The organism is Bacillus sp. X1(2014) (genome assembly GCF_007678255.1).
The window spans coordinates 230,110-287,780 of the sequence record NZ_VEED01000005.1; the positions used below are offsets into that span (position 1 = coordinate 230,110).

Sequence of the window (57,671 nt, forward strand, 5' to 3'; positions counted from 1 at the left end):
GTGATGTCCGAAACACCGATCAAGATACAAGATTCATCCAAGTAATCTACCAATTCTAAACTCAGCATCACCCATTTTTTTATTGTAGGTGTGATTTGCTGCTCCATACAATAGTTTTTTATACTTTGCTGCACGATTAGACGCTGAAGGATATCGTGCTTTTCCTCCTGATTTTGAAACAAGAATTTTCCGTCGATGTGAGCAAGGTTGTTACTTTGCAAATGGTAGTATTCAAGCGCATGTTTGTTCATGAGCAAAATCTCATTATTATCTAGCTTTGTAAGAATGAGTGGGTTGGGATTAAGGTTGAAAAGGCGCCTGAAATTTTCCTCATTCTGTCTAAGTTTTAATTTATTCATAAAATCATTTTTTCGAAATGAATAGAAAGATAAGGCAATCATAAAGGAGATGACAGCGGTCCCTGTCGAGTTAATCATCTTTGATAAAAAAGCGAAGTGATCCGGTTCAAAAAAATAAAGCCCTATGATAAAGAAAATATGAATAACCAAAAATAGCATGAGTAAGTGTTTTGGCTGGATCGGTAAAAATACAGCTACCCCTAATACTATAATGATATAGGCGTAGATATTCCCGGTAAATAATTGGCTATTAATAGAAGAAACTGCACCGATCAACAAATAAGTAAGGATATAACTAGTAACGATGACTCCTTTAGGAGCATTTTTATACCTATGATAAATGAATAGAAATAGGAGGGAGACAACAAGTCCTATGATGTGAATGGCAGAAAGATTGAATTTAAAAGTCGGGCTGCTCAGTTTATTAAACAGGAAAAAGTCTACGATGAAAAAACAGGGATAGGTAAAGGTTAACATATAAGAAATGAGTTTAATTCGCTCATATAATTCAACGTAGTTATGATGTATAAACTCTCGGCTAGTAATAGAATTCATCATCTTTCTATTAAAAAGATCGATTGCGAAGGTACTCAATTACTCCACCCCTTTTTTACCATTACCTCGAGTATTTTAACATAATTTGGGATGCCTGTCACAAAAAAATGGGTGTCAGGCACCAGTGAACGACACCGGCAATGAAATATCGAAAGAGCCCATTTCTGGCTGATGAACCTGTCAGAATTGGGCTCTTTTTTGTTTAGAAATTAATGGTTAACTTTTACTTCTTCTGTTTGTTTTTCGCCGTAAATTCCTTTTGATTCAAGAAATTGCTGGATTCTTTTTAGGGCTTCTTGCAGCTGCGGCATCGAAGCTGCGTATGAGCAGCGGATGTAGCCTTCTCCGCTTTCCCCAAACACATTGCCCGGTACAACGGCCACCTTTTCCTGCATTAGCAGTTCTTCGGCAAATTGTTCAGAGCTGAGGCCGGTTGCCTTAATGGAAGGGAAGACATAGAAGGCTCCTCCAGGTGTATGACAGTCCAACCCAATTTTATTCAAGGTTTGCACAACGTAGTTCCTTCTCATCCGGTAGCTTCGTTTCATTGCTTCCACTTCTTGGAAGGTATTCTTAAGTGCTTCGAGCGCGCCGTATTGGAGCATGGTCGGTGCACACATGGTGGTATATTGAAAAATTTTCAACATCACTTCAATAAATTCTTTCGGGGCAGCGAGCATCCCTAAGCGCCAGCCGGTCATCGCAAAGCCTTTTGAGAAACCATTGATTAATATGGTTCGCTCGTACATACCTTCAATCGCCGCGAAACTGGTATAGGTTTCTTCGTAGGTTAACTCTGCGTAAATCTCATCCGAGACGACGATTAAATCATACTTTTCAACAATGGAGGCAATTTCCTTAAGTTCTTCTCGATTTAAAGTGCTGCCAGTTGGATTGTTTGGTGAACAAAACAAAATCGCCTTGGTTTTTTCCGTAATCGCCCCTTCGAGCTGTTCGGGTGTTAATTTAAATCCGTTGGCAGGTGAAGTGGAAATTGCAACAGGTGTCCCGCCGGCAATCGCTACCAATGGAGCGTAAGAAACGAAGGCTGGTTCCACAATCAGCACTTCATCACCTTGGTTTAAAATAGCCCGAAAGGCGAGGTCGATTGCTTGGCTAGCACCAACCGTAACAATAATTTGATTTTTGGGATCATAGTTGACAGCAAATCTTGTACTAAGGTAATTAGCGATTTCCTGTCGTAATTCTAATAATCCTGGATTTGCGGTATAAGCAGTATAACCTTGTTCCATTGATAAAATGGCTGCCTCGCGAATGTTCCAAGGCGTGATAAAGTCTGGTTCGCCCACTCCTAAGGAGATCACGTCTTTCATACTGGCTGCTAAATCGAAAAACTTCCTAATCCCAGATGGCTGTAATTCAATAGCGGTGTTAGATATATAGTGGGAATAATCTTTTTTCATGGTGTAATCACCATTCTCCGGTCTTTATCATCACTACTGCCAAAAACCACCCCATCGTGTTTGTATTTCTTTAACATGAAATGCGTTGTGGTCGAGATGACATTTTCAATCGTTGAGAGTTTTTCCGATACAAACGTCGCGATTTGATTCATCGTTTGCCCTTCAATGGTGATCGACAAATCGTACGCACCACTCATGAGGTAGAGAGAGGTTACTTCTGGAAAACGATAAATTCTCTCTGCAACCTCATCAAATCCTACCCCGCGTTTTGGTGTTACCTTTACATCAATCATTGCAACGATATTTTCTTGCCCTTCAACTTTGCTCCAATCGATGAGCGCGGGATAACTGACGATTACTTTATCTTCTTCTAATTTTTTAATGGTTTTTCTGACTGATTCTTCACTGCTCATCACCATTAAAGCAATTGTTTCCTCAGAGATTTTATGGTTTTCTTCGATGAGCTTTAATATTTCTAATTCTTCATTGGTTAATTTCATAAGGTGCCTCCTGATTTGAATTTCATATTATTGATTTTATAGGAGGATGGCTTTTAACTCAAATGTAAGTGTTGGGATAATTCTCTCTTTTTTGACAAAATGACGATAAATATTTTTTGGTGTGCTTTTAGTTAAATAGAACTAGCAATCTACTATTATTAAGAATTTGTAAAAAAATAACGGAATTGTATATAGATTCATAAAATATGTAGAATTGTGAGGTCAGACGTTATACAATAATGGTAGTAATTATTACCTAATGGAAAGTGAGGGAGAGTCTGGAAGTTTTGCAACTTAGAAGACTGCTCACAATTTTCAAATATTAATATTGGAGGGATTTTATCTGTGACTAATTTAGTAAACAGGTCTAAGAAGTGGATAAGCCTGGCACTTACAGCCATCTTGCTGTTGGCAATGGTGTTACCGACTAGTGTAAGCGCTGCCGCAGAGACGGTATCCTTGGCGAAGTGGGACTTCAGCAGTGCAACGAATAAGTTAGTAGCCACATCGGGTACGGCTGCCAATCTTGATAAAACATTGTCCGTAACAGGTCCAACAATATCCGCAACCTATGTGGGTGGACCGTCTACAGGAATTCAAGTGCCAAACGCTTCCCCATGGACAGCTAATCCTTCTTTCTGGAAGGTAGCGGTTTCAACAAAAGGCTATCAAAATATTACTCTATCATCGAAACAATATGGTTCAAGTACAGGACCACGAGATTTCAAGATTCAATATAGTTTAGATAACTCTACATGGACTGATGTTCCAGGTGCAACTGTAACAGTAGCAACGAACTGGACAAGCGGTGTTTTAACTAATATCGCATTGCCAAGTGAGACAAATAATCAAGATGTTGTTTATGTAAGATGGTTGAAAAACTCAGATACAGCTATAAATGGAAGTCCAATCGCTTCAGGCGGTACAAGCCGAATGGGCTTAATTGAGTTCAATGGTGAAGCTCAAGCATCAACTCCTCAACCAGACCCAGGTGCAGTCCCTGGTCAAGGGAAGATTGTTTTGGGAGATGAGCCGCTAGCTAATATCACTTTCAGTCTTCGCGAAACAGCTACTGGTGTATGGCATGATTTCACATCTGATGAGAATGGAGTATTTACTCACAATCTAGCAGATGGTACCTACAAAATTGAAGGTCTTTGGGTTGCGCCAACTTGGTACCCTCTAGGCCAAACCGTTACGATTAAAGACGGTTTAGTTGATGGCTTACACGAATTAGCATTCGATGCTCTTAATCCAGTTGAGGGTACATGGAATGTATCGGGAACTGTGAAAAATGGTTCACAAGCATTAGCACAGCTTCCATTCAGTGTACATAGTACAGATGGAAAGTGGTATGATGCCAAAACTGATAAAAACGGTAAATTCAACTTTAAATTGCCTGATGGAAGCTACCAAGTCGATGGGATTTGGGATGCGGCGGCTGGAAAATGGTATGAACTTAATCAACTGTTCACAGTAAAGGATGGAAAACTTGAGGGATCCACAGAATTGCTGCTTGATATATCAGGCGTTTTCAATGTGACAGGAACGATTACTAAAGGAACAACAGCATTAAGTGAGACAGTTTTCAGTATCCATACTGCAAGTGGCGAAGAAAAGTGGTTTGATGGCCAAACCGATAAAGACGGTAAATTTGCCTTAAAACTACCTAATGGCGATTACACAATTGATGGAATTTGGGACAGTGTCGCAGGAAAATGGTACGAACTCAAGAAGAACTTCACGGTTGCAGGTACATTACAATTGAACATTGATGTGCTAAAAGATGGTACTGGTGTCATCACACCAAACGTTACCGGCGTATTAACCAAGGGCACGGAAACATTACCAAACGTTGTATTCAGTGTTCACACCACCACTGGTAACGTTACCTGGTACGACATTACTACAGATGCAAATGGAAAATACAGCACAATATTACCTAATGGAAGCTATATGCTAGAAGGTATTTGGTTAGGAACAGAAAACCACTGGTATGATTTACAAAAAGAATTCACAGTCGATGGCACCAAAGAATTCAATATCGACGTATTAGCTGGACAAGCTGACAAGAAATTCACGTTAAACTTAATGCACACAAATGATACACATGCCAACATCGATAACGTGGCGAAAAAAATGACGGCGATTAAGTCGGTTCGTGCAACGAAGCCTGATGCATTATTACTTGATGCAGGTGATGTGTTCTCTGGAACATTGTATTTCAATGAGTATAAAGGTTTAGCAGATTTAGAGTTTATGGAACTAGCAGGCTATGATGCGATGACTTTTGGAAACCATGAGTTCGACTTAGGCACGGAAACACTAGCAAACTTTGTAAAAGAAGCGGACTTCCCATTTGTTAGTGCGAACGTAAATTTTGTAAACGATACAAATCTACAATCCCGTTTCCACAACGATGTAACGACGGCTAATCCTTTGGGCGGTGAAATTTACAACGGTATTATCAAAGTTGTAAATGGTGAGAAAATCGGTATTTTTGGATTAACAACTGCTGAAACCGCGACGATTTCTAGTCCTGGAGCAGGTGTGGCATTTGAAAATTATATCGACGAAGCACAGAAATCAGTTGACGCTTTAAAAGCACAAGGCGTAAACAAAATCATTGCTTTAACACATATTGGTTTTGATGATTCACTTGTATGGGACAATGACCAACAATTAGCTGCGTCTGTTGAAGGAATCGACGTCATTGTTGGAGGTCACTCTCATACGAAACTTGATGCTCCATTCTTTGATACAACAGGTGATGAGCCAACAGCTATCGTTTCTGCCAACGAATACAACAAATACCTTGGGACAGTCGATGTAACATTTGATGCGTCAGGTAAAGTAATCGTTCCTGAAACAACAGGTAAACTGCTTGATATTACTACATTCGCAGATGATGCAGCAGTAGCTAACATCTTGAACACTAAATACAAGCCAGCCATTGATGCAATGAAAGCTACTGTAGTTGGAACGGCAGTTGCTCCATTAGTGGGTGGAAATCCTCCAGCACGTGTTGGAGAAACAAACCTTGGTAATTTCGTAGCAGATGGGATGCTTGCCAAAGCAAAAACAATCAATCCGAATACGGTGATTGCTCTTCAAAATGGCGGCGGAGTTCGTGTCACTCTTCCTGCAGGAAACATTACATTAGCAGATGTATTTAAAGTATTACCGTTCGGAAATGCTTTAGGAATCATGGAATTAAAAGGTGCTGAAATTAAAGAAGCACTTGAATACAGTGTTAAGGATGCACCAGCCGCATTTGGCGGATTCTTACAGGTTTCTGGCTTGAAATTCACTTATGACAGCACGAAACCAGCTGGATCTAAGGTTCAAAGCATTGAAGTTAAAGGTCAAGATGGAAGCTACACAGCGTTAGATTTGACTAAAAACTACTTCGTTGCGACGAACATCTTCACAGCAAAAGGTGGGGACGGATATACCGTGTTTGCAAAAGCTTACGCAGAAGGCCGTGTAAGTGAGCCAGGATTTGTGGATTGGGAAATGTTTAGAGAATACATTGAGGCACAACCAAACAAAACGGTTAATCCGCAAGTGGAAGGTCGTATTATCAACGTAGCTCCACAAGTTATTCCAGCTGCTTCATTCAGCGGTACGGCAGATGCTCCAAAGGTATACTTTGGAAATGTGGTCGTTGATGTAACAGGTGTAGCGAAGCTTGAGAATGCAACCGTTAAAGGCAACCTTACTTTAAAAGGTAACAATGGTGTTGAACTTTCTAACGTAACAGTTGAAGGTGACACAATTTTTGAAGATTAATTAAAAGGCTAGGTTCCTCCAGCAACTAATTTGTTGGAGGAATTTACACCAATTATTTTAGCTCCAAATATTCACCCAACCGAACCTGGAGGTGCAACTATTTGTCTAGAAAAAACAAAAAGAAGTTGAATATTATTCTTATAGCCATCTTGCTGATTAGTATGGTTTTACCAAACTACTATATTAAATCTGCGATTGCTGCTACAAACGCTACGGATCTCTTTATCTCTGAATATATTGAAGGCACCAGTTTTAACAAAGCACTCGAACTCTATAATGGAACAGGCGCTGCTGTTAAATTAAGTGAATATACACTTGAACATTATAGCAATGGTGCATCAACTACGACTTTCACTATGGCTTTATCTAGTGACCCCTCTGCCACTCTTGCCAATGGATCAACATTTGTTATTTCACGAAATGACGCAGACGCGGCTATCGTCGCTAAGGCCAACTTATTAGACGCTGGAAAAACAGTGATTAACTGGAATGGTGACGACGCCGTTGTTTTAAAACATAACGGAACGATTATTGATGTGATTGGAAAAGTGGGCGAACGCCTAAATTGGGGAACCACGGTAAAAACTACGGACCAAACCATCGTCCGTAAAAGTTCCATCACAGCTGGCGACAGCAACCCTAGTGATGCCTTTGACCCAGCAACAGAATGGGACAGCTTAGGCCTCAATGTGTTTACAAACCTTGGTATCCACACCATGGATGGCGGTTCTACTCCGGTAGAAACGAAGGTTGCTAATGCAACAGCCTCACCTGCAGCAGGTGCAGTGGCAGAAGGAACCTTGGTATCTTTAGCAACCGCAACCGCTAATGCAAAAATTTACTACACAACCGATGGCACAACACCAACTGCTTCAAGCACGGAATATACGGCACCGATTAAAATTAGTGCAGACACAACAATCAAGGCAATTGCCGTCAAAGCCGACTTAGAAAACAGTGATGTTTCCACATTCGCTTATACGGTTTTGAAAGCAAGTACAATTGCTGAAGTAAGAGCAGCTGCGTTACAATCGAACGTTCAAACGAGTGGAGTCGTTACCGCTGTGTTAGGAAGAGCGATTTATTTCCAAGATGCAACTGCTGGAATTGTTGCCTTTACACCTTCGGAAAGCACAACCGTTCAACCAGGTGATAAAATCACTGTTTCTGGTAAACTAACGGAATTTTCCACGCTGCTAGAAATTGAAGCTAATCATGAAAATATCATTGTGACAGGGAAAGAAACTGTTCCAGCTGCGGAAGTATTAACAGCTGCACAGTTAGAAGAAAGCAAAGAAGCAAAACTAGTAACGATTAAAAATGTAACTGTAGGAGCCTTCTCTGGCGGAAACTACTCGGTTACAGATAGTGATGGAACTAGTTTTCAAATTCGCCCGCCTGTTTCAACGATGATTTCAACAGGTACAACCTATGAAGCTATTACCGGAGTTCTTAGTGCATTTAACGGTGTTTACCAATTAATTCCGCGGAACGACGGTGATATTTTACTAGATTCTAGTATTGTTCAACCAGTAGTAGCCACTCCAGGCGCTGGCTTGGTAACGGCAGGAACAACTGTAACGTTCACAACGGGTACTGCCGGGGCAGTGATTCACTACACCCTTGACGGCAGTGAGCCAACGACCGCAAGCCCAGTATATTCACAGCCAATAGTTATTTCACAAGCTACAACGGTTAAAGCGGTGGCAGTAAAAGAAGGATTGAAAAATAGTGCGGTTGCTACGTTTGATTATGTGATCCAAAATGGTGCAATTCACATCTATGATATCCAAGGCAAATCACACAACTCGCTATTTGCTGGTAAAACAGTAACGGATGTAGAGGGCGTCGTTACGTATATTGATGGCACAAGCCGCTTCTTCATTCAAGACTTAGTGGGCGACGGCGATAAAAATACATCCGACGGAATCCTTGTCTTCAAATCGGCGCATGGTGTTGCCATCGGTGACCGCGTGAAAGTATCAGGGAAGGTAACTGAATTCTACGGCGAAGGATTTGCTGAGAAAACAACAACAGATTTAACGATAACGGAAATTGAAGCAACAACAATTACGAAAAATGGTACGGCCGCTCTTCCAGCACCAATCAAACTTGGTGTCGACCGGATTGCTCCAACAGAAATCATTGACAATGACCAATTTGCGACTTTTGATCCTGATGAAGACGCAATCGATTTCTGGGAAAGTATTGAAGGAATGTATGCACAAGTTGACGAAGGAAAAGTAATTGCGCTTCAAAAAGATGGATTAGTATGGGTGGTTCCGAAGAACTATCCAACCAACGTGACTCCTGGCGGTTTGCGTATTACAGCAACTGACACCAATCCAGATCGAATCGGGGTTGATGTAAGAAATGGCGCAACGGCCAATAAATCCTACCGTGCAAAAATGGGTGACTTTTTTACGGGCTCGATTAAAGGTGTTGTCAACTACGGTTACAGCAACTATAAATTGATGACCCAAGAATCAAGTCTGCCAACCTTAACAGAAACACCAATCGTACGTCCTGCTACAAAAATTACGCCAACAGCTGACAAATTAACGATTGGTACGTATAACGTTGAGAACTTCTCAACAGCCACTCCAGATGCGAAAGTTACAAAAATTGCCGATGCCATTGTTGCAAAAATGAAAAACCCTGACATTATCGGTTTAAATGAGGTCCAAGATAATAATGGGGAAACAGACAATGGTATCGTTGATGGAACACAAAGTGCGCAAAAAATTATTGATAAGGTCGTGACTCTTGGCGGACCAACTTATGCTTATACTGAAATTACCCCAGTCAATAATCAAGATGGCGGGGCACCAGGCGGAAATATCCGTGTTGCCTTCCTATATAATAAGGATCGTGTTTCGTTAACAGCAGGCGCCCCAAAAGGTACATCAACACAAGCAGTCGGTTTTGAAAATGGCAAGCTTACTTTAAACCCAGGCCGGATTGATCCAACTAATGCTGCGTTTAATGCGAGCCGTAAACCGCTAGCTGCTCAGTTTGATTTCCAAGGCCAAAACGTTATCGTAGTGGCTAATCACTTCAATTCTAAAGGTGGCGATACACCGTTATTCGGCAAAACACAGCCGCCGGTATTAAGCAGTGAAGTTCAACGTCATAAGATTGCAGCGATTGTTAATAACTTTGTTAAAGATGTGAAAGCAAAGGATGCAAACGCGAATGTTGTTTTACTAGGTGACTTCAATGATTTTGAATTTACGAAAACACTCGAAATTGCCAAAGGAAATGAATTAACGAACATGGTTGATAAAGTTCCTGCGGATGAGCGTTACAATTATTCCTACCAAGGAAATGCCCAAGAATTAGACCAAGTCTTAGTGACAAACAATATGGCTGCTAATACTGCTGTCGATATTTTACACATTAACTCTGGCTTCATGGAGGAGCATGGACGTGCAAGTGACCATGATCCAATCATAATTCAGACTCAGTTAAAAGCGGCTGGTGAAGTATTACCACCAGTAACACCGCCAGCATCAACCAAAGTTTACAATTTAAACGGCTTCAAAACGAAGAAGTTAACGGTAAATAATACGGGGGCTGATATTACAGTTAGTGCAGATTCCATTATTACTGATGGTATTGTCATTAAAAGTTCTTACGCTAAACTGAAGGGTGAAGGCTTAAAGAACACAGTGATTACACTTAGCCCAACGGCACCAGGTGCAGTGATTGACTTTGGCGGCTTAGTGGTAAAAGAAATAGTCATTGATAATGCAAATATCAGCCAAATTCGAGGCATTGAGCAGGTTCAAAAGTGGACAGTGAAAGACGGTGTGGATACGTCAGCGATTAAATTCACGAATGTGGACGGAGTGGTTCTTCCTTCACCCATTGCTGCACCGCCTAAGGTGAATCAAGCGCCAGTAGCGACTAAAGCTTTGCCAAACGTTTCGGTCCAAGTTGGCACACCGGTTTCTGTAAATTTAAGTGAGTATTTTACTGACCCAGATGGCGATGCTTTAACGTATACGACCACAGCAGGGACTTTGCAAGGAGCAACATTAACAATCCAAACTCCGTTAGAAGGTACCATTAATGCGACGGTAACTGCGAATGATGGAGCAAGAACAGTTAGTGGATCATTTACTGTTACAGTAACTGCTGTACCTGCAAACACAGTGGAAGCTTATTATCAAGCAGCAGCTGGAAAAACAGGTGCGGATCTAAAGCTTGCCTTACACACGATTATTAAAAAACAAACGAAATTAACGTATGCGCAAGTAACAGAAGCGTTAAAGAAAACGGATGAAGACCCAGCGAACACTAATAACGTGATTTTACTTTACACAGGTCGTTCGCAAGCAAAAACAACATTCGGTTCAGGTGTAAACGACTGGAATCGTGAGCATGTTTGGGCGAAATCCCATGGTGATTTCGGAACAAGCGTGGGACCAGGTACCGATATTCACCATTTACGACCAACGGACGCCTCTGTCAACAGTACACGCGGACATATGGACTTTGATATCGGCGGCAAGTCTCAAGGGGAATGTGCAGATTGTTATTATGACAGTGATTCTTTTGAGCCGCCTAATCGAGTAAAAGGTGATATTGCTAGAATGCTTATGTATATGGATGTTCGTTACGAAGGGGATGGCGGGGAGCTTAATCTTGAATTAGCGGACAAAGTCAATACGTACCCAACACCATTCCATGGTAAGAAATCTGTTCTTCTCCAATGGAGCAAAATGGATCCACCTGATGCCTTTGAAAAACATCGCAATGATGTCATTGAATCGATACAAGGCAACCGCAATCCATTCATCGACCACCCAGAATGGGCAGACTCCATCTGGCCAGTAAGTTAATACAAAAAGAGGAAAAAGCATCTGCAACCGCAGGTGCTTTTTTCTTGTTTTAATGGTGTCAGGCACCATGGTATATTTCGCGATGATTCTAAATTTACAGATTATAAGAAAAATATATTGACTGCAAATCTAATCATGTTATATAGTTTAACAATAAAATGTTAGGTTATATAACATGAAATGAGGAGCCGATTCTCTTGAAAAAAATAGAAGCAATTATTCGACCGGAACGACTCACAGAGACGATTAAGGGTTTGAAAAATATGGGGATTTTAGGTTTTACGGTTTCACAAGTGGTTGGCAGAGGAAAGCAAAAGGATACGCAGGGAGTTTATCGTGGGAAAAATTATCAGGTAACTTTGCATCCTAAAGTGAAACTGGAGATTGTCCTCTCGGATTATTTGGTGGAGTCCACCATCCGGACAATTGTGGATGCGGCCCAAACGGGTGAAGATGGCGACGGTAAAATATATGTTTACCCGATTTTGGAGGCCTATAACATTCGGACAGGGACAATAGATTATGATATCGAGGATTTAGCAAATAAGGAGGGATGACTTGTGGAATTAATGTACATAAATACCGTGTGGGTCGTCCTCGCAGCCGCGATGGTTTTGTTCATGGAAGGCGGTTTTAGTTTACTAGAGGCCGGGTTGGTCCGAACGAAAAATGCCGTTAATGTGACAATGAAAATTTTTGTAGATTTAACGATTGGTGCTTTAGCGTTTTGGCTCATCGGCTTTGGGATCATGTTTGGAAACGATGCGTTTGGATTCGTTGGAACCACTCTATTTGGAAGCCCAGAGAAAATTGCTCTTTCGATTGAATTGCCTAGTGTGGCTTTTGTGCTATTTCAAATGGGATTTGCGGTGGCATCTGTCTCGATCATTTCAGGCGCTGTAGCAGAACGAATGAACTTTAAAGCCTATGTGGTGACGGCGGCACTCATTTGTATTATTATTTACCCTCTATCTGGTCATTGGATATGGAATAGCGATGGCTGGTTAGCCAAATTAGGAATGAAGGACTTTGCTGGATCTGCCGCGATTCATGCCGTCGGTGGTTTCGCTGCTTTTGCAATGGCAAAACTATTGGGTCCGAGAAAAGGAAGATTTAATTCTGATGGAAGCTCCAATGTGTTTGCACCTAGTAACATTCCGTTAGCTTCTGCCGGTGCCTTTATCTTATGGTTCGGGTGGTTTGCGTTTAATGCGGGGAGTACATTGGATGCCTCCAGCTCCGCACTAGCACCGATTGCCATCAACACCATGCTAGCGGGGGCAAGCGGGGGAGCGGCGGCACTATTTATGACGATGAGAATGTTTGGAAAAGCCGACCCAAGTATGACGATAAATGGGGTGTTGGCTGGACTGGTTGCAATCACAGCGGGCTGTGCCTTTGTTTCGGAGTGGAGCGCCGTTATAATAGGCGCAATAAGTGGTACGCTCGTAATTTATACCACCCTTTTTGTGGATTATTTGAAAGTGGATGATCCGGTCGGTGCCGTTGCGGTCCATGGTTTCAGCGGGGTGTTCGGGACAATTGCGGTTGGATTATTTGATAAAACGCAAGGATTATTGACAACGGGTCATGCCTCATTATTAGAAGTGCAGCTTTTAGGCGCTGTTGTCGTGATTGTTTGGGGGTTACTCGGCGGCACTTTTATCGCAAAGGTATGCGAAAAAACAGTCGGTTTCAGAGCAACAGAGCGGGAAGAAGAAGAAGGCCTGGATATGTCCTACCACGGCATTCCGGCTTACAATGAATTAGAGCGGTTTACGGATTTGCCGACTAGTCTATTTAATTTTGAAGAAACCACAGGAATTACGGTTGCTTCTCCGGCCAGCCGTAAAGAAAAGGTAGTTTGAAAGTAACTAGATATAAAGGGATTCTTACTTCATCATACAAAAAGTCGTAAATAGATTAGTTCTAATTTAGAACCTGTCTATTTTCGACTTTTTATTTTGGTTTTTTATCTAATTCCATGCACCCAAACGGTAAAAAAAGAAAGGACGAAATGAACTAGTCAGTTTTAATATTTCGCTAAATTTTTATAATAATTGTAAATAATTGGTTAATGATTGTAAAGAATGAGTGATTCTTCTTCTTTTTCTTGCGAATTTTTATATCATGGGATTGTACCAAATTTTGAAACAATCAAGGAGGAAGAAAAAATGAAGGATTTAAAAAAATGGATGTTAGTGTTAATGGCGTCTTTCATGTTGTTAGGAGCTGCCTCAGGTTGTAGTAATACAAAAACAGATGCGGATACAGAGCAAAATCAAGATAATGGAGATACTGATTCCCAAAACAGCGGATCTGATCAAGATTCAGAAGAATCAGGGCAATAATATAAAAAAGTAACTAATCAGAACTGTTGTCAGTATAAGGACTAGAAAGTGCAAAAATCACCTGCCTAATAAGGTTGGTGATTTTTCTTTTAGGCAGATTGTAAGTCGGGAAGGAACACGAACGATTTTAAATTTACAAAAGTACATAATATCTTTACAAAACTATACAAACCATTAATACTCAGTTAACAAAAAAGGATTAATCTAAAACACGTAAACAACAACATACTTTATAGGGGGATTTAAAGAAATGAAAAAATTGAAAAACTTAAGCCTGCTTACATTGCTAGCTGCGTTAATGGTATTCATGGCTGCTTGTGGAGGCGCGACTTCTACAGAGAAGACAGAAGGAACTGCGAAGAAAGAAACATCAAAGACTGAAGAAACGAAAGAACTTTCCGGCTCATTAACTATTTCTGGCTCTTCTGCGATGCAGCCTCTTGTGGCAGCTGCAGCTGAGGAATTTATGGCTGCTAACCCTAAAGTTGATATACAAGTAAACGCGGGTGGATCTGGTACAGGCTTATCACAAGTTGCTGAAGGATCAGTTCAAATTGGTAACTCTGATGTTTTTGCTGAAGAAAAAGAAGGAATTCCAGCCGATCAGATTGTTGACCATAAAGTTGCTGTAGTAGGGATGACTGCTGCCGTTAACCCTAAAGTTGGGATTAAAGATATTAAAAAAGCGGATTTAATTAAAGTTTTCACTGGAAAAATCACAAACTGGAAGGAACTTGGTGGAGCAGACCAAAAAATCGTTCTTGTAAACCGTCCTGATTCTTCTGGAACTCGTGCAATTTTTAATAAATTTGCCCTTGATGGAGCAACACCTGCTGAAGGAATCACCGAAGATTCTTCAAATACAGTTAAAAAAATTATTAACGAAACTGATGGTGCGATTGGTTACCTTGCTTTCTCGTATTTCACTGATGAAACAGTAACACCTCTTGCGATTGACGGTATTGAACCAACTGCTGAGAATGTACAGTCAGGTAAATTCCCAGTTTGGGCTTACCAACATTCTTATACTAAGGGCGAGGCAACAGATCTTGCAAAAGCATTCCTTGATTATTTGATGTCAGATGAGATCCAAGATACTTTATTACCAGAGCAAGGATACCTTCCTGTAACAAAAATGCAAGTGGAACGTGATGCACAAGGCAATCAGAAAAATCTTTAGGACTAATAGTTAACTAACATGAAAAAGCCTTCATTCCTTTTGTACAGGAATGAAGGCTTATTTGTGATTCTAAAATGTTTTCGATAGCTTCTTCTCGAAAAAATGCTTTATATCAGCAGCAGGAAGTGGTTTACTGAACGAACTAATTGGGTGTCAGGCATCATGTGAAGTTTTCACATGGTGCCTGACACCCTTTTTTTGGGCGCTTGCGCTTTTCTTATTTTCTTAAGGATAACTTAAGGAACGGACAAGATAATAGGCTCATCAAATAAATCATTTTCCTGCTGGCTGAGGGCCTGATTGCAGCGGGGGGTAAAGGAGTAGAGATTGTTGAAGAAAGTGATTTGGATACTTGTGAGTGTTTTGGTTATTGGATTTGTCGGGTTTCAGTATTATAAATCGAAAACGGTGAGTACGGAGGCTTCCGCGCAAATTCGAACAGCTGTGGTTCAACAAGGAAAGCTGGAAGTGAAGATTAGTGGTTCAGGTACAGTTGAACCAGTAACAAGTGAAGATATAAAGTCAACAGATGATAATGATGAAATCGATGAAGTGTTGGTCTCAGCTGGTGACAAAGTTAGTGAGGGGGATGAATTAATTACCTTCACGGATGATAGTGATCCGATTACAGCTCCTGCTGACGGGACAATTACCACGGTTTCTGTTTTAGAAGGAGAACGGGTAACGAATGGTCAGGTGGTCGCCCATCTAACTGACTACAAGGATCTACAAACCGTTGTTGCAGTGGATGAGTTAGATATTACAAAAATTAAAAAGAAGCAAACGGTCAGCTTAACTGTAAGTGCGTATCCTGACACTACTTATACAGGAAAGGTAACAGCGATTGCTGCTGAAGGAACATCTGCGAACGGAACATCGACTTTTGATGTCACCATTCACATTGATAAACCTACAAATTTAAAAGTGGGGATGAGCACGGAAGCTAGTATTTTAACCCAAAGTAAGGAAAATGCTCTATATGTTCCTGTCGATGGAGTTTATACAAGCAATAACGAAAAATATGTGATTGTGACTGCGGCATCGACGGATTCAAGTTCCGATGCATCGGCAGGCACAAGCCAACAAAAGACGGTAAAGACAGGAATTTCTACGGATGAATATGTAGAACTAACAGAAGGCGTAACCGCAGGTGAAACCATTCAATTACCGGAACTTGCCACAAGCAGCTCGTCTAACAGCCAAGGCGGTATGATGAGAGGTAACATGGGCGGCATGGGAGCTATGACTGGCGGAGGCATGCCACCGGGAGGAACTGGACAAGGAGCGCAAAGCGGAAAGGGTGGCAATTAATGAGTACACCGATCATTCAAATAAAAAATATGATGAAAACCTATAGGCTTGGCGGTGAAATGGTCCATGCCCTCAATGATGTATCATTAGAAATCCAAAGGGGTGAATTTTTAGCCATCATTGGTCCGTCTGGGTCAGGGAAATCGACCCTAATGAACATGCTGGGCTGTCTTGATCGGCCTAATAAAGGGACTTATCACCTCGATGGCAGAGATATTGGAAAAATGGATGACAATAGTTTAGCAACGATTCGGAATCGGAAGATCGGGTTTATTTTTCAAAACTTTAACTTATTAGGTAAGCTCTCCGCACTCGAAAATGTGGAATTACCCTTGTTATACGCCGGCGTACCTACACGTGAAAGGCGTGAGCGGGCATTAGACGGATTGGATAAGGTCGGCTTGAAGGATCGCGCCGGCCACCTGCCGACCCAGCTATCGGGGGGACAGCAACAACGGGTGGCGATTGCGAGAGCCTTGGTTGGCCAGCCGTCGATTCTCCTTGCCGATGAACCAACCGGTGCCCTTGATAGTAAAACCAGTAAAGAGATTCTCCTTTTAATGAAGGAATTGAATGAATTAGGTCATACGATTATTTTAATCACACATGATTTGGAAATCGCTAAACAAGCAAAAAGAATGGTTAGTATTCAAGACGGCAAACTCTTCGAGAATGGAGGTGTCCTCCTTGGGAATGTTGCAATCCATTAAAATGGCGCTGCGGAGTATCAGAAGCAATAAACTCCGGGCGGTCTTGACGATGCTAGGGATCATTATCGGAGTATCGTCAGTTATCGTTCTAGTTTCGATTGCCCAGGGATCAGCGAAAAACGTCACGAGTCAAATCAATCAATTGGGAACCAACCTTTTGACGGTAAATACCTATAGTACAGATATTGAACTAACGGAAGATAAAATTAGTGAGTTAAGTGAGATCGATGGCGTGAAAGATGTTGCACCGGTTGTTTCGGGCCGGGTCTATGTGAAAAAAGAGCGGACCTCCTCTCAGATTACCTTAACGGGAACAAATGCGGCCTATTCATCTGTTCGTGATGCGAAGGTCACTCAAGGGCGCTTTATTACCGATTTAGATGTCGAGTACCGCCAAAAGATTGCCGTACTCGGTTCGGAAACAGCTAGTACCTTTTTCGGCACAGAGAATCCGATCGGACAATACATTCAGGTGTCAGGCACCTCGTTCAAAGTGGTCGGATTACTGGCTTCGAAAGGAAGCTCACTCGGGCAGAGCGGGGATAATCTGATTATTGTCCCGTTGAGCACGGGTCAACGTTTAGTTGGCAGTACGACGATTAGCACGGTTTATTTGCAGGGAAAAAGCGAGGATCAGATGGATTTCGTGATGAATGAGGTTAAAATGGCACTCGCCAGTATGTATCCGGGGAAAAGTGATTATTATGGTGTAACCAACCAGCAGGATGTGATGGACACTATGAGTTCGGTATCTGATACCATGACCATGATGCTAGGCGGAATTGCGAGTATTTCCTTACTTGTCGGCGGGATCGGCATCATGAATATCATGCTTGTGTCGGTCTCAGAACGAACGAAAGAAATCGGGATCAGAAAGGCCATTGGTGCCAAACGGCGTGATGTCCTCCTACAGTTTCTAATTGAGGCTGTGGTGCTAAGCTCGATGGGTGGCTTGATTGGAATTCTGTTTGGATTAGGATTAGGAAAAATTGTTTCTTCTCTGATGAGTTTAAGCATCGCCTACTCACCAACCGTAATTCTATCATCGTTCCTATTCTCGCTCGCCGTGGGTGTGGTCTTCGGAGTATTCCCAGCCAATAAAGCATCTAAATTGAATCCAATTCAGGCACTTCGCTATCAGTAGATTTTTTCTTTTGGTCGATACTGGGAAAAATTGATTAGCAAATAAAATTGGTCAATGCGCAAATAAAACTGGTTAATATGCAAATAAAATAGCAAAATCCGCAAATAGAAGCTATTAATTCGCAAATAAACTTGATTTTTTAATCAAAAAAGCGGTACATCGCGGTACTTTATACGAAACTGAACCACCCAAAACTACGAAAATGAGGAGAATGTATATGAAAAAAACAAGAAAAGCACACTTATGGATTGGTTTAATCTGCTCTATCTTTATTTTAATCGAATCAGTAACGGGATTGTTGATGAATGAACCTTGGTTAATTGGCCAGACACAAATGGAAGGAAATAAAGGTAATTTCCAGCCAGGACAGTTTAATCGTGGAGCTATGCAACAAGGAACAACAACAAATTCAGGGCAAACTCAAGCCCAAGCTGGATTAAACGCAAACGGCCAAACAGGACAAACAGGTCAAACAGGACAAACAGATCAAACTGCAGCACAAAATCAATTCCCAGGCCGCCCTGGAGCCGGTGGTGAAGGCGGAACTACCTCAATCACAGGGATCATCAGGGGTCTCCACGAAGGAAAAATCGGTACAACGAATGTAAAATGGCTGGTCGACTTAGTGGCGATCGCGTTAATCTTCTTAACCGGTTCAGGCATCTACCTATCCATGAAAGTCCTCAAAGCTGATAAAAAGAGAAGAAAACGTAATACTGATGGGCAAGTAGCCTAAAAGGTTGGGTGTCAGGCACCATGTGAAATATTCACATGCGCCTGACACCCTTTTTCCATTGATAAGTATTATTTTTTGAACTCAGGTTACTGTCTAGCTCCAGCGCCCTAGCGGCTAGTGTCCTTCGCTCTTCGCCCTACGATAAGTCAAGCACGAATGCGCTAACGCTCTTCGTGTTTCCTTTATCTCGGTTGGAGTGCTCCAGGCCATACGTCGCTGACCAGGGCGCTTGCGCTTTTCTTGATTTGCACAAATTATGTTGTTTTTTCGACAAAATGCTATAATAAAGATAGTAATTGAAATTCTAGCTAAGGGGAAATGAATATGATTCTCGTCGTTGGCGGAGCAGGTTACATTGGTAGCCATCTTGTGAAAGAATTAGTAGAAAAAGAAGAAGTGGTTGTCCTCGATAATTTATCAACCGGTCACCGTGAAGCTGTCGATAGCCGTGCGGTTTTTGTTGAAGGTGATTTAGGTAATGAAGAGGATTTACAAATGATCTTCAAAAGTTACCCAATCAAGGCCGTAATGCACTTTGCAGCCTTTAGCTTGGTCGGGGAGTCTGTTGTCGACCCATTGAAATACTATCAGAATAACGTGGCGGCTACACTTACCTTGTTAAAAGCTATGATTAAATATAATGTCAAAAACTTTATTTTCTCTTCAACAGCCGCTACCTATGGAATTCCTGATGTAGAGTTGATTGATGAAACAACTCCAACTAGACCGATCAATCCATATGGACATTCCAAACTGATGATTGAACAAATCCTGTCAGATTTCTCAAAATCCTATGGACTAAACTATGTAATTCTACGTTACTTCAATGCAGCAGGAGCCCATGAATCAGCAGTAATCGGTGAGAGTCATGACCCAGAGACTCATTTAATCCCAATTGTTCTTCAACAACTGTTAGGGCAGCGGGAAAAGATATCTGTTTTCGGATCTGATTATGATACGGCGGATGGTACATGTATTCGTGATTATATCCATGTCACTGATTTAGCGAGTGCGCATATCCTTGCACTTGAAGCGTTACTGGCCGGGAAGAAGTCAACAGAGATTTATAATCTGGGCAACGGTCTTGGCTATTCGGTTAAGGAAGTTATTGAAACATGTGAAAAAGTAACCGGTAGAGAGGCAAATGTTGAAATGGCGGACCGTCGTGCAGGAGACCCAGCCATGCTTGTTGCTTCCTCTCAAAAGATTCATTCCGAACTTGGCTGGAAGGCGGAAAGGAACTTGGAACGAATCATCGAGGATGCCTGGAAATGGCACCAACAACAGCAGTATTAATTGTTAAATGCAACCTCGAAAACAGGCCTCCTTCTTATACCAGGGGGCCTGTAAATATATACAGCAAAAGTAAATTTTCCAAATAAAAACATATCTGATAATATTGCCATCCCCCCCATTGATGTAAGTCGATTCAACGATTATAATCTAGTAAGATAGTAATAAATAAACTATAGTCTGCACTTTCTTATTATTTTTGGCAGGAGGAAAAATTGTGAAGATATCTAGTAAGTTAATCTTTGTGCTAATGTTATCTTTTGCGTTTGTAGGACTAAGTGGCTGCGCTGAAAAGGATAAAGCTTCAAGTGAAGTTAGTGAAAAGACGGTCGAAACAAAGGAAAATACGAATTCTGACAATACCAAAGCTCCAGTTGAAACACCAAAGAAACAGGAAAACTCAGAATCAACCCAAACAAACTCAGAAAGCAAATCAGCCGCAGATAACAAATCAACTAAAACTACTAACAAAAAAACCAAAACAACCCAAGCTAACCAAGAAAAAGAAGTTCATGACTTTGTTCTAGAAAATACGAAAATGGTACAAGTATTGAATATTAGCAGACGTGTCCATGAAAAACATCCGGACTTAGGTCCATTCTATGTTGTAAGAGGTATTGATGTGAGAGGACAAAAAAGTGAAATTTGGATTAAAGATATGAAAATTTTTGAAATGGTTAATACAAAATAGTCACGAATCGACAAAAGGGAATGACAAGGCCAAATGGCCTAGTTGTTTCCTTTTTTTTGTCTTTTAGACTAACTCTCTTTAAAAAATACTTAAGTATTTATACAAATTTGTCGATAAGTCTTTGTATATCGACACGAGGGTTTGCTGAAATAATTTCTATAGGTTTTATATACTAATACAATAGTATTAGGTTTTATCTTAATAATCTGGGGAGTTGTGCCCAGTACAAAATCACATGTCGGTGATTAAAGAGAAATAGAGAATAGGAGGGATTGTTTATTTTGTTTCGAAAAAACAAGATTTGGAGAAAAGTAGTATCAATTTTGTTAACCGTATTACTTGTTGCTAGCGGACTCATTCAGCCTGTGTTCGCCGAAGAGACAAGTAAGACACCAGCCAAAACAGAGAGTACCATTCAGACGGATAACAAAGTAGAAGACAAAGTAATGACAAGCGAGACCACGGCTGAAACAGAGGATACCGTAAAGAAAGATAATAAAGTAGAAGATACCAATTCCCCGCCACCGAAAGAAGAAATTATTGAAAAAGCTTCCAAAGGAGACGAAAGCAGGATTGAAGGAACGCTGACACAGGCAGGCACCCCGCTTCCCAACATCACCTTTAGTATAAAGTCAAAAGCTAACGGTTCTTGGTATGATACCACCACAGAAAAAGATGGAAAATATCGATTCGATTTACCTGTCGGAGAATATCTACTATCTGGAATTTGGCTGGATTCTGAAAAGAAGTGGTATGCCCTTGACAAGGAAATGTCTGTTTCGAAGGACCATGCAACCATTGATATCGATCTTCCAGGAAAAGTTGAGGTCAATGCATCTGGAGTATTAACAAAAGATGGACAGCCATTGCCAAAAGTCACATTTAGTATACATACCACGGGGAAGCCGGAGCAATGGTATGACACCACCACCAATTCAGACGGTCATTTTGGTTTTATCTTAAGCGATGGAGATTACAAACTTGAAGGCATATGGGTCACTGCGGATGAAAAATGGTATAAGCTTGATAAAACCTTCAAGGTAGACAATGGAAAACTTGAGGGCTTAGAAAATTTAAATATTGATTTAAAAACTGAACAACCACCTGCACTAAATAAAGTTTCCGGGACCTTGACCCAGGCAGGAAAGCCACTCCCAGATATTCTCTTCAGTCTCCATACAAAAGGGGCAGAAGAGGAAGAATGGTACAGCGCAACATCCGATCAAGATGGTTATTTTGAGTTAAAACTGCCGAAGGGTGATTATGAAATCGATGGAATCTGGGTACCGGCTGCATCGAAGTGGCATCAATTGAATCAGGTATTCACAGTCGATGACGCCATGGACCTTAAGATTGATTTACCATCAACCCCGGCACCATCGGAAATCAAAGGGAATGTGACCAAAGGAGGAACCCCACTCAAGAATGTTTCCTTTAGTGTGCATTCGATGGGTACTGACCCTGTTTGGTATGACACCAAAACAGATGATGATGGACATTTTACATTAAAGGGTTTACCGGATGGAGACTTTCAATTAGACGGGATTTGGTCGACTGAAGATTCTAAATGGTACCTTTTACAATTAAAATTCACTGTGGAAGATGGTCGGTTATCAGGTGCAGAAGCTTTGTCGATTGATATTTCTACTCAGCTCAAGAGTGTAAAAGGACATGTGACAAAAGGTGAAGCGCCTGTTTCGAATATCTGGGTAAGTGCCCATACAACAGGTGGGAATGTTACATGGTTCGATGCAAAGACAGATCAGACAGGAGCATTTGATTTGACCTTGCCGGATGGTGATTATCTAATTGAAGGGATTTGGATTGAGTCTGAGGCGAAATGGTATCCACACAATGTGGAATTTACTGTTCTAGATGGTGGACTGAAAGGGCAATCCGAGTTACTCATCAATTTAGAGAAAGAGTCGCCTGGCAATCTAGCTGGAACGGTCTTTGATGGTTCTAAAGCCGCCGCCAACGCAGCCCTTTACTTGGAAAATGCAGAGACGAGTGAATTTTTCGGAGTCAATGCAGATGAAAATGGACAATTTTCCCTCGAATTGAAAGACGGGAACTATTATGTTGTCTCGGTCACAACTAATGATATTTATTATCTTTATAAACAATTCACAGTGGAAAATGGGAAGCTTCTGATTGACAAGGTAGAAGCCAAATCATTGGATGTCAACATTCCGCCTGCTTCCTTGGTTATGGAGGTTCATGTGAATGGCCAGCGGATCGTGACTGATGGTGTAAAGGTAATAAATGATGAACATGGTTATGGTTATTGGGAATACGCTGATCAGGAAACAGGCAGAATCACATACCGATTGCCGGACGGGACGTTTACTGTCGAAGGTTACTATGGTGAGGATGGTTTCTTCCATTATATTAACCAGTCAATTACAGTCGAGGATGGAACAACCAATCCAAGTCCATACATTATCAATATTGAAGATGGAGCAGAAAATTTTCTAACCGGTTCAGTTCGCAATGAGTCGGGTGTCATTCCGAACACAGAATTCTATATCATCGAAAAGAATTATGAGTGGCATTACCAGGTGCAAGCAGATGCCGAGGGTAAATATTCTATCAATGTTCCAGATGGGGACTATTTTATTTCTGACGTTAATTCTGGCGGCAGCTTGTATGGATTGGTTGATATTGCCTTTGAAGTAAAAGGCGGGAAAGTAAATAATCAAAATCAGTTTGATATTGTTGTATCTGCAAAAACATTAAAGGGTCGGCTGGTTAATGACGGTGTACCGATTGTTGGCGAGTTTTACTTCAAACGTGATATGAATGGAGCAGCCACTGAATACAGTTGGTCAACGGATTCGCAAGGTTCCTTCTCGCTCCGAGTACCTGACGGAAACTATACCATTACTACGGCGTATGGAAATGATGATTGGTATGAGGTCAATCGGACGATTGAAGTTGCTAATGGCACGACCAATCCGAATCCATTCATCATTGATACAGCAAAAGGAAATGTGACAGGTTCCGTTAACGATGATGGGGGATCAGTTGCTGAAGCTGAATTTTTTATAGATAAAGTTGATTCGTCCAGTTATTATTGGGTTGTTTCCGATAGTCATGGGAAATTTTCAGTGAACATCCCAGATGGTGATTATTTTATTCACCAAGTATGGGGTGGAAATCTTCCTTCCAACCAATATGCAAATGAATTCTTCTCTGTAGTCAAAGGAAAAGTGATTCGAGAGGGTGCACCGGTCAATGAGTTATCGTTAAAACTTCCGGGTGAAACGTTAAAAGCTAAATTGGTCAATCATATCACTCCGGTTGCAGGGGAAGTATTTGTATCACAGAAAATCAATGAAGTCACCTTCGATTATTATGCTGTTTTGGATTCAAATGGTGAATTCAGTCTTAGGGTTCCGGATGGGACGTATTCGGTCTACCGTTTATTCACCACAGACGATATTCTTGACTTGAATGTAGATGTTGAAGTCAAAAATGGCACGACGGTACCAAGCCCATATGTGATTGATATTAGTAACGGGGATCCAATTTTACAAGGTGTGGTTCAAGATGCGGATGGAGTTATCAGCGCAGGTATGATAACCATTGAACGCTATACGGAATCCGGTTATGATGGCTGGTATAATACTGAATTCACGAATGGAGAATTTAGTATGGACCTGCCGGACGGCACCTATAAAGTCGTCGAGATAGAGGAAAATAACGGAATTGTTACACTGCTAAACCAAGACTTTTCGATTGAAGGTTCACGCCTTGTGGTTGATGGTGCGGCAGCGTCAAAATTAACGATTAAGGTTCCTGCGATTACGTTGAAGGGTACTTTATGGGATGGCGATACGCAAGTCCAATCAGCAGAGCTTTTTGTGATAAAAAATAATGACGATGGTTCCATTTATGCTTACACGAACGAACAGGGTGTATTCTCCGCACGTTTGCCGAACGGATCCTATACAGTAGAAGAGGCTTTTTTAGCAAATAATGAAAGGATTAGGCTAAATCAGGACTTTGATATTATTGCGGGAAAGCTGACCATTAACGGAGAGGAAACAAGCAGCTTAGAGGTTCATCTGCCTAAGGTCAATGTGACAGGGACACTATCGGATGGACAAAATGTGCTTGCCGACCACCATTTAACTGTATTTGATTCAGATGGGTATTACTTTAGTACGGAAACGGCAGGGGACGGAAGTTTCCAACTCCGTTTACCAGATGGGGATTACAAGGTTCATGAAGCTAAATACTTTAGTGAGATGAACGATTATGTAAACTATCCATTGCAGACTGCCTTTTCGATTGCAGACGGAGAACTACAAGTAAAAGGAACCCCTGCAGAAGAATTAACAATTACGCTTCCAGCTGTTACACTGAATGCGCAAATTGTTGATGGAGGGAAACCTGTTGCCCATGCTTCTTTGAGGTTTATCAGAGAGTTGGATGGACAGTTCAGCTATTTTTATCCAATGACCGATGAAGATGGTTCTATGTCCTATCGTTTGCCAGATGGCACATACACCCTTGAAAATATTACATTATCCACTGGTGACTCCATAGATTTAACTAAAGAGATGAACGTCAAAAATGGCACAACTAATCCGAATCCATTGATTATTGATATTCATTAATTGTGAAAAGCAAGAAGGGGATTATGATCCCCTCTTGTTTATTAGGAGGACCTGAATTGAAACTATCTGGAAAAATAATCTTTGTTCTATTCCTATCAATATCTCTAATAGGATTAACTGGTTGCAGCGAGAAGGAAAAGACTGTTGCCAGTGTAGAAAAAAAGTCCTCGCAAACAGATTCGGCTAAAGAGGAAAAAAAGACAGCGTAAAGTGAGGAAAAATCAGTTGTCAATGCGTCTAGTACAAATGTCTCTGATCAAAAAACTCCAACAGACCCGAAGAAGCAAGAGGCAGAAGTTCAGAAGTTTGTGTTAAAAAGTACAAAAATAGTAAAGGTCTTTAATATTAGCAAAAGAATCAATGAGGAACAGCCAAATTTAGGGCCATTCTTTGTGGTTCGGGGAATCGATGACAGAGGGCAGAAAACGGAGCTTTGGATTAAAGATATGAAAATCTTTGAAATGGTGAACACGAAGTAGGATATTAAGTTGGCCTAACTTTAAAAAGAGGTAAATGACAGAATGCAACTTCTCGTCATTTACCTCTTTTTTCTGTATTTTTCGCCGCCTGGTTTATGATAATGGTACATAATCCAAGGTAGAACCAGAGGTATCTCCAATGTAGGGTATCTAAAAAGATGCTGTTGATAATCATGCCTATAAACACTGATAAAAATAAATAAACAGGCAAATTCCAAACTTCCTTTTTGCGATAATGAATAAGCAGAATGAAAATATAAAGAATTATCCCGAGAAAGGCTATGAACGCAATCCACCCATTTTCAGCTATGATTCGAACAAATAAATTATGTGTAGCATAGCCAAAGTAATATTCAAATTGACCTGGACCAATACCAAATAAGTGAGTAGACCCGACGATGATCCCTTGACGCTGATAATAAAACCGGTCTGAATCATAAGTTTGTAGTATTTCATTAGAACCTGAAAATCGAATCGATATATAGTGCATGATTGAATCACCTGCAGCGATCATAAAAACGACTGCTACAATTATCATTGGCAACAATAACATGGCATTTTGTCCGTACTTTTTCTTATAAAATATTGAATAAAAGAAGTAAATTAGTAGAACAATTGCTAAATTCAGCAGAGCGGCCCTCGACATAGATGCCAGTAACGTCAGAATCACAGTTCCCGCTAGGAAACAAAAGGCAAAATACTTGATTGAAAAGTAATGATAAGAAAAAGCCTTTTCAATAAGAATGGCGATTGCTAAGATTAGAAAGGGGGAGAAATCATTCGGATCTATAAAAAAACCTTGTGCACGAACCCCTTGAAACCATGTTCCAAGGTCACCTATGAAGCCTGCTTTCTGGAAAATTACCGCCAAGCAAGAAGTAAGGACAGTGGTTATATACCCCCATATGATTGAACTAAATTCCTTTTTCGTTTGTATCGTAAGGGTCAGAAAATAAAAAATGGTTATCATAAAAAAGGTATGAATAAAGTAACTGAAAGCTAAGTGTACATCTTTACTACTTAGAACAGAAAGCAAGGAAACAACAATAAAGAGAAGTAATGAATAATTTAAGAAACGTATTTCTTTTGCTACTCTAAGTTTCTGTTTTTTCCATATAAAAAAAATTCCTGCAACAATAACAAAAAGTAGATCAAATAGTTTTATGGATGTATTCATGATCCCGAAACTACAAAAAAGTAAAAATAGAGACAATGCCCCTCCGTTTACAAAACTATAATAGATGAAAATAGGTAGGCAGATGAGACCAAGAAGTAGTACCCCTTCTTGAATATTTAAAGGATACATGAAAAGGGAGAGCAGAACCCCGATACAGGAGCTAAACAATGTTGTAAAGAATAAATACATGCTCCGTTTGCCCATTTATTTCCTCCTCCCCCGTATTCATGTCTAAGAAGTTATTTGCTTTAACGTATTTTTCCAAAAGATTAACACCAATCCAAAATAAATAAGAAAAAAAGGTAAACCCATGATCATACTAATGAGTGGTGAAACATTATCTAGCAGTTTCATTTTAATTATTAATAACGGAATTGCAAGAAGTATAGCACCAAGAGAGACCTTAATTAATGTACTCCAAGGAATTTTCCATTTAATAAACTTTAAGGAAAAATAATAAAGTAATCCACAATAAATGATAAATCCAATCGATGTGGAGATCGCTGCCCCAATAAATCCCCATAGAGGGATAAAATAAAGATTTAACACGAAATTTACAACTGCCGCTATGACAACAAAATAAAACATTTCTTTGGTTCTTTTAGAAATTTGATAAGTAAGCTGTCCGTATAGACCCAAATTCCATGCAAAGAAACCAAAGATAAGAATTGGAATAATAATTGCTCCCTTTGTAAACTGTCCACCTAGCAAGAGTTGACCTACTTCACGGCTATAGATTGAAAAATATACACCAAAAGGAATCGAAATAATGATAAATAGACGAGTAAAACCAGCAATTCTCCGTTCAATCTGTCCCTTATGGAATTGTTCTTGAATTTCATTCATGATCATTGGCTGGATAGCAAAGAACAATGGATTACAAATTAAAGCGATCGCTTGAACAGCAATGGTAAAATTGGCCGAGTAAATTCCTACTTCATTTGCGGTGCGAAAGTATTCAATCATAAAACGGTCTGTAAGGTTCATGATTGTTGTGCCTATATACCATCCAATTAATGGAAATCCATACTTCCAAAAATTCATTGTAAACTCAATAAATGATTGTCTAGAATTTTTCATTTGAATAAACATTTTTTGTGTTTCTACATAACGGAGCATTGGTATTGTTACTAAGAACTGTGCAAAAAAGGCACCCCAAATAAAGGAAATAGGTTTGAACGAGATACCCAGGACAAGGACCATAATAAAAACTAACTTTAAAATCGATTGTAGTACATTTAAATTACGGAAAGGCTTGGATAGTAAATCAGCTTGATATACCCCTCCTAAAACCATAAAGTAAATGGAACTTATGATTAGTAGGACAGATGACCAATAGTAAGATTGATAGTGTATTAAAATTGAAGGTAAGAAAATATATAGAATACTTACCACCAGTAGAAAACCTAATGAAATGTAGAGCAGGAGGTGGTTAAGGTGGTGATTAAACTCTGTAATCGTCTTATTTTTACTATATTCTGGCCGGAACCGCTGTACTGATAATAGTATCCATTGTGCAAGAAAAGAGGAAAGAATTATGGTAGTATTTACAACGATAGTATAATCTCCATATTCTTTGGGTGAAAAAAAACGAGTAAAGACCATCAATAAGACAATATTAATCAGAGCAGGTGCCAGGAAAACGGGAATATAGATAATGGTATCCCGGCTAATCCGGCTATTTTTTATGATAGAAGACATACAGACTACTTCCCCTTAATGCTAGCTTTTATAAATCTCTATTGTTTCTAAACACATATGTTCCACCGTTACCATGTCAGCAAGGTTTAAAAAGTACCTGCCTAATTCCGTGCGAAGACTATCGTCTGTAAGAATGGACACCAGCTGTTGATACATAGCGTTATCATCATTTATTGGGACAAGAATATCCTTGTCGCCCTTTGGGTCCACTACTTCTTTTACACCGCCAACATCGGTGCTGACCACAGGCAGACCACGCCCACAGGCCTCGAGTAATACGTAAGGAAGCCCTTCTTTATGGGAAGTAATCACCATTGCATGCATCTGATCCATCCAATCATGAATAGAGGTCTGCATCCCCTTTAACTGGATGATGGACTGTAAGTTTCGTTTGTTTATCTCATTTTGATAATAATTAAACAAGGGACCATCACCAAGTATCCAGAACTCAACCTGGTCATTATTATGTTCCCTAAAGAGTGATGCTACACGCAACAGCATATCAATATTTTTTTCAGATGAAAAGCGGCCGACAAAGCCAACCACCTTTTTATCCGTTTTACGGAGTCTTTGCTGCTTATTCTCCCACTCAGTTAATGAGAGGATTGTGCTTTCAGGGATGCCATTATGGATGACAGTCATTTTTCCAGCATGAATCCCGTGGGCCTTTCCTTGTTGAAAATCATAGTTAGAAACCGTGATAATGTTGGTAGACATCCAGCCGAAAATCTTCTCGAGTAAAAGGTAAAAGTGCTTTTTTTTCGTTGATAGGGTGGGGTCAGTGAAAACAAAGCCGTGTGCGGTATAGATGTTTTTCTTCACCCGATTGAGATAACCAGCAAATCTAGCGATAATTCCAGCCTTAGAACTATGAGAGTGAACCACATCATAGTTTCCTTTTTTAATGAAATGAAAAACCCTCCATAACGCTTGAAGATCCTTCGAAAATTGAATCGTCCTCGGAATAGGGATGATGGTTGTTCCTATGTTTAGCCTAGCTAACTCCTGTTTGAGAGGACCATCCTCACCTAAAACAACATGGACATCATGACCATGCTTGGAAAACCATTCAGAAAGATATAGTAGATGGTTTTGAGCTCCGCCAATATCTGCGCCTGTAATAACATAGAGGATTTTCATTTATGAAACGGTGTGGATCACACCTGCAACTCCTTTTATAAATGATTCTTTCGTAAAATATTCTTCATACCTTTTTCGGGCCTCCTGACCCATACGTAGACATATAGACGGATTGTCTATGAGGACCTTTAGTCGTTCAACCAGTTCCTCCACACTATCGGGATTAATGATAAACCCTGTTTTTCCATCCACGATTACCTCTGGTACCCCGCCGACATTGGTTGAAATCGTTGGCAGACCTAAGGCCATTGCTTCAATGATCGAAAGCGGCATGCCTTCTGTGTCTGAGGGCAAAATAAACACATCGGAAGCGAGTAGAGGTTCCCACGGATTTTCTAACCATCCTAAAAAAGAAACCTCGTTTGAAATCTGATAGTGCTTCACAAGTCCATGTAAGTTATCTTTATATTCATCGTTATGCCATGGGGGTTTCTCTCCAATGATGTTTAACTGAACTTTAAGCCCTTGTTTCATCAGTTCTGCACAAGCTTTTATGGCGAGGTCCTGTCTTTTTCCTTCTATCAAGGTACCGACCATACTAACAGTAAAAATCGGATTAGTTTTCTTTCGGTTATGATTTACCAGTTTAACCCCATTGTGCACGACGATGAACTTTCCCTTCTGTTTAGGAAAAATCGCTCCATACTTATCTGATAAGGCATGGGAAACGACAATAATTTTATCCGCTGCAGTTACTGCCACTTTTCCTAAAAGATTATTCAGTTGTTCTTCTCCATGGATATGCCAAATGACCTTTCGTCCTAGCAGTCTTGCTAACCAGCCAATAATTAACTGGGAACGGAATTGACTTGTATAGACAAGGTCAATCCGATGACGAAGGATAAAGGAAAGAACATTAAAAAGGTGGGGGAGTATATTCACTAATTGAGAAAATAAAAAAAGAAATCCAGTTTTGACTTGTCCTTTTCGAACCTTATTTACGGCTTGATTAATAGGAAGCAGTGTAACTGTTTTTCCTTGGGCTTTTACTCTACTGTTCATGGGTCCGTCTGTTGAAGTCAAAAAGAAGGTTTCCATTGACTCCTGTTCAAGGGCAACGAGAAGCTCGAGTTCGCATTTTTGAGCTCCTCCCCATTCAGGCCGGCTTTCATAAAAAAGTATCCGTTTCACTTATTTATCGCCATCCTTTTGCGAACAAAATAACTGGGATTGATTTCATAATAATCTTTAAATCTAGCGATATTGAAAAATTGCTAATATAGAATAAATCTAGAGCTAATTTCTCTTTATGATCGAGGTCATAGCCGCCGTTAATTTGCGCCCATCCGGTAATCCCTGGCTTCACTAGAAGTCGGTTACGAAAATCCGGAAGATCTTTTTCAAAGTCTTCAATGAAGATTAATCGTTCAGGGCGTGGGCCTATCAGCGACATTTCACCGCGCAGAATATTAATAAATTGAGGGATTTCATCAATGCGGTATTTCCGTAAGTAACGTCCTACTCTAGTAATCCTAGAATCATTTTCGTTTGCCCACTGGGGACCATTCTTCTCTGCGTCACTTCGCATCGTCCGGAACTTTATAATGAAAAAGGGTTTTCCGTTAACCCCAATTCGCTCTTGTTGATAAAAGACAGGTCCTGGTGAGTCAATTTTCAGGAGTACTGCAACAACAACAAAAATTGGGGAAAGAATAAATAAGGCACCAAGACTAAAAATAGAATCTAATATTTGCTTGAAAATATAATAAACTGGTTTGGTTTTATTGTTTTCTATCACTAAGATTGGATCAATTGCAGGCTTCATCTCACTCACCCTTATAATTAATAGTTAAAGGCATATTTTTTGACAATTATATTTTTTTATAAATTATATTACAAAAGAACTAGCTTATCTATATACAAATGTAACCGGTTATAAATTTTGCAGGCAAAAATGCATGCTGACAAGTCGTTTAACGTATGTAGGTAATTAGTTCCAATAGGGAAAAGGGATTGTCCACCCACCATTTACAAGTTGGGCTAAGACAATCCCTTCGTATCTTTACTATAGAAAGAGCCGTTCCACGAGCCAAATTGCCCCTAAAGCCACAATTGCATATGAACCATAGGTGACGATTTTTTTTGAGTTTCTTAGTTTGAACATAAATGATAAAATTGGCAGCAACAGTAGGACAAGTAAAAGCTGCACCGTTTCGATCCCGAGATTGAAATTAAGCAATGCGACGGCGAGATGACTTTTGGGAATCGACATTTCGCGAAGTATACTGGCGAAACCAAGTCCATGAATTAAACCGAACAAGAAGGTGATACTCCAACGGCGGCGGATTTCTTTTCTGAAAATATTTTCTGCGGCGACATAACAAATACTAAAAGCAATCGTTGCCTCGACAAATCGAGAGGGCAGTGTCACCCAGCCTAATACGGCCATGCTAAGGGTAATACTGTGTGCAATCGTGAAAGAGGTGACTATGGCTGCATATTGCTTAAAGGTTTGCTTCCGCAATAACAAGGCAAATAGAAATAATAAATGGTCATAACCAGTTATAATGTGCAAGGTTCCCAGTTTGAAAAAAGAAAACCAGGAAGAGGTTGATGACTTCCCCACTGGATTTGCTGCCTCAGGTTGTTTCTCAACAGGTTCTTGCTGGATCGTCGGACCTTGTCCCTGTTCTTGCTGGACCTCAGTTAAAAGAATCGTCCAAGTCCGTTCCTGCCCTTGTAGTACAGCTTCACTAGATTGGTCCATATAAGATGCAGAAATTAAATCAACATAATTCGTTCCTGTATCTTTAAAATAAAAGCCATCATTATAAACGATCGTGTCTCCAGCCGAAAAGGCCGAAAAGGTCATGGTTGTGGAAAGAAACTCTTTATTTTCCTTTTTAACCAGCTTCATTGTCCCCACTGTAGGAGTTACTTCTTTGTTGTTCCTGTCCAATGTCAAACCTTCAGTAATTAATTCCTCAATATGATGTCTATTTTTTTCTATTTCAGATTTTTCAAGTACCCAGTTTTTATTTAGGTCAATATCGGGTAATAGTTCTATAAGGGATAAAGTATCAAGAGTAAAGACCAATTCAGTTTTCTTTTCAGCCATCGTTATTTTTGTATAACTAGCACTATATGCATGGGCATTGGCGAGTTTCGGGAAACAAATTAGGGTAATAAGAAGGATGGATAAAAAACTACAGAAATAACGGTTTCTATCAAAAAAACTCATATTTCGTCGAATTTTGTATGAAAATGAAAGCACAATGAACCTCCTGGATATTATTTTAAAATAATTAGCGGAATTTACCAAAATTGTTAATAAGGGCAAAACCTCCTTAATATAATCACATTTTATCCCTATTTGTATACAGTATTGAAAATTATTTTGGCTATTTAGAAATAATTGTATAAATATTTCTGTATCAAAAGTACTGAAAATTTTGTAGAATTGTAGAGTGATATAATACCTTGGTGTGAAAGCAATGTAAGCGTTTTTTACTAGGGTAAATGAAATTACTACAAAGGGTGGTAGATGGATGAAAGATAGACATAGGAAGTTTAAGCGCTGGACAAGCACGTCTATGGCAGCACTTCTCTTGGTCAGTACCTTTTTGCCAAGTGGTCTAATTACTAGGGCACATGCAGATATGGCTGATCATATCGTTATCTCCCAGGTTTTTGGTGGCGGGGGTAATGGTTCAGGTAGTACAGCAGCTCCATATAATAAAGATTTTATTGAGCTTTATAATCCGACTGATCAACCAGTTGATCTAACAGGATGGTCTGTTCAATATGCCTCATCAGGGGGAACGGGTTGGACACCAACTCCATTAGCTGGAATAATTCCAGCCCATGGGTATTACCTAATTTCGGAAGGTGGCGGTGCATCAGGGGTAAATCTTCCAACTCCTGAAGCTTCAGGTGCGATTGCCATGTCCGGTACTGCTGGTAAGGTTGCTTTATTTAAAGATAAAACCACAGCAGCTTCAGGTGCTAAACCAATTGAAGCAGTAGATTTCGTCGGTTTCGGAACTGCGACTGCTTTTGAAGGATCTGGCCCAACAAAAGCTCCATCCAATACTACAAGCGTCCAACGTCGTCCATATGCAAACACGGATCCAGCGCCTGGTAAAGGAAATGCTTGGGATACAGACGATAACGCAGCAGACTTTTATGTAGGACCAGTCGCTGCACCAAGAAACACAGCAAGCACTCCTGAAGCCCCAATGGTTCCAGTGATTAGTTTGCAGCCAAAAGGAAATACGATTCAATTTTTACAACAACAGGATAATGCAGTAACAGTTAAAGGTGGAGCCCTAGCTGCAGAACCTGGCTCAACTGTGAAGGTATATGAAACAGCAGCAAAGGGAACAGCCCTTGGCACAGCTACAGCAACAGCTGACGGTTCCTTTGAAATCAGCTTCACAGAAACTACAGCGCTTCCATCTGTTTATGTGTCAGCTAAACAAGGCGATATGGACGAAAGTGCGGCTATTCAAATTGATGTAGCCAAAGCATCATCAAATGTTGCTGTTGATAAATTAAACTACATGGTAACAAGTGGTACAGGTACATTAATCGGTAATGCAGCTGCAGCAATTAAGGATTCAATCATCAAGGTATATCCAAATGAATCAGCAAATGCATCTGAACTTCTGGCAACTGCAACAGCAGGGGCAACAGGAGATTTTAATATTAAAATTAACAACAATGCTCCTGATAAAGTGTATGTAACACAGCAAACAAGCACAACCAAAGGGATCATGCTTCCAAGTGCTCCTGTATCAATTGAGAAAGCAGTATTAACTACAATCACTCCACTTAACGAAGTGAAAGCAACGGACTCAAAAGGGATTTTAACGAACCTAAACGGGTTCTTCACAGTGGAAGGTGTAGTAACGATTCAAAACGGTATTCTTGGTACGCAGAAAAATAACTTCTATATCCAAGATGCAACTGGCGGTATCAATGTTTTTGGAAGTTTTGATTCGGGTCTTACCGTTCAGCGCGGTGACAAGTTACGCGTAACAGGTAAAGTCATTGTTTATAACGGTATGACTGAGTTTGAACCAACCGCGATTCAAAAACTTGAAGAAGGCCAGGCCCTTCCAACCGTTAAAGACATCACTATTCTTGATTTAAATACGTTTGCAACAGCTGAACCGCTTGAAGGAAGCTTAGTTTCAGTAACAGGTAAAGTTTCAGCAGTAGCAGCAACAGGTGCCAATTATAACGTAACCTTAGTGGATGAAAATACAAAAGCCACTACAATCCGTGTAATGGGTGCTACTGGCATCAAACCAGATACAGATTTAGTCATCGGTAAAAGCTATACGATTACAGGTATCGTTGGACAATACACAACGAATGCCACTCATGTAAATGGATATCAAGTATTCCCACGTGATGTGAAAGATATTGCTTCGATTTTAGGAATCTCACACACTGCATTAACAGAAGTGTATAAAGGTACAAATGTTGAATTCGTTGCCAATGCTGATGGTGCAGAAGCAGTAACTGTGTACTATCGTGCAAAGGGAGCAACTGATTATACTTCATTAGTAATGGGGAATGACAGCAATGGTCGTTACACAGCAACATTGGATACAGCGAATGTTCCAGTAAATGGCTTTGAGTACTATATCGAAGCAAAAGCTGGTACAAAGGTACAGTCCACTGGTACAAGTGCAGCACCGTATGCAGTCTCTTTAATTGAGGATACAACTGGTCCAGCATTCAGCGGAGAGACACCTCAAAAAGATGCAAAGGTAGAAACGCCCCATCCAGAAATTACAGCTTTAATTAATGACCCTAGTGGTGTCGATGAAGCATCCGTTCAACTTTGGTTAGATGGCAAAGAACTGAAGTCTCCAGAGGCTGCCATTACAAGAATGCAGGTAAAATATACACCAACAGAAGATCTTTCAATTGGTGTTCATACAGTTAAAGTATCTGCAGCTGACTTAAAAGGAAATACGAATACAAAAGAGTGGACATTTGAAATTGTTCCTCGTTTTGATGGCGGGAACCACTATCGTGGAACAACACACAACCACACCAACATCTCACATGATGGTGCAGGTACACCAGAAGATGCATTAAAAGCAGGTCAAAAATATAATTACGACTGGTTTGCCTTCTCAGATCACTCGCACGATATTGATCCTGAAAAATTAGGAACAGATACAGTCAATCGTAAAGCAAAAGATGGCACAACTGTCATGCAAGAACGTTCCGGTGGAACGCAGTGGCAAACAACGAAAGACCTTGCTACAAAATATACAAAGAATGGTGAATATGTTGTATTCCCAGCATTTGAAATGACTTCAACCACATGGGGTCACTCAAACATCTTTGGAACAGAGAATTTTATCGACCGTAACATTAACGGGAAGCAATACCAAGACTTAAGTCAGTATTATGCATGGGTATTAACGTATGACAATATCGTTGGTCAATTTAACCACCCTGATATGTCAGCCAATGCTTTTAATAACTTTAAACCATACAACAGCGATGTAGATAAATTATTTACGATGCTAGAAGTTGGTAACGGTTCTGGTCACTATGGCTACGCCAATGCCGAAGCAAAATATTTCTCAACTCTAGATTTAGGCTGGCACCTTGCTCCTACGTATGGTGAAGATAACCATGAAGGAACATGGGGGCAAATCAATGCCCGTACGGTAATCGTTGCAGACGATCTTTCTCAAGATTCCTTAATGAACTCCATGCGTAATATGCGCGTGTACATGGAAGAAGATCCGAACTTCACATTAGATGTATCTGCCAATGGCTATTATATGGGTTCAACTGTAGATAGTAAGAAACTAAGCTTTAATATTAAGGGAAGTGACTTAGTAGCGGAAACGAAAAATAGCACAGACTATGATTATCTTCCAGCATCTTATAAGTCAGATGATAGAATTGCTAAAGTTGAATTAATCTCAAACGGCAGTAAAGTAGTCGACTCTATTACACCAATGGAAAAAGACTTTACTTGGACACCAGAATATACAGTAACAGGCGGCCAACAATGGTTTGTTGTTAAAGTTACTCAAATGGATGGCGAACGTATTTATTCTTCACCAATCTGGTCTAAAGAAGAATCTGTCGATGTAAAAGTTAACAGCATTGATATTGACGGAGGAGTCATCGTTGGCGGCAACCCTGCTACATTAAAAGCAACAGTTGCGAACAATGGTACTGAAGTCGTGAAAAACCTAGAAGTAGATTTCTATTACGATGAAGTCAAAACTGAGAATCTTATTGGTACAAACAATATCACTTCGATTCTATCCAAGACTTCAGCAACAGCTACTGCTACATGGGCAAGCCCAATTAAAGGCGATCATAAGTTAATTGCCGTTGTAACTTCCTTAGATGGACTGAATCTTGGTGATGTTCAATTCTCATTACCAGTAAAGATTAAAGAGCCACTTGGAATTAAGGTGTTAATCGATGCTAACCATAACAACGAAAACACAAGTACAGATGGTGGAACGTATAAGGATAACTTAAAAGCCTTTACGCTAATGCTTCAAAAAGAAGGATACACAGTTGCTGAAAATAAAACAGCACTAACAGATGAAGTATTAAGCACTGTAAAAGTATTAGTCATTACACATGGAAAAGCTTTAACAACGGATGAACAAGCCGCCGTTGCAAAGTTTGTGAAAAATGGCGGTTCCTTATTAATGGCTGGTAAGAGCAATAACAGTACAGACCCTACCATTAATAACGGAGTACTAAGCGAAATTGGATCAGCTATCCGTATGGGTAATGATGGCGTATTTGATGATAGTAAGAGTGGAAATTTCTGGAGTGATCCAGCTGTCAGCCCGTATGCAGTCAGAGTACATCCAGGATTAGTACCCAACCATATAACTGACCGCGTATCGTTTGTCGATTATTACAGTGGAACAAGTTTATCTGGGGCGGATAATAAGGCATTAACCCAATCAGATAAAGTAACCATCCTTGCAAAAGGTAATGAAACAACGTACCAAGGAAAAGTTTTAGGCGGATACACCTATGATGCCGTTTCTGATGCAACAGGCGGTTCAGCCATTCCATTAATTGCCTCTGAAGAAATTGGCGAAAATGGACGAATCGTTGTTTCAGGGATGAACATCTTTAATGATAAGCAGATGGATGAATCTTATGAACCAAAGGGTAACGACGAATTAATTTTTAACTCAGTCAATTGGTTGGCACATCGTGAAATGAGAGTTCAAAATATCGCAGATGTACGTAAACTGGCTGATGATACAGATGTAGTGGTAGAAGGAACTGTTACAACTGGAGCAGGTGTGTTCTTTGATGCGTTCAACTTACAAGATGAGACTGGCGGCATCATGGCTTACCTTGAAGTTCCAGATGGTTCGTTAAAACCAGGTGACAAAGTACGTGTTTATGGCCACATAAAGAGATTTGATAATAATATTGAATTAGAGTTTACTAGCTTTGCAAAAGATGTTATTAAACTTGGATCAGGTGATCCTGTCCAACCGAAACTAGTACCAACTGGCGAAGCAACTTCTGCTGCCAACCAAGGGTTCCTAGTTAAAGTTAAAGGTCAAGTCGTATCAAAGTTTGATGAAAATTCTTATGTCATCAATGATGGTTCTGGTGATGTGTTAGTGTTCACGGATGGATACATTGTGAACCAAAGCAATGTTCAGGTACCAGTTCTTAAAACGGGTGATACCTTAGAAGCAGTTGGTTTATCTGGTGCTTTTGCACAAGGTACACGAATCCGTGTAAGAGATACAAGAGAGTTAGTTGGAACGGTAGCTAGTCCTGCAGGTCAAGGAAAACTAGTAATCGGTGAAAAGCCTGCAGCATCCCTAACATTCAGTCTTTATTCTAAAGGTGAACAAGTTTGGTATGATTTCACTACGGATGCTAATGGAGAGTTTACACATCATCTTCCAGATGGTGAATACAAAGTTGAAGGTATTTGGGCAGATCCAACGTGGTATCCACTTGGTAAAACGTATATGATTAAAGACGGCTTATTGAATGGCACAGACCCATTCATGATCGATGCTTTGGATTACGACGCCCCAGCACCTGAACAAGGAAATTGGAGCGTAACAGGGAAACTTGTGAATGGAAGTAATGCGTTAACAAACATTCCATTCAGTATCCATTCATCAGATGGAACCAAGTGGTATGATACGAAATCCGATAAAACTGGGAAATTTGTCTTTAATTTACCGGATGGCAGCTACCAAGTGGACGGAATCTGGGTAGATTCAGAAAGCAAGTGGTATGAGTTACATCAACAGTTCGTTGTAAAAGACGGAACGTTGGAGGGTTCTTCGGAATTACTCTTTGATGTGAAACAAACAGCCAGCAAAAATGTGACTGGAACACTTACCAATGGGACTAAAACGTTAAATGATACCATCTTCAGTGTTCATACGACGACTGGAGAAGAAAGATGGTATGACGCACAAACAGATGAAAATGGTAACTTCGGTATTAACCTTCCAAACGGTTCTTATAAAATAGAAGGTATTTGGTCCGCGATGGAAGGGAAATGGTATGTTTTAGAAAAAGAATTTACTGTTTCTGGCACATCCACACTAAATATTGATGTTGTTACTGATGGGCCAGCAGTGGAAGCACCAACTGTTTCTGGTACCCTAACAAAAGGGAACACGGCTTTATCGAATGTTATATTCAGTATTCACACCACGACTGGCGAAGAAAAATGGTACGATACGGTAACAGATGCAAATGGTAACTTTAGCTTTGCAGGCTTATCGAACGGAACATACAAGCTAGAAGGTATTTGGCTGAGTACAGAAGGAAAATGGTATAGCTTACAAAAGGAATTTACTGTTAATAACACTACTCAATTAAATATTGATGTATTAGCACAATAAGTTCTGTTGGTTAGGGTAGAAATCATTGGTTTCTACCCTTTTTTATTTATTTCCCTCGATACTTTGTCGAATTTTGTAAAATTATCATGTAATGTGTCGTATAATTTTCGACATTTTATTCAATTAATATGAGAAAATAGTAATGGCTGTCCTAGAATTGTAGTATAATTTTAAGTGCTTTATGTCTTTAGGATTACGAAATTAGTTGTATTTAACTAATTGGTAATTGATTGTAAAATGTGTATTTCATTTTAATCCGTAGGAATAACGAGTAAGATAATAAATAGGATTTACATTTACTTACAAATGTGTTAAAAAGTCATTTCAATCGAATGGAATTAACTTTCTTCCTATTAGAAATTAAGGATATTTAAAAGGTGGTAACTAGTTAGTGAAAAGGGTTTTAATCATTTCTCAACATTTTTATCCTGAAATAGGAAGTCATGCTAATCGGATTAAGAATTTATATATATTACTGAAGCGGGGGAATTTTGATGTAACGATCTTTACATCTGAACCTTCTTACCCAAATAAAAATATTTATCAGAATGGTGACTTTTGGGATGAAGAAACCCTTAATTGTGAAGACAATAACATACACAGGATAAGCATCAATAACCGAAAGTATTCCAACAGCATCATGAATCGCTTGCTGTATTATTTGGAAATAGCATTTAAATTAATCCTCCTAATTATTAAAGATAATAACAAGTATGATTATGTCTTTGCCACTTCCCCTCCTATATTCACAGGATTTGTTGGTCTGTTTGCTAAATATAAATATAAAACCAAATTCATTCTAGATATAAGGGATTTGTGGCCAGAGTCCTTAAAAGGAGTGGGAGTATTTAGTAATAGCTTCATCCTAAACTTTTTCGGCCAATTAGAAAAAGTTCTATACAAAAAGTCTGATAAAATTGTCATTAACAGTTTAGGTTTTCAGGATTATATTCAAAAGAAAGCCGGAATCACTGATTCGAAAATTGTATTCATACCAAATGGTTCCCTTAAAGAAGAACTAGCGCTAATTAATAAGGAACGAAATGGATCAAGGAAAATTATTTATGCGGGTAACCTTGGTCTGGCGCAAAACACGGAGTTAATTCATCAATTGGTTCCGCTATTTGAAGAGTATGGGATTCAACTAACGATTATTGGATATGGAGTTCATAAGAATGATTTAATCAACTCGGTTAAAAACCATAAAAATGTGACGATTATTAATCCGTTGACCAAGAAGGAATGCTTTAAAATTATTTCCGAACACGATTTAGGATTAGTCACGTTAAAGGATGAAGAAGTGTTTAAAACAGTGCTGCCTGGAAAAATTGTAGACTATATGACATGTGGTGTACCGATTGTCGGCATTGTGGATGGATACGCGAAAGAGTTGATTAATAATGAAGGAATAGGGATTGCTATCCATGAAGATGACCCGCAGGAAATCTTGTCTTCAATCATGATGTTATTAGACGATGAGTCAAGAAGAAAAAAAATGGTTATAAAGGAACAGCAGCTTATTCTTGAAAAATTCAATTGGGAAATTAACATAAAAAAGCTAGTTGAATATATGGAATAAATAATAAAACTAACTTTTAAGGAATGGTATGAAATTATGTCTAAAAAGGTATGTATGTTTGTGTGGAATCATTTCACGAATGACGCCCGGGTATTACGAGAGTGCACCGCTTTATCGGAGTCAGGTTATGAGGTGGATTTAATTTGTATCCACGATCCGAAAGATAAATCATTACCAAGGTTCGAACAAAGAAATGATCTTTTTAAGGTTTACCGAATCAAACGATATCCCGTTTTATTAGAATTGATGCAAAAGGTTTACAGGTACTCCATGCAAAACAAATTGTTTGGGGCTTTTTTGCTGCTTATTTGGGGGATGTTAATCTATTTCGCTCCTATTGTATTTTCAATTCTAACCGTTCTTGCTGTACTTCTATTGAAAACAAAGTTAAAGGTTGTTTGGGTTAGAGGAAGTCTGATCCTAGGAATGATCATGAAGGGATATGTTAAGAAATACGATATTTACCATTCTAATGATTTAAATACACTTCCACAAGGATATTTTTGTTCAAAGTGGCGCCTGAAACCGAAGAAGCTAGTCTATGATTCCCATGAAGTTCAGACAAGCCGTACTGGTTATTCTAGTCCAATGTATGGAAAAATGGAACGCTTTCTTATAAAGAAAATTGACGAAATGATGGTCGAAAATGACACTCGTGCTAAGTATAACGAAGATTTATACGGATTTTATCCACATGTTGTCCACAACTATCCTTTTAAACAAACAAATACAAATGAAGAAACGATCGATTTACATGCGATTTTGGATATCCCGAAAGAAGAGAAAATCTTATTGTATCAAGGCGGAATTCAGACTGGCAGAGGTCTGGATAAGTTGATTCAGGCAGCACCATTATTTAATGAAGGAGTACTAGTCCTTATTGGGGATGGGAAAATTAAAAACCAACTGCAAACGATGGTTGAAGAAAAGAACCTTCAGGATAAGGTAAAGTTCCTCCCTAAAGTCCCGCTTGCAGATCTGCCTAAATATACACGAAATGCCTATTTGGGATTTCAGGTTCTAAATAATGTATGTTTCAATCATTATTCTGCATCATCGAACAAATTGTTTGAATACATGATGGCTGGTGTACCAGTAGTTGCGTGTGATTTTCCGGAGATTAAGAGAGTAGTAGAGTGCGAAAATGTGGGTTTGTGTGTCGATTCACATAATTATCTAGAAATAGCTGATGCAGTAAATAAATTATTAACGGATAAACAATTAAGAAACAAACTAAGATCGAATTGTCATATAGCAAAATTAAAATATAATTGGGAAGAAGAAAAGGAGCAGTTTATTGAGGTATATAATTCTTTCCAGTCTACTACTTATGAGGTGAATGTTGACTATGGGAAATAATGAATATGATAGACTCAGAGAAATTGTCCAAGAGAATATTAATTTAAAACAAGAATTACTAAAGACCCTGGATGAAAAAGAAAAATTAGTATTACTGTGTGAGAAATTATTAGTTGAAAAAGAATTTATTGAAAAAAGGTATAAAAACCTCCGAAATTCAAAATTGGGTCGAATCACTATTTGGATATGGGAAAGGAGAGGGAAAAAGGTTTATGCAAAAAGAAAATCTTAAAGTCTTACTAAAAGGTGCATTAGATGATATCAAAAAGAAAAGGGAATATGTAAATTCCTTAAATAATTTACCCATGATTAAAATAAATGGGTTTTCTGATTTTTTTATTGATACTCCGGTAAATATCTCTTTTAATTATAGCAATCAAGTTATTAACCTTGAGGAAGAAAGTGTATATCTATCTTTATTTGAGAAAACCACAAATTTCAATAAATTACCTAATAATAATAGCTTTGCATTAATAGGGAATTGTCTCAATCTAATTATTGATTTTAATATTTTTAATAATGTTACTTGCACTGTCTATATTTTGTTTTATGATAATGAACAAAATATACATTCGATAAATCTTAAACACGCTGGTGGTATCCTTACGAAAACCATTAAGTGTCCTCAAAATGCAAAATATTACAGATTTGCTATTAAACTTGAAGGTAAGGGAACATTCCAGATAAAAGAGGTTAGTATTGAACAGAAGTTAAATGTAAGTACTAGTTTATACGTACCAAATGGTAATTCATCCGAAAACAAAGGTAAAAGTACCCTTTTAAATGAGAATAAATGTAGTGAATTTAAAAATAAAATTAAGAACTTTAGGTATAAGAGAAAGGTTAAAGATAATAATCTTACTGTTGCCGCAATTCTAGACGAATTTAGTTATGACTGTTTTAAATATGATTGTAACCTTATAAAGTTATCGAAAGAAAATTGGAAGAAGGAGTTAGAGGAAGTAAAACCTGATTTTCTGTTTGTTGAATCTTGTTGGCAAGGGAATAATGGGGAATGGGCTTATGAAGTTGCTAATCTCCATAAAAATAGCCATAGAACAAAACTGAAAGAATTAACAGGTTATTGTAAAGAAAAAAATATTGTAACTCTCTTTTGGGATAAAGAGGGCTTTGAAAACTTTAATTTTTTTAAGGGAGCAGCTAAATTTTTTGATTATATATTTACAGCTGATGAAAATAATATTACAAATTTTAAGCAATATACCAAAAATGAAAATATTTATACACTTGCATTTGCTGCTCAACCTCAAATTCATAATCCAATTTACAAGGACAGAAATTATATGGGTCAGATAGCTTTTGGTGGTTCATATTACAATAATAAACATGATGCAAGAAAAATTGATATGGAACAAATAATAAAACCAGCTTTGGAATTTGATATTCAAATTTTTGATAGATATTTTGGGACAGATCCAAAAAAATATCCAAATAACCAATGGCCAGAGGAATATCAAAAAAATATTGTTGGTAATCTAAAGTATGGTGAAATGATAGAGGCTTACAAGAACTATGATATATTCATAAATGTAAATTCTGTTCAAAATAGTAAATTTATGTTTGCTAGAAGAGTCTTCGAGGTTTTGGCTTCAAGGACAATGGTACTATCTGGACCTTCTATTGGTGTAGAGGAAATGTTTAATGATCTTGTGCCTGTTGCAAAGACAAAAGAAGATACAAAAGATTATCTGAAAATATATCTTAAAAATAGTGCATTAAGAGAGAAAAAAGTCAAAGAAGCATCAAGATTTGTATTTACAAATCATACCTATAAGAATAGACTTCAACAGATTTGCGATACAATCGGCCTTAATAAGAAAATTGTTAAAAAACCTAAGGCAACTTTGATTGCATCTACTCAAAGAGATGAATATATGAATATTTTATTCGAAAGTATTAGTAGTCAAACATATCCGGATATCGAAGTAGTAGTGATTCTAAATAAAAATAATATGGATATTAAAAAGTGGGATAAAAAGTTTAAGCAATTGAAATATGATGTAAAAATTATTCAAGTGGATGAACAACATTCACTTGGCTATTGTTTAAATACCGCTATCCAAAATTCTAATGGCGAAATAATAGCTAAAATTGATGATGATGATTATTATGCTCCTAATTATCTTACTGATATGATTATATCTATGGATTATAGCAACGCGGATGTAGTAGGAAAGAGTTCTCATTATATCTACTTTGAAGAAAATGGATTACTATCATTAAAAACTATGGGATCAGGAATGGAAACCTATTCTGACTTTATTGCTGGGGCCACATTAGTTTTTAAACGAGAAGTGTATGAGAGACTATCTGGTTTTTCTGATAAAAACAGAGGTGAGGATTCTGACTTTTTGAAAAGAGCTAAAGAGAATGGCTTTACAATTTATTCGAATGATCAGTATAACTATTGTTGCTTAAGAAGAAAAAATAAAGATAGCCACACATGGAAAGTTAACGATAATGAACTATTAAGGAACTCAACATCCCATTCTATAACGCTTGATTATAAAACTCCGATAACTTTTTAAAAGGGGCAAAATAATGACCGTTCTTTATGTATATGAACCTAAATTAAAAAATGACACGATAACTTATAGCTGGAATTTTAGCGAGGATCCAGGGATATTCAAGAAAAATGAATTTTATATAAAATATCAAGAAATTGATATATCTAAATTGGATATAAAAATTTGTTTAGAAATATTTGTTAGTCTGATGATACCAATTCTTAGAACGTATAATAAGGAAGTGACAGTTATCCTTCCACATGAAATACCAGAAGATACTGTTAATTATTGGTTAAGCTACAATGAGGCTAGTAATATAAAAGTATTCCCTACAGTTAAAAGTTATGTTTCTAGTAACTTTATTAAACCATTGGAAAATAAAAAGATAGGGATACTTTTTGGTGGTGGAAAGGATTCTTTATATGCCTATAAGGTAAATAAAGAACTCTTTGGTGTGGAAAACCTTTTGATTATTTCTTATGTATTTCCAATTAATTATGCAGACATAAAAAGACTTGATGATAGAAGAGATAACTTTGCACTAAATAGATTAAAAGAAGATGGAGCAAACATACAGAAGGTTTATACAAATCTTAGAAGTATTTTTGCTGAATACTCTTATTTTAATACTATTCATACTCAGCTTTATTTCTCCATGAGTTATCCATTATATATTGAACATGGGTTGTCCTATCTAACTTATAGCTATGAATTTACACATTATTGGAACTTAGATGAAGATAATAAAGAAATGTTCTATTTTAAAAAATCTAGAGCTGAGTTTGATTCATTTTTATCAGAGTATCTTAGTAAACGGTTAGGTAGTTCTTTCCAGATTTTTAATAGTAATTATTATCTATCTGAAAATCTTGCATTTAAAATATTAAACGACCGTTATAATGCCCTTGAGGAACTAATGATGTGTGAAGCAGTTGCTGACCCTAGCATTAAATGGTGTATGAAATGTAATAAATGTGGAGAATTTGTCCTCTATAGCCTTGCGAATAAACATGAGAGTAATGCCCTTGATTATAATTACTTTTTGTCTGAAAGTGATTATATAAATAAAACAATTATTAATACTGAAAAATATAATAACAGTAGAAATAATGATGGAAACGTTTCTTGGTATGATGGTTTAATCATTGGATTACACTATATGTCTTTCTGTCACATGATTCATTCTATTGATCTTGATTTCTGGTCAACCAAATTAGAAGAAAAAGCACTAACTAACCTAAGAAAGTTAAAAGGTTGGTTTGGTAATAAGAGTTATGAGGTTTTAGATAGTTATCTTCTTGGAGGTCTTCTAGCTATAAACCATCCATATGAAAAAGATATTATTAATATTTTGAATGAGCATGCACCACAAATCGATTCTGACGTAATAGAAATTCTCTTTGGAAATAGTAAAGTTAAAATAGATTATAGACTAACTTATCCTCTCCATCTAGAAGATAAGAATCGTTTTAATAATCAGTACCTTTCAAACACAATTATTAACAAAACAAGGCCTGGCTTCCATAACTGTTTTGAGCATGAAATAAAGGCCTATAACATTGAAAATAAGAATGAAATTGATTATTTTTTTCAAGAGGATTTTAGAGGATATAGTATGTATATTAATAAATCAGCACCAAATAAGGGTGACTGTGTAGAAGTAACATACTTCTTAAAGGGATTATTAGAAAAGAAATCCTATGAAATTCAATTAGCCCTCTTTTCTCCCTATATATCGAATGAATATATGAACAGGTTTAAATACATGGTTCTCTTGGACAATGAACAAGCAATTGAAGAAGATATATCAAATTGGGGAAATGATAATTTAATAAATATATATTTCAATGCAAAGTCTAAGCAACACTCTTTGACTATTAGAATTGAAACATTGAAAAATTGTGAGCCTTGGAATTGGGGAAAGGCTGCTGAACTAGTAATAAAAAAGGTAGATATTAAATCGATTCCAAAGATGAATACAAATCATGTTGCTGCGAGTAGTCCATATTCGAAGCTAAATAGAATAGGAGCAGAAGTAAAATGAAAATTTGTACAATCGGTTTAGGATATATAGGATTACCAACTTCAATCATGTTTGCAAAGCACAATGTAGAGGTTGTAGGTGTTGATGTAAAGCAGGAAGTAATAGAGTCGTTGAATAGTGGAAAGATCCATATTGAAGAACCTGGACTACAAGAAGCCTTAGAGGAAGTAATCGAAAAGGGAACTTTCAGGGCTTCAATGCATCCTGAAGATGCAAATGCTTTTATAATTTCTGTTCCGACGCCAAATCATAATGACGAGTACAAGTCGTGTGATTTAACGTATGTAATTAGTGCAATTAATTCAGTGTTGCCTTTCGTAGAAAAAGGAAATGTTATTATTGTCGAATCGACTATTGGGCCACGCAGCATGGATGATGTAGTTAAACCATTAGTAGAAGCTGCTGGTTTCGTGGTAGGTAAAGATATATTTCTAGTTCACTGTCCAGAAAGAGTCCTACCTGGTCAAATCATGCATGAACTTATTTATAACAATCGGATCGTTGGAGGGATTACACCAGAATGTACGGAAGCTGGGGCAATGGTATACAGTACCTTTGTAAAAGGTGAAATCATTAAGACCAACGCGAAAACAGCAGAGATGTCAAAGTTAATGGAAAATACATTTAGAGATGTAAATATCGCTTTGGCAAATGAACTAGCGAAAGTATGTAATGAGTTAGAAATTAATTCACTAGATGTTATTAATATGGCAAACAAGCATCCTCGTGTTAACTTGCATACACCTGGTCCTGGAGTAGGCGGGCATTGTTTAGCAGTGGACCCATACTTTATTGTTGCTAAAGCTCCGGAGACCGCTCAGTTAATAAATCTTTCTCGCTCTATTAACACGTCTATGCCTGAATATGTAGTAAAGAATGTTAATAAACTGATGAAAAATGTAGAAGGTAAAGTAGTAACAGTATTTGGATTAACTTATAAGGGAAATGTTGATGATATTCGAGAAAGCCCTGCTATGGAAATTTTCGAAATGCTTAAAGAGCAAAGTCAATTTGAAGTAAGAGCATATGATCCACATGTTCAACTTGATTGGGTTATTGCAGACATGGAAGAAGCAGTTAACGGCTCTGATTTAATCGTTGTACTTTCTGACCATGATGAATTTAAATTATTTGGTGAAACTGATTTAGCAAAAATGAATAATAAAAGAATTTTTGACACAAAGAATGTAGTTACAGCTGTTTCTAGTGATGTTGAATATATGAATTATGGAAATTTATATGAATTTCTTAAGAAGGAAGCTAGTCTTGTATGAACTTTATCTGGCAAGTCATGAAGGAACAGCTTCTCCATTTGAATTTGATTTTTAGATTAAGTTTTTATGAAGAAAAAAGTAAGTACACGATGCATTATTTAGGTGCTTTTTGGCAGATATTGAATCCGTTTATACAAATAGGAATTTATTGGTTTGTCTTTGGCTATGGAATTAGAGGTGGGGGATCTTCTGTAGGTGAGACCCCATATTTCCTGTGGCTTATAGTTGGTATCATCCCGTGGATGTTTATTAACCTTGCTATAACGCAAGGGTCAAATAGTGTTTACTCTAATATAACTTTGGTCTCCAAAATGAAGTTTCCTGTTAGCATTTTACCATCGATTAAGATAGTAGGTAATTCATTTTCCTTTTTCATGATGTTTATTTTTACTCTTGTAATTATTACTATAAATCATGGTTTCTCAGGAATATATCTTTTACAGTTACCTTATTACTTGTTTTGTCTATATTTTTTACTATATGGTTTAACGTTATTATTATCAACACTTACAACAATTATTAGGGACGTTCAACCAATTGTTCAATCAGTCATGAGACTTATGATGTATATATTACCAATTGTTTGGAATGTAGATAGTTTACCTAATACTATTCTGAAAATACTTCAATTAAATCCATTTTTCTATATTATTGAGGGATTTAGATACTCTTTATTAGGTGGTACATGGTTTTTTAATGATCTAGCCTATACTCTGTATTTTTGGGCTATTAATCTTTTAATTTTATTCATTGCTTCAAATGTGCATTTGAAATTTCGTCATAAGTTTGTTGACTATATATAATTGGAGGCTTTAAAAAAATGGGGCCGAAAATAGCTTTTTCTAATGTTTCAAAAAGCTTTAATTTATATCAAAAACAATCAGATAAATTAATGGAAATTATTTCTTTTAAAAATAGTGAGGATAGCTTTTTTGCACTTAAAAATTTGTCATTTGAGATTTACGAAGGTGAAGCAATAGGAATTGTGGGTCTAAATGGGTCAGGAAAATCCACTCTTTCTAATTTGCTTGGACAAGTCATTCCTCCTACTTCTGGAAAAATAGAAGTTAATGGAGAGACATCCATAATAGCTATTGCAGCGGGTTTAAATAACCAATTAACGGGATTGGAAAATATAAATCTGAAATGTTTAATGCATGGTTTAAGTAAGTCAGAGATTCAAAAGTTGAAATCCGACATTATTGAGTTTGCTGATATTGGAAAATTTATCAACCAACCCGTGAAGAATTATTCTAGCGGAATGAAGTCCCGTTTGGGCTTTGCCATATCAATTCATACGAACCCAGATATTTTAATTATAGATGAAGCTCTCTCTGTAGGAGACCAAACATTCTATCAAAAGTGTCTGGACAAGATGAATGAATTTAAAAGTAAAGGGAATACCATTGTCTTCATCAGTCATTCAATCTCACAGGTTCAGGCGTTCTGTGACCGTGTGATGTGGATTCATTTTGGTAGAATGGAAAAGTTCGATGAGGCTCACGTTGTTATTAAAGAATATAGTGAGTTTATTAAATGGTTTAACGCATTAAGCGAGTCTGAAAAGAAAGAGTACCGGGCAAAAATGCTTGGACGTCAATATAAAGATGAAGACCCGGTTGTAGATAATCCTTCCGGAAGACAAGCAAAACTTAAGAAAAAGAAACAGGTAAAAAGTAATAGCAATTTTCTTTTTTCTTTGCAATTCATCTTACTTTTTCTAACTGTAATCATTAGTGCTTCCTTTATGTTTGGTGTCCAGCCGGTCAAAGGGATTGAAAGATATCTTGATGATTATTTAATAAAGGATCCTATCCCTGCAGAAAAGACAAAAAAGGTCAGTGAAGAAAAAACCAAAGCAAAACAGCAAGAAACTAGGGTTAAGGAAGTAAATAAAGACGGTTTGGTGATTACAGGGCCTTCAGACCTGTATAGTGAGTATGAATTGAAAACTCCTAGCGAACCGTTGAAGTTCGCTCAAAAACTACGTATTTTAGATCAAAAGGGAAAGTCCTATAAAGTTAGAACAAATAATGACACGATTGGCTATACTAATGTTGAAAATATTAAGAAACTGGAAGAGGATATACCATTTACTCAAAAGGAAATAGAGGAGTTTCTCCCTCTATTTCCTGAAAGATTCGCCAATGCGTATGAATACTTTCTTACCTTTCTCAATTCAGACTATGAAGAGGTTAAAACAAAGTTAATTGGATCAGATGATGAAAAGATTTTTGATAATGGTATGAAAACGCTGACTTATTCCGTTTATAGTGCTCAGTTTTCAATAAACCAAGAGAACAAAGCCGAATCCATAATCATTAGCAATATTGATACAACCAAAGAACAGTGGGATCAATTAAAGGAAAGTGCATCGCTTATTTCAAACGATTCCCTCTATTACTATTTTAAAACTAAAAAGTATGAGATCGTTGTGGATCTTGAGAATAATAGTGCTACTGTTTCATTAAACTAATGAAATTCGAAAAAAGAGGGAGCTAGTCATGAATCAACAAATTAAAGTAATGACCGTTTTCGGAACGAGACCTGAGGCTATTAAAATGGCGCCTTTAGTTAAAGAATTAGAAAAGAATTATGAAACCATTCAATCGATCGTGACTGTAACAGCACAGCATCGGCAAATGCTGGACCAAGTGTTAGAAATATTTGAGATAACTCCCGATTATGACTTGAACATTATGAAAGATCGCCAGACATTAACGGATGTAACGATGAGAGCTCTAGAAGGATTAAACCAAGTACTTCAGGAAGCAAAGCCTGATATCGTTCTGGTTCATGGGGATACCACTACTACATTCGTAGCAAGTTTAGCTGCCTTTTATAATTCTATTCCAATCGGCCATGTAGAAGCGGGTCTACGTACTTGGAACAAGTTCTCTCCTTATCCAGAAGAGATGAATCGGCAACTTACTGGAGTTATGGCTGACCTTCATTTTGCTCCTACTGCTGTTTCAAAGAAAAATTTGTTACAGGAAAACAAATCTGAGTACAATATATTTGTAACAGGAAATACTGCAATTGATGCCCTGAAAACAACGGTCAAACCACAGTACTCTCATCCAATCTTAAAACAATTAGGACGGGACCGGTTAATATTAATGACGGCTCATAGAAGAGAAAACTTGGGTGAGCCGATGGAAAATATGTTTCGAGCGATTCGAAGATTGGTTGAGAAACATCATGATGTTCAAGTGGTCTACCCGGTACATATGAATCCAGTAGTACGCCAAATTGCCGATAAAATTCTAGGTCAGAACAGTGGTATTCATTTAATAGAGCCGTTAGACGTAATCGACTTCCACAATTTTGCATCTAGAGCTTACTTGATTTTAACCGATTCAGGTGGTGTTCAAGAGGAAGCTCCATCATTGGGAGTACCTGTATTGGTCCTTAGAGATACTACTGAACGTCCAGAAGGCGTTGAGGCGGGGACGTTAAAGCTTGCAGGAACAGACGAAGAAGTTATTTTTAACTTGGCAGATGAACTGTTAAGTAGTGAAGAGGCTCATGATGCGATGGCGAAAGCCTCCAATCCATATGGGGATGGACATGCTTCTAAAAGAATTGTTGATGCTATCCTATATTATATGAAAACTAATGAAACTAGACCCAAGGATTTGGGTGAATTCTAGTGAAAAAGGTCTGTTTTTGGAACAGACCTTTTTTTACTATAGTTGATTACTTTTGACAAAAAAACATCCATTCTCCTAACATATTTCATCAAATTATGGACAAAAGGTGTGAAATAATTAAGGTGTAAATTTGAAAGGGGTTGAATAATTTGGTTTATTTAAAAGATCCTGTTTCCATTAAAGAAGCACTTTCCGTTGCCTTAGAAGTACTACCGGACAATAAATACAACCAATTAAAAGAGTCTGTTGCATGGATCCCTATTATTGTTGGCCGTACTAAGTGGGAGATTCCCGAGGAACTGAAAGAGGATCTAATCCATTGTATTAAGGAGTTTAAACAGTCTAAAACCTACTTTTGGCTAAGGGAAGACTTTAAAAATGCATTATACGATATGGAAATTCAACTTGATCGAAAGATTTCTTAAGGAATATATGGAAGTGTTTATTGCAGCCATCTAGTAAAAAAAGCATTCACAAGTTGCTGTGAGTGCTTTTTCGTGTTTTGATGGTTGGCTTTAAGATTATTTTTTCTTCAAACTCACTAACTCCATGACGGTTATTCCGTCTCGAACCGTTTTTACTTGCCCGATATTTTTTGCATAGTAGTAAATATACCCAGAATCTTCCTTTACCTCGATACAGTTTTTAAACGTACCGGCTGGTGTCTTCACGGTCTTTTTTACGGAAGTAATCCGTGCTTGTCCTTCTCCTTCATAACCGATATCCCATTTCTGGCCGACCTTCGCAGGATATTTAATATCGATATAATATTCTGAGTCAATATATCCGGTATAGAGTCCTTTACTATCTTCGCCGACAATGAATTTTTGCTTATCAGAAGGAGTGGCGTAGTACCAAATGTCCCATGAATCATATTTTTTTCTAGTAGGGATTAATTGATAGGATCCTTCCGTCCCTTTATAAGTATAGACCTTGGTTTTATCGAGCAGGAAGCTGGCCCGTTTGGAGATGAATTTCAAATACTTTGTGGAAACATACGCTTTTTTGGATTTGTATTTAATTTGTGACCAGCCTGTTTTGGTTTTCAAATAAACCGTTACTTTGGTGCCTTTTTTAAGGACGCCTTTTTTCTTGGAGTGAGTTGTAGGCTTTTCACGTACATTTAGTACCTTCGTATTTACGGTTGCAGAAGATGTAGAAGCTGCGTAGGAAACCGTTTGAAAGGGCATGAGGATCGTTAAGAACAGTGTGAGTGCAATCAATACTTTTATGGATTTTTTCAGAATAATCCCTCCATTTCTATCTTAATTGTATGGAAGGGGAATCTATTATTAAATGAATATAAATACAAAAATATAGACAATATCCGTGCTTGTCCGCCTTAGAATTTGTAGAATTATAGGGAATGCGGCTTTTTTGTTGAATCATGTTGGTTAATAAAATTCAAGGTTTAGACGTATTTGCTCATTTACCAGTGCCCCTAACTTGGGTATGCTTTTGATAGGTACATATTGAAAGGCTGTGGAAGGTTTGAAACTATTCTATAAAAATTATCGGTTCACACTTATCCTGCTAACTGCCATTATCGCGGGCGGGGCGGCAGGTTTGATATTTGGACCAAAGGCTGCGCTTGTTAAGCCATTTGGGGATTTATTTTTAAATTTAATGTTCATGATGATCGTCCCATTGGTGTTTTTCAGCATCGCGTCTGCGATTGCTAATATGAATGGAATGAAACGGCTTGGAAAAATCATGGGAAGCATTGTGGTTGTTTTCTTGGTGACGGCCTCTATAGCCGCGATCCTGGGCTTAATCGGTGCCTCCATTATCCATCCGATTGAAAACGCTGATATTTCTTCGATTAAAGAAGTAATGAACAATTCAACAGTTGAGACAGATTCTGAGAAATTATCATTTCTCGACCATCTTGTTGCTACATTTACGGTGGGGGATTTTAATTTACTGCTCTCAAGAAGTAACATGCTGCAATTGATCGTATTTTCACTGCTTTTTGGAATTTCAACTGCGTTGGTGGGGGAAAAAGCGAAACCCGTGGCAAGCTTTTTGTCGGCTGCAACGGCGGTAATGATGAAGATGGTCAATATTATTATGTACTATGCACCGATTGGACTTGGCTGTTATTTTGCAGCGGTGATTGGTGAATTGGGGCCGCAAATTTTAGAGGGGTATGCCCGCTCATTTGTGTTATATCTAATTCTTGCTGTGATTTATTATTTCGGGTTCTTCACCCTGTATGCCTTTATTGCCGGGGGAAAGGCAGGTGTGAAGGTTTTTTGGAAACATGCGACTACACCATCTGTTACAGCCATTGCTACTTGTTCAAGTGCCGCGTGTATCCCCGTCAACTTGGCCACCGTTCAAAAGATGGGGGTGCCAAAGGATATCGCTGAAACGATTATTCCGCTTGGTGCGAATACCCATAAAGATGGATCGGTGTTTGGCGGTGTGCTGAAAATTGTCTTCTTATTTGCCTTATTCGGAAAGGATGTCACGAGTATCCCGAATATTTTAAGCATTTTAGCGGTCGCCTTCTTAGTTGGTGCCGTGATGGGGGCGATTCCTGGCGGCGGGATGATCGGTGAGATGTTAATTATCAGTGTGTACGGCTTCCCGCCAGAAACCTTGCCCATTATTGCTGTAATCAGCACGATCATTGATGCCCCAGCAACCCTCCTCAACTCCACAGGGAACACCGTGTGCGCAATGCTTGTCACACGATTGGTAGAAGGGAAGAACTGGCTCGACCGATCTTTTAAAAGCGAAGAACTTGGTGCCTGACACCATCTGGTTGTTAAAAATGCTGTAAGAATGTATGTATTCTTGCAGTATTTTTTTGTTTTTGGGGGCGAAATGTCAATTGATGGCTATCAATTCTTAGGGTAAGATAGGTCATATGCGGTGCAAATAAAGGATGGATTTTTTATGAAGAGGACGTTAAAGGATATTTTTTATATTTTACTAGGAGCGCTCATTTTTGCTTTAGGGGTCAATTATTTCACGATTCCTAATCATCTTTCAGAAGGCGGTATTTTAGGGATAACGATTATTGCCCACTATTTGTTTGATTGGTCGCCCGGTATCGTGAATTTTGTCTTGAATGTGGCGCTGTTAGCGGTTGGGTACAAATTTTTTGAAAAAAGAACCTTTGTCTATACCCTGATTTCGATTGCAGCCTGCTCGTTGTGTTTGTATGTAACGGAGGATGCAGGACATCGGCTCACCGAGGATACATTTTTGGCATCCATCTTTGCGGGTTTGTTGGTAGGCGTAGGGTTGGGATTGATTTTTCGGACAGGAGGAACCTCTGGAGGGTCGACGATTTTAGCAAGATTGGCCAATCAATTGTTAGGTTGGAGCATTGGTAAGGGTATGTTAATTATTGATATTTTAGTCGTAGTTGGGTCGATTTTTATCATTGGCTTGGAAAAAGGAATGTATACGTTATTGATTGTGTTTATTGGGGCGAAAGCGATCGATTTCATTGTAGAGGGATTGGATGAAAAGGTAGCAGTGCTAATTATCTCGAATGAACCTGAGCAGGTGCTGGCCAACATTACGAGTCAGATGTCGCGCGGGCTGACAGTGCTCGACGGCCGCGGCGGCTACACAGGACAGAACCGAGAAGTACTTTACATCGTCATCAATAAGCAGGAAATCGTTCAGCTAAAAAGTATTATAAAAGAAACAGATAAACACGCCTACGTCACCGTCCACAATGTCCACGAGATAATCGGGCATGGTTATAAGGCGAGTTAAGATTAAGTTTAGGTTTTTAAGTTGGTGCCTGACACCCAAGTTGGTGTCAGGCACCTTTTTAAATCATAAGAAAGTATAAGTTTTTGAGCCTAGATTACTGTCTAGCTCCAGCGCCCTAGCGGCTAGTGTCCTTCGCTCTCCGCCCTACGATAAGTCAAGCACGAATGCGCCTCCGGCTCTTCGTGTTTCCTTTATCCCAGTTGGAGCGCTCCAGGCCATACGCCGCTGACCAGGGCGCTTACGCTTTTCTTATATTTTTGATACACTTACACGCCCTGAGAAGAAGGTGGCGCCGCCGCCCATATCGGCGATACGGTCGGGAGTGAGTGCGTTTACTAGCTGTTTTGTATCGACTGTATCGGCCCAAAGACCTTGCGTCACCACGACTCCTGGCAGGACTTGCTCACCCACAGAAACCTTCAGTTCACATTCACCGCGCTGGTTCCAGATTCGAACCGTATCGCCATCTTCAATTCCCTCCGTTAAGGCATCGAGTTGATTCATATAGACTCTCGGCTCTTTTTCCAATCTTATATGCTTTTGATTGTTTGAAAAGGTAGAATTTAAGAAATTATGATTTGGGCCCGGAACAAATTGGTATCGGTGGTTCCCATCATCCTCTAAAGGTACGTAGGTTGGCAATGGGGGGTACCCATTTTCTTTCATCTTTTCAGAAAATAACTCAATTTTTCCGCTAGGGGTTTCCAGTGTGCCAGGGAATATCGGTTTAACCTGTGCTTTCATGAATTGCTGCTCTACTAAAGCTTCATAACTAATCCCGTTTAAGTAAGGATTGCGCGGGTTATCTAAGGCTTGTCTAATCATCTCTGCTTCTGTCTCTTCAAAAAGTGTTTCAGAGAAGCCCATCCCCTTGGCAAGTAATCGGAACACCTCAACATTGGATTTTGACTCAGCAAATGGTTCAATGACCGGCTGCTGCAATTGAATATAATGATGCCAATAAGATGTGTACATGTCAGTATTTTCAAAGGAGGATGTCGCTGGTAAAACGATATCTGCATATTTGGCCGTTTCTGTTAAAAATAACTCATGAACCACTGTAAATAAATCATCGCGCTCAAGCCCTTTTCGGACTTTATTGGCATTAGGTGCGACTACGGCAGGGTTAGAGCCGTACACATAGAGTGATTTAACGGGTGGGTCTAGTGAGAGCAATGTGTCACCAAGTACGTTCATGTTGATCACGCGCGTTTGTTTATTTTTCAATAAATCCGCTCGTTGCAAGTGCGCGGTATTCGGTGCCAGATAGGCAGAATTTCCTTTGATTGCCCCGCCGCCTTTGATAAGCCATTGGCCGGTAAGGGCTGGCAGGCAGGAGATTGTCCGAACAAACATTCCTCCATTGTCATGATGCTGTGGTCCATTACCGATGCGAATAAATGCTGGTGATGTTTCAACGTACATGCGGGCCAGTTTGTAAATATCTTCTACGGGAACACCTGTGATTGCTGAAACGGTGATTGGGTCGTATTGGATGATATGCTCACGCAGTTCCTCGTGACCAATCGTATACTTTTCTAAAAAGTCTTGGTTGACCAGGTTTTCGGCAAATAGGATGTGCATCATCCCCAAAGCGAGGGCACTGTCAGTGCCAGGCAAAATCGGAATAAAC

The 57,671-nt window shown here is 38.7% G+C and carries 39 protein-coding genes (2 of these 39 only partly in view); 28 read left to right on the top strand and 11 right to left on the bottom strand.

Translation table 11 applies throughout. The annotated features are described in order from the left end of the window. The 3 genes from FS608_RS12690 to FS608_RS12700 form a co-directional block, all read right to left on the bottom strand. Positions 1–953: the 5' portion of a sensor domain-containing diguanylate cyclase gene (locus FS608_RS12690; RefSeq protein WP_144550492.1), read on the bottom strand. The gene continues 550 nt to the left of window position 1, outside the view; only the first 953 of its 1,503 coding nucleotides appear in the window; the start codon lies at positions 951–953; its stop codon lies beyond the left edge, outside the window. Between the two features lie 170 nt (positions 954–1,123). Beyond that, positions 1,124–2,338 carry an aminotransferase gene (locus FS608_RS12695; protein WP_144550494.1) on the bottom strand — a complete coding sequence of 405 codons (1,215 nt, stop codon included), beginning with the start codon at positions 2,336–2,338 and terminating at the stop codon, positions 1,124–1,126. Then, a complete protein-coding gene (locus FS608_RS12700) occupies positions 2,335–2,838 on the bottom strand; it encodes an Lrp/AsnC family transcriptional regulator (protein WP_144550496.1) in 504 nt (167 codons plus the stop codon). The genes FS608_RS12695 and FS608_RS12700 overlap by 4 nt, the downstream gene beginning before the upstream one ends. Positions 2,839–3,183: 345 nt before the next feature. Here FS608_RS12700 and FS608_RS12705 point away from each other — a divergent pair, with 345 nt between their 5' ends. The 15 genes from FS608_RS12705 (at position 3,184) to FS608_RS30225 (ending at position 25,997) form a co-directional block, all read left to right on the top strand. After that, positions 3,184–6,630: a 5'-nucleotidase C-terminal domain-containing protein gene (locus tag FS608_RS12705; protein WP_260871664.1), complete on the top strand. Its 3,447-nt coding sequence runs from the start codon at positions 3,184–3,186 to the stop codon at positions 6,628–6,630. A 101-nt stretch (positions 6,631–6,731) separates the two neighbouring features. Beyond that, positions 6,732–11,477: an endonuclease gene (locus tag FS608_RS12710; protein ID WP_144550499.1), complete on the top strand. Its 4,746-nt coding sequence runs from the start codon at positions 6,732–6,734 to the stop codon at positions 11,475–11,477. Between the two features lie 197 nt (positions 11,478–11,674). After that, positions 11,675–12,034 (top strand): P-II family nitrogen regulator, encoded by a 360-nt coding sequence (locus tag FS608_RS12715; RefSeq protein ID WP_144550502.1) that lies wholly within the window; start codon positions 11,675–11,677, stop codon positions 12,032–12,034. A gap of 3 nt (positions 12,035–12,037) precedes the next feature. Continuing rightward, positions 12,038–13,345, top strand: coding sequence for an ammonium transporter (locus FS608_RS12720; protein ID WP_186328702.1), 1,308 nt, complete (start codon positions 12,038–12,040; stop codon positions 13,343–13,345). Between the two features lie 306 nt (positions 13,346–13,651). Then, positions 13,652–13,828, top strand: coding sequence for a hypothetical protein (locus tag FS608_RS30215; RefSeq protein WP_186328703.1), 177 nt, complete (start codon positions 13,652–13,654; stop codon positions 13,826–13,828). Between the two features lie 250 nt (positions 13,829–14,078). After that, on the top strand, positions 14,079–15,008 hold the full coding sequence (locus FS608_RS12725; protein ID WP_144550505.1) for a phosphate ABC transporter substrate-binding protein: 930 nt from the start codon (positions 14,079–14,081) through the stop codon (positions 15,006–15,008). Positions 15,009–15,347: 339 nt separating this feature from the next. Then, complete coding sequence (locus FS608_RS12730) at positions 15,348–16,319, top strand: biotin/lipoyl-containing protein (RefSeq protein ID WP_260871669.1); 972 nt, start codon at positions 15,348–15,350, stop codon at positions 16,317–16,319. After that, positions 16,319–17,029, top strand: a complete 711-nt coding sequence (locus FS608_RS12735) for an ABC transporter ATP-binding protein (RefSeq protein ID WP_144550509.1) — start codon at positions 16,319–16,321, stop codon at positions 17,027–17,029. Before FS608_RS12730 ends, FS608_RS12735 begins: the two co-directional genes overlap by 1 nt. Beyond that, complete coding sequence (locus tag FS608_RS12740; protein WP_144550511.1) at positions 17,007–18,173, top strand: ABC transporter permease; 1,167 nt, start codon at positions 17,007–17,009, stop codon at positions 18,171–18,173. The genes FS608_RS12735 and FS608_RS12740 overlap by 23 nt, the downstream gene beginning before the upstream one ends. Before the next feature lie 217 nt (positions 18,174–18,390). Further along, on the top strand, positions 18,391–18,909 hold the full coding sequence (locus FS608_RS12745; RefSeq protein ID WP_144550513.1) for a PepSY-associated TM helix domain-containing protein: 519 nt from the start codon (positions 18,391–18,393) through the stop codon (positions 18,907–18,909). A gap of 324 nt (positions 18,910–19,233) precedes the next feature. After that, on the top strand, positions 19,234–20,205 hold the full coding sequence (gene galE, locus FS608_RS12750) for a UDP-glucose 4-epimerase GalE (RefSeq protein WP_144550515.1): 972 nt from the start codon (positions 19,234–19,236) through the stop codon (positions 20,203–20,205). A gap of 214 nt (positions 20,206–20,419) precedes the next feature. After that, complete coding sequence (locus FS608_RS12755; RefSeq protein ID WP_144550517.1) at positions 20,420–20,893, top strand: hypothetical protein; 474 nt, start codon at positions 20,420–20,422, stop codon at positions 20,891–20,893. 281 nt (positions 20,894–21,174) lie between these two features. Further along, a complete protein-coding gene (locus tag FS608_RS12760) occupies positions 21,175–25,518 on the top strand; it encodes an MSCRAMM family protein (protein ID WP_144550519.1) in 4,344 nt (1,447 codons plus the stop codon). A gap of 56 nt (positions 25,519–25,574) precedes the next feature. After that, a complete protein-coding gene (locus tag FS608_RS30220; protein ID WP_186328704.1) occupies positions 25,575–25,727 on the top strand; it encodes an EexN family lipoprotein in 153 nt (50 codons plus the stop codon). Between the two features lie 99 nt (positions 25,728–25,826). After that, positions 25,827–25,997, top strand: a complete 171-nt coding sequence (locus FS608_RS30225) for a hypothetical protein (RefSeq protein ID WP_186328705.1) — start codon at positions 25,827–25,829, stop codon at positions 25,995–25,997. 55 nt (positions 25,998–26,052) lie between these two features. Here the strand turns inward: FS608_RS30225 and FS608_RS12765 are convergent, their stop codons facing one another. The 6 genes from FS608_RS12765 to FS608_RS12790 all read right to left on the bottom strand — a co-directional run bounded on the left by FS608_RS12765 (position 26,053) and on the right by FS608_RS12790 (position 33,229). Continuing rightward, positions 26,053–27,378 (bottom strand): O-antigen ligase family protein, encoded by a 1,326-nt coding sequence (locus FS608_RS12765; protein ID WP_144550521.1) that lies wholly within the window; start codon positions 27,376–27,378, stop codon positions 26,053–26,055. A 27-nt stretch (positions 27,379–27,405) separates the two neighbouring features. Beyond that, positions 27,406–28,875: a lipopolysaccharide biosynthesis protein gene (locus FS608_RS12770; protein WP_144550523.1), complete on the bottom strand. Its 1,470-nt coding sequence runs from the start codon at positions 28,873–28,875 to the stop codon at positions 27,406–27,408. 21 nt (positions 28,876–28,896) lie between these two features. Next, on the bottom strand, positions 28,897–30,015 hold the full coding sequence (locus tag FS608_RS12775) for a glycosyltransferase family 4 protein (RefSeq protein ID WP_144550525.1): 1,119 nt from the start codon (positions 30,013–30,015) through the stop codon (positions 28,897–28,899). Continuing rightward, positions 30,016–31,146: a glycosyltransferase family 4 protein gene (locus FS608_RS12780; protein ID WP_144550527.1), complete on the bottom strand. Its 1,131-nt coding sequence runs from the start codon at positions 31,144–31,146 to the stop codon at positions 30,016–30,018. A gap of 4 nt (positions 31,147–31,150) precedes the next feature. Beyond that, positions 31,151–31,780, bottom strand: a complete 630-nt coding sequence (locus FS608_RS12785; RefSeq protein ID WP_144550529.1) for a sugar transferase — start codon at positions 31,778–31,780, stop codon at positions 31,151–31,153. Positions 31,781–32,020: 240 nt separating this feature from the next. Continuing rightward, positions 32,021–33,229 (bottom strand): HupE/UreJ family protein, encoded by a 1,209-nt coding sequence (locus FS608_RS12790; RefSeq protein WP_260871665.1) that lies wholly within the window; start codon positions 33,227–33,229, stop codon positions 32,021–32,023. A 274-nt stretch (positions 33,230–33,503) separates the two neighbouring features. Here FS608_RS12790 and FS608_RS12795 point away from each other — a divergent pair, with 274 nt between their 5' ends. From FS608_RS12795 to FS608_RS12845, 11 genes are all read left to right on the top strand, one after another. Beyond that, positions 33,504–39,863, top strand: coding sequence for a lamin tail domain-containing protein (locus FS608_RS12795; protein WP_144550531.1), 6,360 nt, complete (start codon positions 33,504–33,506; stop codon positions 39,861–39,863). Between the two features lie 391 nt (positions 39,864–40,254). After that, entirely contained in the window at positions 40,255–41,442 is a 1,188-nt protein-coding gene (locus FS608_RS12800) for a glycosyltransferase family 4 protein (protein WP_144550533.1), read from the top strand. Between the two features lie 33 nt (positions 41,443–41,475). Beyond that, a complete protein-coding gene (locus tag FS608_RS12805; RefSeq protein WP_186328715.1) occupies positions 41,476–42,801 on the top strand; it encodes a glycosyltransferase in 1,326 nt (441 codons plus the stop codon). Next, positions 42,791–43,033, top strand: coding sequence for a hypothetical protein (locus FS608_RS12810; protein ID WP_144550538.1), 243 nt, complete (start codon positions 42,791–42,793; stop codon positions 43,031–43,033). Before FS608_RS12805 ends, FS608_RS12810 begins: the two co-directional genes overlap by 11 nt. Then, complete coding sequence (locus tag FS608_RS12815; protein WP_144550540.1) at positions 43,014–45,350, top strand: glycosyltransferase family protein; 2,337 nt, start codon at positions 43,014–43,016, stop codon at positions 45,348–45,350. Before FS608_RS12810 ends, FS608_RS12815 begins: the two co-directional genes overlap by 20 nt. Before the next feature lie 13 nt (positions 45,351–45,363). After that, complete coding sequence (locus FS608_RS12820) at positions 45,364–47,373, top strand: hypothetical protein (RefSeq protein ID WP_144550542.1); 2,010 nt, start codon at positions 45,364–45,366, stop codon at positions 47,371–47,373. Next, positions 47,370–48,647: a nucleotide sugar dehydrogenase gene (locus tag FS608_RS12825; protein WP_144550544.1), complete on the top strand. Its 1,278-nt coding sequence runs from the start codon at positions 47,370–47,372 to the stop codon at positions 48,645–48,647. The genes FS608_RS12820 and FS608_RS12825 overlap by 4 nt, the downstream gene beginning before the upstream one ends. 17 nt (positions 48,648–48,664) lie before the next feature. Next, the gene (locus FS608_RS12830) at positions 48,665–49,450 is read left to right on the top strand and encodes an ABC transporter permease (RefSeq protein WP_260871666.1); all 786 of its coding nucleotides are present in this window, start codon (positions 48,665–48,667) and stop codon (positions 49,448–49,450) included. 17 nt (positions 49,451–49,467) lie between these two features. Beyond that, the gene (locus tag FS608_RS12835; protein ID WP_144550549.1) at positions 49,468–51,123 is read left to right on the top strand and encodes an ATP-binding cassette domain-containing protein; all 1,656 of its coding nucleotides are present in this window, start codon (positions 49,468–49,470) and stop codon (positions 51,121–51,123) included. A 28-nt stretch (positions 51,124–51,151) separates the two neighbouring features. Next, the gene (gene wecB / locus FS608_RS12840; protein WP_144550550.1) at positions 51,152–52,300 is read left to right on the top strand and encodes a non-hydrolyzing UDP-N-acetylglucosamine 2-epimerase; all 1,149 of its coding nucleotides are present in this window, start codon (positions 51,152–51,154) and stop codon (positions 52,298–52,300) included. Positions 52,301–52,449: 149 nt separating this feature from the next. Further along, positions 52,450–52,725 carry a hypothetical protein gene (locus FS608_RS12845; RefSeq protein WP_144550553.1) on the top strand — a complete coding sequence of 92 codons (276 nt, stop codon included), beginning with the start codon at positions 52,450–52,452 and terminating at the stop codon, positions 52,723–52,725. A gap of 96 nt (positions 52,726–52,821) precedes the next feature. Here the strand turns inward: FS608_RS12845 and FS608_RS12850 are convergent, their stop codons facing one another. Continuing rightward, positions 52,822–53,523, bottom strand: coding sequence for an SH3 domain-containing protein (locus tag FS608_RS12850; RefSeq protein ID WP_144550555.1), 702 nt, complete (start codon positions 53,521–53,523; stop codon positions 52,822–52,824). 268 nt (positions 53,524–53,791) lie between these two features. Between FS608_RS12850 and FS608_RS12855 the strand changes: the two genes are divergently transcribed. Both FS608_RS12855 and FS608_RS12860 read left to right on the top strand, forming a co-directional pair. Further along, the gene (locus FS608_RS12855) at positions 53,792–55,060 is read left to right on the top strand and encodes a dicarboxylate/amino acid:cation symporter (RefSeq protein ID WP_144550557.1); all 1,269 of its coding nucleotides are present in this window, start codon (positions 53,792–53,794) and stop codon (positions 55,058–55,060) included. Positions 55,061–55,204: 144 nt separating this feature from the next. Then, positions 55,205–56,038 carry a YitT family protein gene (locus FS608_RS12860; RefSeq protein WP_144550559.1) on the top strand — a complete coding sequence of 278 codons (834 nt, stop codon included), beginning with the start codon at positions 55,205–55,207 and terminating at the stop codon, positions 56,036–56,038. A 249-nt stretch (positions 56,039–56,287) separates the two neighbouring features. Here the strand turns inward: FS608_RS12860 and FS608_RS12865 are convergent, their stop codons facing one another. Next, on the bottom strand, positions 56,288–57,671 hold the 3' portion of the coding sequence (locus FS608_RS12865) for a molybdopterin-containing oxidoreductase family protein (protein ID WP_144550562.1). Its footprint extends 659 nt past the window's final position; the window shows 1,384 of its 2,043 coding nt (coding positions 660–2,043); its start codon lies off the right edge, out of view; the stop codon is at positions 56,288–56,290.

Excerpts from the sequence above, each read along its gene's own strand:
- FS608_RS12695 (WP_144550494.1), bottom strand. The coding sequence starts at position 2,338 with ATGAAAAAAGATTATTCCCACTATATATCTAACACCGCTATTGAATTA.
- FS608_RS12700 (WP_144550496.1), bottom strand. The coding sequence starts at position 2,838 with ATGAAATTAACCAATGAAGAATTAGAAATATTAAAGCTCATCGAAGAA.
- FS608_RS30215 (WP_186328703.1), top strand. The coding sequence starts at position 13,652 with ATGAAGGATTTAAAAAAATGGATGTTAGTGTTAATGGCGTCTTTCATG.
- FS608_RS12725 (WP_144550505.1), top strand. The coding sequence starts at position 14,079 with ATGAAAAAATTGAAAAACTTAAGCCTGCTTACATTGCTAGCTGCGTTA.
- FS608_RS12735 (WP_144550509.1), top strand. The coding sequence starts at position 16,319 with ATGAGTACACCGATCATTCAAATAAAAAATATGATGAAAACCTATAGG.
- FS608_RS12745 (WP_144550513.1), top strand. The coding sequence starts at position 18,391 with ATGAAAAAAACAAGAAAAGCACACTTATGGATTGGTTTAATCTGCTCT.
- galE (WP_144550515.1), top strand. The coding sequence starts at position 19,234 with ATGATTCTCGTCGTTGGCGGAGCAGGTTACATTGGTAGCCATCTTGTG.
- FS608_RS12765 (WP_144550521.1), bottom strand. The coding sequence starts at position 27,378 with ATGGGCAAACGGAGCATGTATTTATTCTTTACAACATTGTTTAGCTCC.
- FS608_RS12770 (WP_144550523.1), bottom strand. The coding sequence starts at position 28,875 with ATGTCTTCTATCATAAAAAATAGCCGGATTAGCCGGGATACCATTATC.
- FS608_RS12775 (WP_144550525.1), bottom strand. The coding sequence starts at position 30,015 with ATGAAAATCCTCTATGTTATTACAGGCGCAGATATTGGCGGAGCTCAA.
- FS608_RS12785 (WP_144550529.1), bottom strand. The coding sequence starts at position 31,780 with ATGAAGCCTGCAATTGATCCAATCTTAGTGATAGAAAACAATAAAACC.
- FS608_RS12795 (WP_144550531.1), top strand. The coding sequence starts at position 33,504 with ATGAAAGATAGACATAGGAAGTTTAAGCGCTGGACAAGCACGTCTATG.
- FS608_RS12810 (WP_144550538.1), top strand. The coding sequence starts at position 42,791 with ATGGGAAATAATGAATATGATAGACTCAGAGAAATTGTCCAAGAGAAT.
- FS608_RS12815 (WP_144550540.1), top strand. The coding sequence starts at position 43,014 with ATGCAAAAAGAAAATCTTAAAGTCTTACTAAAAGGTGCATTAGATGAT.
- FS608_RS12820 (WP_144550542.1), top strand. The coding sequence starts at position 45,364 with ATGACCGTTCTTTATGTATATGAACCTAAATTAAAAAATGACACGATA.
- FS608_RS12825 (WP_144550544.1), top strand. The coding sequence starts at position 47,370 with ATGAAAATTTGTACAATCGGTTTAGGATATATAGGATTACCAACTTCA.
- FS608_RS12830 (WP_260871666.1), top strand. The coding sequence starts at position 48,665 with ATGAAGGAACAGCTTCTCCATTTGAATTTGATTTTTAGATTAAGTTTT.
- FS608_RS12835 (WP_144550549.1), top strand. The coding sequence starts at position 49,468 with ATGGGGCCGAAAATAGCTTTTTCTAATGTTTCAAAAAGCTTTAATTTA.
- wecB (WP_144550550.1), top strand. The coding sequence starts at position 51,152 with ATGAATCAACAAATTAAAGTAATGACCGTTTTCGGAACGAGACCTGAG.
- FS608_RS12860 (WP_144550559.1), top strand. The coding sequence starts at position 55,205 with ATGAAGAGGACGTTAAAGGATATTTTTTATATTTTACTAGGAGCGCTC.